The following is a 57,671-nucleotide window of genomic DNA, read 5'->3' on the forward strand; positions in this document are numbered from 1 at the left end:
TTTTTCAACAAGCTGGTTTTTCTGCTCCTGCGGCAAAAAACTTGCCTTAAAGCTATTTGCTACCAACGTACGAATTGTTTTTTCGTCAATACCCAGAGACTGGTGCAACGCTTCAAAATTATCATTTAGGAAGCCACCAAAATACGTAGGATCATCAGAGTTAACCGTGACCAGAAGCCCAGCATCAAGAAGCTGGACAATATTGTGGTCTTTCATATCATTGATCACACACAGCTTGAGGTTACTTAACGGACAAACAGTGAGTGGAATTTGTCTTTCTTTCAAGAGGTCCATAAGCGCCTCGTCTTCTTGGCAGCGTACACCGTGGTCAATACGATCAACGTCCAATAGCTCGATGGCTTCCCAAATGTAAGATGCCGGTCCTTCTTCTCCAGCATGGGCGACAATTTTAAATCCCAGCGCTTTGGCTTTTTTGAATACGCGTTCGAATTTTGACGGCGGATGACCAAGTTCGGAGCTATCTAACCCTACCGCTGTAATGTGCTCGTAATAAGGCTCTGCTGCAGAAAGCGTATCGAAGGCAGCATCTTCTGGCAAATGGCGAAGGAAAGACATGATTAAATAGCTACTGATACCGTATTCATCTTTTGCTTTTTCCATCGCCTTCAAAAAGCCTGGCATGAAAATATCGAAACCTATGTCACGCTCTGTATGGGTTTGCGGATCAAACATAATTTCTGTGTGGACGATATTGTCCTCATGACACCGCGTTAAGTATTCCCACATTAAAGCAAAGAAATCATCCTCATCGCGAAGCACGCCCGCCCCTGCATAATATAAGTCAAGGAAGCTTTGTAGATCTTCAAAGTTATACGCCGCTTCTATCTCTTCCACGCTAGCATAAGGAAGTGATACACTGTGCTTTTCAGCTAGGCGCCACATAAGTTCAGGCGTTAAGCTACCTTCTATATGCAGATGCAGTTCGGCCTTTGGAATGTTTTTAATTATTGATGACAGCGACATGGCCCCTCACTTATTTGCACCACAACAATGCAATGGCATTTAATTGGTGCGTAATAGTTTATCTTTAATGCTATCTGTAAACGAGTTCTATTGCTCATTTAGGTTTTGTTTGCGGTTTTTTTGACTTCATCTATGTTGATTACTAACCGTTTGGCTGGCTTTGTGCTGCCTGGCTAGTGACCTTGAGTCACGCAATGACTATTAATTAGTCATTGTACTGAAAAGTAAGTTAGCACAAAACACACCAACAAGTTGACTAATTGGTCAGTTTATTGCTTTCAACGCACAAAACACACAATGAAATACTAACAGAGAACTCTTGATGTCCAACAACGTAATCGAACGGCTATTTAAGCTGCAGGAACACGGAACAACAGTAAGAACAGAGATCATTGCAGGACTTACTACGTTCGCAGCCATGTCTTATATACTCGTGGTGAACCCAGGTATTCTTGGGTTAAGTGGCATGCCCGTAGAGGGCCTAATTACAGTGACAGCAATAGCGGCGTGTATTGGCACTTTAATGATGGCGCTAATGACTAACTACCCTATTGCGTTGGCACCAGGTATGGGCTTGAACGCCTTTTTCGCGTTTACCATTTGTCTTGGTCGTGAAATTCCATGGGAAGCAGCGCTTGGTATTGTTTTCTGGAACGGCATTCTCTTTTTACTCCTTTCTCTCACCGGAGTTCGAACCAAAATAGCCGAGTCTATACCTCCTTCTCTTAAAATCGGCGTGCAGTGTGGCATAGGTTTGTTCATTGCCTTTATCGGCCTTAAAAATGCGGGGCTGATTGTTGATAATCCCGCAACCTTCGTACAGCTTGGCGACCTTTCTGAGCCAGCAGTAATGTTAGCGCTTATCGGCATTATTTTTACTATCGTTTTGATGGTGAAACGCGTTACAGGCGCTATCTTAATCTCTATCGTAACACTCACCTTAATTGGTGCTTTTATCCCCACTGAAAACGGTACCTTAACTGCAACGCCTTCTGCTGTAGTTGGCATGCCAGAATCTATTTCAAACACTTTTATGGCAATGGACTTTTGGTACCCAATTGATCACCTTGCTGAAACGTGGGACCTCATTTTCGCACTTATGTTTGTGAACATGTTCGATACCATTGGCACCTTAATCGGCGTATCTCGAAAAGCCAATCTACTTACTCCCGAAGGCAAGCTACCGAAAATTGGCTCAGCAATGACAGCCGATGCATCAGCGAGTATTGCTGGCGCATTAGTGGGTACATCTCCAGTAACTAGCTATGTGGAGTCCGCTACGGGCGTATCGGCGGGCGGCAGAACCGGGCTTACCGCAGTAGTGGTTTCTGTCTGCTTCTTACTCTCGCTATTTTTAACACCGCTAATGAAAGTTATCCCGCTAATGGCCACTACGCCAGCGCTATTGATGGTAGGTATTTTAATGATGGAATCGATTCGACAGGTTGATTTCGACGACTTAGGTGCGTTAGCCACTGCTTCTGTTGCACTTATCGCCATGCCGCTCACATTCAGCATTAGCGAAGGCATTGCCCTTGGCTTTATTACTTATGTTGGCATTAAGGTAGGTACGGGGAAATTTAAAGAAGTAACACCGCTCACTTATGTACTGGCGATTGTTTTCTTATTACGATACTTATTGGATTTAAAATAATTCAACGGCGCTTATTGCGTGCCTGTAAGTTAACGCTTTAGATACAAAAAAGGTGGCTTTCAACGCCACCTTTCTTATTAAACTAGGCAAGTGAAAAAGATATACGTTTACTTCAATCCATCGTAAGTGAAGGTAACGGCTTTATCACCCATAAATACGATTTTAACGTGCTTACTGTCTTCATTGCCCCATGTACATGCCATGGTACCCATTGTTTTTCCGCAGTTGTCAGCTGAACCCAGAATTGCTTCAACTTCGTCCTGAGACATACCCATTTCTAATTTATCGTAGTTTTCTTTAGTCAGCTTTGAGCATGCTGTCAGCGCTAGCGCCCCAAGGGCAATAATGGCTAGTTTTGTTTTCATGGTTTTGTCCTTTATTAAGTGAAGGCGATAGCGCTCCATTTGTTTCACTTTCGTCTCTTCACTTTACTGTACTTCAAATATAGTAGGCGTACTGTAAACGCTACGTACGCGGCTTGTCACCACCATCTTTAGGATGAAGCTCCAACCAGTGACGGGCAATTTGCTCTCGTGTCGCTAGCCATACTTTATCATGAGACTTAACGTACTCGATAAAGCGCTTAAGTGCGGCGAGTCGAGCAGGCCGTCCTATTATGCGATTATGAAGGCCGATAGATAGCATCTTAGGCGCTTCTTCTCCTTCTTCATACAACATGTCAAACGCATCTTTTAAGTAGGTGAAAAACTGTTCCCCACTGTTGAAGCCCTGAGGCGTGGCAAAGCGCATATCATTGGTGTCTAATGTGTACGGCACCATCAATAACGGCTTGCTGTAATGGCAGTCGTAGTAAGGTAAGTCGTCAGCATATGAATCGGCGCAATATAAGATGTCGTCGCGCTCTGCAATCAACTTCAGCGTATTCGGACTCGTTCTTCCTGTATACCAACCTACAGGTTTACTGCCCGTTAATTGTTCATGAAGAATAATCGCCTCATCAATTTGTTTACGCTCTTGCTCTTCGTCCATGTCTTGATAATGCACCCAGCGCATGGCGTGGCTGGCGATTTCCCAACCTGAATCCATCATGGCTTTTACGGCGTCAGGGTGTCGTTGCATAGCCATAGTGACGCCAAACACAGTAACAGGAATGTCGTATTTATTAAGCAAACGGTGTAAACGCCAAAACCCTGCACGACTGCCGTATTCGTAAATAGACTCCATGCTGAGGTGGCGATCTTTATACGCTTGTGCGCCGATAATTTCCGATAGGAATATTTCCGACGCCTCGTCACCATGAAGCACGCAATTTTCGCCACCTTCCTCGTAATTTAATACGAACTGAATCGCGATTTTTGCGTCGCCCGGCCACTTAGCGTGAGGTACATGTTGACCATAACCAATCAGATCACGAGGGTAAACAGACTCTGTCATGCTACACCTCGAAGTTTTCTGGCACAGATAACCCACAGCCACCGAGCACGAGTTTTACCACTTGTTTTGTAGCGTCTTCAAAATCTGATTTTGTCATCTTTTTACCGCGTAGACGGGTTATTTGCGCAGAGAAGTCAGCATAGTGCTGGGTACTCGCCCAGATTGTGTAAAGCAAGTATTCACCTTCAACAGGTGGCAGTTTGCCGGCCTTTACCCATGCATCAATAACCGCAAGTCGCCCTTTCATCCAAAGCGCATGCTCTTCATCAAAGTAGCCACTTAAGTTTTGTGCACCATTGATAATTTCCATCGCAAAGATCTTAGAAGCCATTGGATGCGTTCGCGACACTTCCATTTTCTCGGCGATATAATTGGCGAGTACCTCGGCTGGGTCGTCTTCTACTGTGGCTTTATCAAAACGTGAGTTCCACAGCGAGAGGGTTTCTTCTAGTACCGCTACGTAGAGCTCTTGTTTTGTTTTGAAATAATACAAAACGTTAGTCTTAGGAAGTCCTGCTTCATCAGCAATTTTTTGTACTGCTGTGCCTTTGAAGCCAAACTGTGCAAAACATTTTTCAGCGGCTTGGAGTATTTTTCTTCTGTTCATAGCGCCAACGCCAGCGTCAGCACTTTTTACCTTCATCATTATTATTAAAATTCCTTTGCAATCTACTTTGCAAGCGCACGGGCAGTATAAATGCTGCATGCCTTTTTCGATAGGTTAGCATTTATTGCCGACGAGTTGCTATGCTCTTATAGATCATACATACCCTATGCAGGGAGTGTTAACCATACTAAAACACGAATTACGCGAATAGTTCAAAACCTTGCACGAATCTTGCCTTATTCTTTATTAACAAATCGACGTAGTGCTTAGCAAAAGAAAAATAGAAAGGTATCACTTCTTTTTTTCCAATCAAATTTGCGCAAAATCATGGCCTTTTAGAACTCGGCCTTTTTTTATAAGCAATAAATTGACCAAATGGTCTACTTTTATTGAAAAAATACAGCTATATTAATGAATACAAGAATGAATATAACAAGAAGGTGTGAGTATGATTCGCTTTCTAATAAATAACGATGTCGTTGAATTAAATGAAGCGCGGGCCGACCTCACCCTTCTACAATTTATTCGCGAACATCGCAAAAAAACAGGCACAAAAGAAGGCTGTGCAGCAGGAGACTGCGGTGCATGTACCGTAGTACTTGTGGAACCAGCCTCTTCAAATAGCGCTGCAGAACTTAATTATCGAACAGTGAATAGCTGCATCACGCTAATGAGTGCAGTTCATGGGAAGCAGCTTTTATTTGTTGAGCATTTGAACGATGGTAAACACTTACACCCCGTACAGCAGGCGTTAGTTGATCACCATGGTTCTCAGTGTGGCTTCTGCACACCTGGTTTTATCATGTCGATGTTTGCCTTATATCACAGCAATACAAAACCAAATCGCGACGATGTGCTGCACGCTTTATCAGGCAACTTATGTCGCTGCACAGGCTACCGCCCTATTATCGATGCTACGATGGCGGTGTGCGAACAAACACCTGATGATCAATTCACTGCACGCCAAGCTGCCACCCTTTCTACATTGCTATCATTATCTGGTGAGAAGCCCACTGGTACGGGAAATATCCATACGCCAACGTCTCGCGAAGAACTGAAGACTCTGATTCAAGCGCATCCAACTGCACAGCTAGTCGCTGGCAGCACGGATTTAAGCCTTCAGTTCACGCAACAGCTAAAAGATGTAGAAACGCTTATCAGTGTTACGCATATTGATGCACTAAAGCAATGCACCAAAAGCGAGCATTCTCTTATTCTTGGTGCAGCTGTACCGCTAAACGATGCGGCACCTTTATTACTAAATGCATTTCCGCAAGTGGCTGAGCTTGTTACCCGATTTGCCTCGTTGCCTATCCGCAATCAGGCTACCATTGGCGGTAACGTGGCTAACGCTTCCCCTATTGGTGATATGCCACCGTTATTACTCGCATTGAATGCCATACTGCATTTAGATAACGGCGAGAGCGTTCGTATGATCCCAATTAGCACATTCTTCACAGGCTATCGCGAGACCATGCTGGCGAAAGATGAATGGATAAGTGCTATAGAAATACCATTGAAACAGCCCAATCAAGCATTAGCTGCATATAAGATATCGAAACGATTTGAAGATGATATTTCTGCAGTATGCGCCGTATTTCATGTCACACTCGACAACGGCAAGGTAGAAGCCATTAGCAGTGGCTTTGGTGGCGTAGCAGCAGTTCCGTCAACCTGCAATGCGTTAGAAAACGTTTTGAAAGGTAAGCAGTTCGCTAGCAACGAATGTTTAACGTTGGGCAAACAAGTCTTATTCGATGCATTTTCACCTATCGATGATGTGCGCGCTACAGCCCAATACCGTAAAACTGTTTTAGCTAACCTGTGGCATCGCTTCTGGTTAGAAAACCAAACAGCAAACCAAATTGAAACACGGGTGGTGCAGCATGCGTAAGTTAATTGATGCCCCTAATCCAATGCAACAAAACGACAAGCAAAGTGTCGTTCACGTATCTAAAAAGCACGAGAGCGCAACACGCCAAGTACAAGGCAGCGCCAACTATGTTGACGATGTTATTGAACCTCAAGGCACTCTTTATGCTGCCGTTGGTGTAAGCCAATGCGCAAAAGGTACGATTAACTCGATAAATCTTGACGCTGTTCGCCAAAGTGAAGGCGTTGTAGATGTGGTTACGATTGACGACGTGCCTGGCCATAAAGATATTGGACCTGTGTTCGAAGGCGATCCGTTACTTGCTAATGGCGAAATCAAATTCTTCGGCCAGCCCGTATTCGCAGTGCTTGCCACTTCGGTAAACCTTGCCCGACAAGCTGCGCTAAAAGGGAAAGTAGAGGTGAGTGAAGCCAAACCTATACTTAGTGCCGAAGCTGCCCACCAGCAGCAAACGTTTGTGCGTCCCCTACATCGGTTTGGCCAACATACTGACCGCGTTGAAAGTACATTTGAAAAAGCGATCCACCAAGCACATGGCACGCTCAGTATTGGTGGACAGGAACATATGTACTTAGAAGGACAAGTGAGCCTTGCGATCCCTGATGAAGAAGATCGCATGAAAATCTACACATCTAGCCAGCACCCCAGTGAGGTGCAAAAACTCGTTGCCGAGGTACTTGATGTAAAATTGCACCGTGTAATGGTAGACATGCGACGTATGGGCGGCGGCTTTGGCGGAAAAGAAACTCAAGCAGCACAATGGGCTTGTATCGCAGCTCTATTGGCATCGCGCAATCAATGTGCAGTTAAACTTCGCTTACCACGCTTCACCGATATGCACGTTACGGGTAAACGCCACCCGTTTGAAAACGAGTTTGATGTGGCCTTTGACGAGACGGGTAAAATTGAAGCTACCCGCATGACCATTAATGGTATTTGTGGGCACTCGCCTGATTTATCTGACGCCATAGTAGATAGAGCCATGTTCCATGCTGATAATGGTTATTTCTTGGGTGATAGCGACATTGTAGGTCATAGACTACAAACCAATATGGTATCGCACACCGCTTATCGAGGCTTTGGCGGACCGCAAGGCATGATTATGGCTGAAGCCATGATTGATAAAATTGCCCGTGCTATTGGCAGCGACCCCCTATCGGTAAGAAAACGTAATTTATACGGCCCCACGACAGGTAGTTTTACCCCCTACGGAATGAAGGTAGAACATAACCTTCTGCCCGATATGATTGCCGAGCTAGAAGAAACCGCTCAGTATTGGCAGCGCCGTGAAGCTATTGCAGCGTTTAACCGCGAAAGCCCGGTGATTAAGAAAGGTTTAGCGCTAACGCCTGTTAAGTTTGGCATTTCATTTACCGCGAAGCATTTAAACCAAGCTGGCGCTTTAGTGCACATTTATACTGATGGTAGTATTCAGGTGAACCATGGTGGTACTGAAATGGGCCAAGGGCTTCACACCAAAATAGGCCAAATTGCAGCCAATGAATTTGGACTAGATTTGGATATGATTGAAGTCACTGCAACACGCACTGACAAAGTACCTAACACTTCACCAACAGCAGCTTCAAGCGGCACTGACTTAAACGGAAAAGCCGTACAAAATGCATGTATTACGCTAAAAGCCCGTTTGGCCGAGTGCTTTGCTAAAAGCTTAGGTCTAGAGGGCCGCGCTGGCGACGTGCTGTTCATTAATGAGCATGTGGTATTGGATGAGCACAAAATTACCTTTACCGAGCTTGTGCAGCAAGCATATTTTGCTCGTGTATCTTTGTCTTCAAGCGGTTTCTACAAAACCCCAAAATTACAGTATAACCGCGACACCGGTGAAGGCCGTCCGTTTTTCTACTTTGCTTATGGTGTCTCAATGAGCGAAGTCTCTGTCGACACACTTACCGGTGAATATACGGTAGATAAAGTTAACGTGCTCCACGATGTTGGCAACAGTCTTAACCCTGCCATTGATATTGGCCAAATAGAAGGCGCGTTTATTCAAGGTATGGGCTGGCTTACCACAGAAGACCTTAAATGGAATGAAACGGGTAAGCTGATAAGTGAAAATATGGCGACCTATAAAATTCCAGCTATTGGCGATACGCCAAAAGAGTTTAATGTGAAGCTGTTTGGTAGAAAGAACGCTGAAGACAGCATTTACCACTCAAAAGCGGTTGGCGAGCCACCATTTATGCTGGCTATTTCAGTGTGGTGCGCCCTTAAAGACGCCATATCTAGCCTATCTGGCTACACAGTTGATCCGCAGCTAGATACACCAGCCACACCAGAACGGGTGTTAAATGCAGTAAGTGCTATGCAGCAGTCGTCCAGTCGAGGCGGTGTTTTATGACACTCACGGCAGCAAAGTCATCTCGCGCGCCCCAATCATTTCGTGCAACAAACTGGTATGAGGGAATAGCCGAATGCCAAGCGCGTAATGAAGGCTATGTGCTTGTGACTGTGGTTGGCACTGCAGGCTCTACGCCTCGTGAACCCGGTAGTAAAATGGTGGTTACCGTTTCACAAAGCATCGATACCATTGGCGGCGGGCACCTTGAGTTTAATGCCATTGCCCGCGCACGAGAGTACCTTGCAAAAGGCGAAGCATGCACTGAACTTCACAGCTACCCGTTAAGCAGTTCTTTAGGACAGTGCTGCGGCGGCGCGGTAAAGGTGCTATTTGACGTGTGTAACGTTCATCAGCAGCACATCGCCATTTTTGGTGCTGGCCATGTTGCAAAAGCATTGGTGCCTATTTTGGCTCAATTGCCTGTACGCATTTCGTGGATAGACAGTCGCGAGGAACTGTTTCCATCGTCTTTGCCAGCCAACGTGCACAAAGTCGTGGAAGAAGCACCAGAGAGCGAAGTTAGACACCTTGATGAGAACAGTTGGCTGATTATACTCACCCACGATCATCAATTGGACTATCGCATTACAGAACAGGCGTTAAAGCAACCTTCCCTCCCCTTTGTTGGGTTAATTGGTTCAGACACCAAAGCAAAGCGCTTTATTACCAAACTGACTCAGCGTGGGTTTGACGACAACGCGCTGGCAAGGCTATTTACGCCAATAGGTAACCGAGATATCCCTGGCAAGCAACCAATTGAAGTTGCCGTTTCTATATCTGCGCAAATTATCGAGCGTCTTCATGTAAAAGAAGTAACGGCAGGCAACAGTAACAAATACAGCGAGAAACCCGTTACAGCGTTTCACAAAGAAAAGGACACCACCAGTGACACTTAAAGAATTAAATACGCTAAGCGCTGAAGAGGCGTCTTCTTGGTTTGAGCAATGCTGCGCGGCGAAAACCTGGATTTATCAAATGGTAAAAGCACGCCCCTACAGCGACAAGGACGCACTTTTTAATCAAGCGAAGAGCGCATGGGCCAAGTGCAGTGATGACGACTACCTTGAAGCTTTTACGGCACACCCCATGATTGGTGACGTTGATTCGTTGCGCAAAAAGTTTGCAAATACCAAAGCCATTGCTGCGGGCGAGCAGTCGGGTACAGCCAGCGCGTCCGAGGCCGTTTTACACCAGTTAAAAGAAGCCAATCACGCCTATTTAGACAAGCATGGGTTTATCTTTATTATTTGTGCCACCGGTCTTTCTGCGCAGACTATGTTAGAAGCATTACAAGCTAGGCTACCCAATACCACACAGCAAGAGATTACCAATGCTGCTGCAGAGCAAATAAAGATAACCCTATTGCGTATTAACAAAGCGCTGGATTAACCCCCCGTATTTTCAAAAATATGGTCAATACGCATTGAATAGTTTTTAAGGAAAACAGTATGAATACGCTTTCTAGCCACGTACTCGACACTACATTAGGTAAGCCAGCACAAGGCATTGCCCTTACACTTACACTACCTGACGGTAGCACCCTTTCGGGTGAAACGGATAATGACGGGCGTTTTAACAACTGGGGCGTTGAAGACGGTTTTGCCGCAGGCGTTTATACCCTGCGCTTTCACTGCAAGCCTTACCTTGTAGAAACGCATGGCAAAAGTTTCTACCCACACATTGATATTACATTTGAACTTGATGAGAATGGCGGCCATTATCATGTGCCACTTCTTATCTCTCCATTCGGTTTCAGCAGCTACAGGGGCAGCTAACAAACATGCAGCTTTTTCGTGCAAGCATTGCGCACTTTCCTAACCAAACTACACAGTTCGATAATGACATCGCTATATTCAAAGACGGTGGTTTGTTAGTAGACAATAAAGAAATAAAAGACATTGGCACATTTGAAGAAATAGCAAAGCGCTACCCGGCTGCCACTGTGACAGATTTTTCAGGCAAGTGGATTTTGCCAGGTTTAATAGACAGCCACCTGCATTATCCGCAAACACAGAGCATAGCTCATTATGGCGAACAGCTGTTGAGCTGGCTTGAAAACTATACGTTTCCCACAGAAATGCAGTTTGCTGACAGTGAACACGCTAAAACCATTGCTAACGTATTTTTGCGCCAATTGCTAAAGAACGGTACTACCACAGGTTTTGTTTTTACTACGGTTCATAAAAGCAGTAGCCACGCATTATTTAGTGCAGCAAGCGAAATTGATATGGCAATTGTGGCCGGTAAAGTATGTATGGACAGGAATTGCCCTAGTGCGCTTAATGACTGCGCCGACACAGCACAAGCTGACAGTGCAGAATTAATCGAAGCTTGGCATAACAAGGGCCGCAACCGCTATGCGCTAACGCCACGCTTCGCCCCTACCAGCACGGAAGCACAGCTTGCTGCATTAGGGGAACTTGCCAAGCAGTATCCCGACGTTTTCATTCAAACACACTTGTCTGAGAACTTAGACGAGATTGCATGGGTGAAGAGCTTATTCCCTAAAGCGGACGGCTATTTAGATGTATATGACACCTACAGCCTTGTGCGTGAACGTGCGGTGTTTGGCCATGGCATTCACCTTACGCCTAACGAATGGGCGCGCTTAGGCGAAAGCGGCGCTACGGTGGCCTTCTGTCCTACATCTAACCTGTTTTTAGGAAGTGGCCTTTTTGATATGACCGCAGCGCGTGCTAACAAGGTCCATGTGGCTATGGCCACCGATGTGGGTGCAGGCACTACGTTTAACATGTTTAAAACTTACGGCGATGCATACAAGGTTAGTCAATTGCGCAGCGAGCCCATCAGCCCGTTAGAAGGCTTTTATCTTATGACCCAAGGCGCGGCCGTAGCTCATGCGCTTGATCATGAAATAGGCAACTTAAACCCAGGCACCACTGCTGACTTTATCGTTGTTGAGCCTAGGTTTGACGAATTAACACAATTGAGAATAAAAGAAGACGCGGACTTTGACGATGTGTTTTTTGCCTTAAGTATTTTAGGTGATGACCGCGCTATCGACCAAACGTGGATAAGCGGCACCTGCCGCTATAAAAAAGAACATCATTAATAACAGGCTGCTGTAGGGCCTTTTGGCCCTAAATAAGGAGAACAATAATGCCGTGGCTAGATTGGATAAGTTTATTTGTACGTTGGTTCCACGTTGTAGCGGGTGTAGCGTGGATTGGCGCGTCGTTTTACTTCATTTGGTTGGATAACAATCTACGCACGCCACCTAAATGGAAGCAGGACAAAGGTATCAAAGGCGACTTATGGGCGATTCACGGTGGCGGCTTTTATGAGGTCGCAAAATACGCCTATGGCCCAGAGAAAATGCCAGAAACACTGCACTGGTTTAAATGGGAAGCCTATACCACGTGGTTATCGGGCTTCGCACTACTCATAATTGTTTATTACTTTGGTGCTAGCGCTTATCTTATCGACCCTTCGGTAAATGCCATGCCACCTACCACGGCAATATCTTTAGGTTTAGGGTTAATCTTTGGCGGACTAGCCTTATATGAATTTGCTTGTCGCAGCCCATTGGCAAAATATCCACTCGCCTTCGGTATTGGATTAGTCGCGCTTGTTTGTATTGTCAGCTACCTGTCTACCCAGTGGTTTAGCGGTCGCGGTGCCTATATTCATGTTGGTGCGCTTATTGGCACTATCATGGCAGGAAATGTCTTTTTCAACATCATGCCGAACCAGCGCAAAATGGTAGCAGCTGTAGCTGATAAGAAAGATATTGATCCTAATTGGGGGGCGAGCGCTAAATTGCGTTCGGTACACAATAACTACTTTACGCTGCCACTGCTGTTTATCATGATTTCAAATCATTACCCCATGACGTATCAACACCCGCAAAATTGGCTGGTACTCATTGCGATAATGGCCGCTGCCGCTTGGATACGTCATTTCTTTAACTTGCGTCACGTGGGCACCACTAAACCTGGTATTTTAGTGTCTGGCGCAGTCGCCATGCTAGCAATCGCCCTATGGGTGTCATGGCCACAGTCGCCATCACATACATCGAATGAAGGACATGAAGATGTGAGCCTTGTCGATGAAGTAGGTAAAAAAGTAACGGCTAACAATGCAGTCGCCCAAGCGAGTTCTGAAGTAAGCAATGAGCGAGTAGTAAGCTTAATTACAACCCATTGTGTGGGTTGCCACTCGCGCACGCCAACCGACGATATCTTTAAAGTCGCGCCTTTAGGCGTAGTATTAGATACATGGGAAGATATTGAAAGGTTTGCGCCACAAGTGGTTCGAAGAACCACTGTGACCAAAGACATGCCATTTTTAAACAAGACAAAAATGACAGACGAAGAGCGTCAGGAAATAGCGCGCTGGTTCGCTCAAAGACAAAAATAGAATGGCGAAAGCGATGTAGATATCGAGTCTCAGGAATAGCTGTCTACATCGCTTTATCAATCGCGGTTAAAACTTGCTGATAACGCTTTTTTCCGTACATTACCTCATCGGCCTTATCTAGCCACTCCTGCACGGTTTCAATCCCTTCGCTCCACTCAACCCAGCCAACACTGAAGCCAATTGGTACTACCTTATTGCCATCTACATTAACTTCAAAGTCGCTTTGGGCAACCCTATTGAAAAAAGCTTCCGTTTCCTTTTCACCCGTGCCATAAAGCAGGATCACAAATTCATCTCCGCCAATACGACCGAATCTATCACTATCACGCAGCAAACTACTCATTCTTTCAGAGAACTCAACAAGCGCCTTGTCTCCTACCTTGTGACCGTATTTATCGTTAATTTCTTTGAATTTGTTTAAGTCTATATAAACAAGCGTTGACGTTTGTTGGCCACGATCCATACGAGAAATTTCGTCACTTAACTGGCTAAATATCTCTCTCCTATTGGCAAGTCCAGTGAGCGAGTCGGTTTTCGACAGGTGCTCTAATTTAGTGACGGCGCTCATCAGAGCTTGTTGCTGCGTTTTCTCTCTTGTTATGTCGTCGGCTGTACCTAAAATAAGCGACTGCATTTCACGGTCGTCAAATATCAAGCTTCCGCGATCGTGAAGGTACTTCACTTCGCCTTTCGAGTCGTATATACGATATTGAATATCCCAATTCTGCAAAGGGCGTTGACTGAACAGTTTTAACACCCGTGCTTTATCATCTTCATGTACATGATCAATAAAGCTCATAGGGTTACAGTAAAGTTCGTACTCGTTGCGACCGAATATGTTTGAATAGCCATCGTTAACGTATTGCAGTTTAGACAAGTCTGGCGTCGCCACCCATACAAACGTTCTATCAGAAAATGCGCTAACAATTTTGCTAAACAAGGCATCAACTTGAAAGAGCTCAGACTGGATGCGCTTTTTCTCGTCGATATCTTCCACAATAGAAATAAAATAGTCTGGGTTGCCGCGCTGATCTCTTACTAAAGACACTGTTAACTTCGCCCAAACTTGCTCGCCATCGCGCCTTACATATCGCTTTTCAATCGCATAGTCATCGATATCACCTGCCATCAGGCGCTCTAAGTAACTTAGATCTTCATCAAGATAATCTGGCGCAGTTAACTCTTGAAAGGTTAACGTCGTTAGTTCTTCATCAGAATATCCTAAAAAATCACACAGTCGCTTATTCACGCGTATAAAGCTTCCATCCACGCTTACGTGAGCGAGCCCAACAGGACAAAAGTGAAAAGTTTTTTCAAACATAGGGCATCGCCCCGTTCGGTAATTGCATTCCGTCGCCTCAAGAGGTGGCACTCAAAGGATAATGAGCACCCTTTTATACTTTAGTATAAGTCATTATAGATTAACTTTTTTCATTCGCTAAAAAATGCATCTAAGAAAAAGGCTTAGATAGCGTCTAACTGCGACATAGCGGTAAAAGGCATTTGATGGTGGAGATTGCTTTTCACCTGAAAAAAGTTGCTAGTCAGCTTTAAACGCTAACCATTGCTCCTTTAGTTGCTTATGTTAGCGTTTTTTCTCAATAGGACAGTAAAATGATCGAGTTTTCAGTCGTAATCTATTCTCAACCAAACCAACAAGATGCACTTTTAGACGCTTTGTTACCCTTGGTTAAATCAAGCCGAGAAGAAGTCGGCGCAGTGATGTATGACCTACATGCATGTGAAGAGGGTGTGTTTGTTATTACGGAGAAATGGCAATCTCAGGATGCCCTTGATGCTCATGAAGCTACTGAACACTTTGTTGGTTTCCAAGAAAAAGCCGGAGAGCTTGTTGAAAAAGTACTTCGATTACCGCTAGTGTCGGTCTAGCACTTTGTAAAGCAAATGCGGTGAGATAAATGCTCACCGCTAGCGATATTTAATCATTCGTGTGGTTTTCAGACCAGACTCTTAGCTGTTCAAGAATATCTAGCGCTGAGCGCCCAAACTCGGTGAGACTATAAGCAACCGCAATTGGACGAGAGTCGATAACGTTGCGGATCACCATACCGTTGTTTTCCAGCTCTTTAAGGCGCTGATCGACCATCTTCCGGCTGGCGCCGCCAAGCATTCTACACAGGTCGTTAAATCTAACAGGCTCATCTTTGAGATGATAAATAATAGAACCCGTCCACTTTCCACCAATTAGGCGCATTCCACGCTCTATAGCACAAGGCTCTGTACACGTATTTAGAACGGTTTTTCTACCCTTAGCGTCTGTTTTTATTTCACTTTCCATCTATTTTCCTAAAAAAGCCACCTAGTTACTAAAAGTATACTAATTGTTTGTTTGAACAAGGTAACTAAAATAGACCACATAAGCAAGTTTGGCCTCTAGTATACCTTTAGTTAATTAGTCTAACTCCAATTCGAAAGGTTCATTCGGGCGTCTATGGAGTGAGGGGTTATTAAAGGGAGAGCCAGCGCGGCCAGATTTTAATAATACCAATTAAAACAGGCAAAACAGACCGTTCAAACCAAGTACAGCGCCTTGGCGAGAGCATATTAAACATTAACTTCACGGTGACACAAACCATGATTGAATTTACGTTAAATGGAAAAAGAGTGCAGACAGATGCTGCATCAGATACGCCTCTCGTTTGGGTAATACGCGATGAATTTGGACTAAAAGGTACCAAGTTTGGGTGCGGTGTAGCGATGTGTGGCGCATGCACGGTACATATTGATGGTAACGCTATTCGCTCTTGCTCCTATCCCGTTTCGTTAGCTAAAGATAAGAACGTAAACACTATTGAAAGCTTCAACAACGCGCATCCGCTGCAATCTGCTTGGGTAGAAGAGCAGGTTCCTCAGTGTGGCTATTGCCAGTCTGGCCAAATCATGCAAGCAGCGACATTGCTAGATAGAAATCCAAACCCGAGCGACCAAGATATTGTTAATCACATGAGCACCAATTATTGCCGCTGTATGGCTTACGCGCGCATAAAAAAGGCGATTAAGCGCGCTGCAACGTCTTCTGTTCAATACTTTGATCCAACCGCTTCATCAGAAGGGGAAAACGCATGAGCATGAAAAATATCTCTCAAGAAAAGAAAGACATGATCAACTTATCTCGCCGGTCTTTTATGGTGGGATCAGTGAAAACGTCTTTATTCATGGCATTTGGTGCTGCCGCTATTCCATCTCTGTTATCAGCGAAAGAAAGTATTGAAACTAAACAGTTTTCACCAAATATCTGGTTTGAAATGGATACAGATGGCAACGTTACCGTCAACATAGCCAAAGCGGAAATGGGTCAGCATATCGGCACGCCAATCGCTAGAATCTTGGCTGATGAGCTTGAGTGCGACTGGGAGAAAGTGTCTATAGTTCACGTTGATACAGACCCGAAATGGGGCTACATGGTAACAGGCGGCTCTTGGTCAATTTTCCATACTTACAAGCCAATGTCTCAGGCGGGCGCCGCTGGCCGCATGGTGTTAATTGATGCAGGTGCGAAGCTACTTGGCGTGCCTGCCGATAGTTGTAAGGCAGAAAAAGGCTTTGTTATCTCAGGTAACAAAAAAATTAGCTACGGCGATATCGTAGCGAATGGCAAAGTAGACAAAACATTCAGTGCAGATGAGCTTGCTGAATTGCCAATTAAACCGGGTAAAAAACGCCACCTTATCGGTGTTAACGCAGACTACAAAGCACTCGACATCCCGCCTAAAACTAACGGTACGGCGGTATACGGCATTGATGTGGAAGTGGAAAACATGCTTTATGCACGCCCCATTCTGCCTCCGACTCGTTATGGCAGTACAGTAACAAATGTCGACGACAGTAAGGCTAAGAGTCTACCGGGATATAAAGGTTATAAAGTGCTTACCGATCCGAGCGGTACTATCGAAGGTTGGGTTACTGTATTGGCTACAGACTACCCCACAGCGATTAAAGCCGTTGATATGGTGAAAGTCGGCTATAACGCCGGTAAAACAGCTAATGTTTCTGAAGCTGATATACAAAAAGAAGGCGAAAGAATTGTACGCGATCGTAAGGAAGGCACCGTTTTTGTAGACGAAGGAAATATAGAGCTGGCGCAAACAAAAGCGGCACAAACCATTGAAGCTTTATACACCACAGCGACTGCCAATCATTTCCAGCTAGAACCACTTAACGCCATTGCTGAATTTAAAGGTGGTAAATGGCATATACATACGGGTAACCAGTGGCAGAGCCTAACACTTCCTACTGTAGCTAAAGCCGCAGAGGTCCCAGAAAGTGATGTGGTCCTTCACCAGTATTATCTTGGCGGTGGCTTTGGGCGACGCCTTTTTGGTGATTGGGTTGTTCCTGCTTTGCTTACAGCTAAAGCTGCTGGCCAGCCAGTCAAACTGGTATTCATGCGCCCGGATGATACATTATTTGATCAACCCCGCTCTGCCTCTACTTCACTGTTTAATGCGTCGTTCGATGAAAATAATCAGTTTTTAGGCATGGAGCATGCGCTAGCGGCAGGCTGGCCAACACTAAAAATGGCACCAGGATTTCTAGCACCAGGAGTAAACGGTGAAGGGAAAGTCGATATGTTTTCGGCATCTGGTGCCGACCACTGGTACACCATGTCTCACCATCGCGCACGCGCGGTTAACAATAAGGTAGCGCAAGATACGTTTACGCCAGGTTGGCTGCGTTCGGTAGGTCAAGGTTGGATTGTATGGGGCTTAGAATCATTTATTGACGAAGTGGCAGTGAAAGCCAACAAAGACCCCGTCGACTTCAGACTTGCTATGTTAGATGGTAAAGGTAAACAAGGGGGCAAAGCGCCTGAAAGTTTCGGCGGTGCCACACGACTTGCCAATACGCTTGAAATTCTTAAGAAAAAGATTGCGAAAGTTAAACTTGGTGCTGATGAAGGCATTGGCTATAGCGTAAGTGCAGGTCAAGAACGCACTATGCCAGCTTGGCTCGCGACTGCAGCTCATGTTCACGTTAATAAGCGCACTGGAAAGATAACGGTTAAGAAGTTATGGGTTGTGTCTGATGCTGGTATTGTTATTCATCCAGATGGCGCGATGGCACAACTTGAAGGTTCACTGCTGTGGGGACTGAGTTTGGCACTGTTTGAACATAACGAAGTGAAAAACGGTCAGGTTTCAAAAACAAACTTACATACCTACCTTCCTCTACGTATGAACGATGTTCCAGAGATGGATATTGAACTTGTTGAAAGTGAGGAGTTTCCAGTAGGACTGGGTGAACCAGGCGTTATTGGTGTCGCGCCGGCTATCGGCAATGCCGTGTACCAAGCTATTGGTGTACGGCTACGTCATTTGCCCATGCTTGCTCAACACGTTACCGCAGCACTAAAAGCATGAGGGCAGTATGATGAAAATGATAACAGTCCTATTAATTGGTGCTCTCTCATCATTCGTCCTGAGTGGGTGTATTGCAAATAAAAATGACGATAGCGACCATAATAATTTGACCGCTAGCACTTCAAAAGCAGCTAAATCAACACCTGCTTTTGAGGCTTATCAGCAAGATCCTAACCCAACGACAGCATTTAACTACTTGTTCGATGTAGCAACACATCCACGGTGTGTGAACTGTCACGGTGTTATTGAAGATGGCGCTCACCGACCGACAGTGGGCGACAACAGCGTCCCCCACCCTATGAACATTACCTCTGTGAATAACTTGAAAATGGCGGTGCAAGATGGAAAGTTTGTTCAGGTTGGCGAAACGCACCCCGTAAACTGCCGCGGATGTCACCAAGATGAAAATGCGCGTGAACCCGGCAGGCCGCCTGGTGCAGCAAACGACCTTATGCCAGGTTTCGTGTGGCACATGCCGCCTCCTACCATGATTATTGGCAGCGACATGACACCCTCAAAATTATGCAACAATTGGTTAAACCCACGTTTGAACTCTTTTCTTGCTCAACGTGGGGGAAGAGATGACATGAAAACGTTTAAAAAAGAATTTGAGCATCATGTCAGTGATGATCCATTAGTGAGATGGGCATGGAACCCCGGCCCAGGCAGAACACCTGCTCCTGGGACACATGCACAGTTTGCTAAGGCAATGTCGGTTTGGATTAACGGCGGCGCACCTTGCCCGACAGAAAGTTAAGTTAAAAAAGTCTTTGCCAAAAATGAACAGCCCGCGTTTTAAGCGGGCTGTTTAACGAACGAACTAGGCACAACTTGTTTAGGCGAGATTAGAAATGGTAGTGAGCACTTAATACAAACGATTCTGAACCAGGGTTCGTGTCCCCTAGCCCGCCGTTAGAAATGTGGCCAATTTCAGCTTCTAGCGAAAATGATTCAGAAAAATTGTAGAGTCCGGAAAGTGATGAATAGAATTCAATGGTGTCACCTAAATTTTCAGATTCATCAACAATGCCCGCGTGAAAGGCAACGCGTACTGAAAAGTCATTGTATTTGTAGACGTCTTTTGCTAACCCCGCAGCGAAATAGTGTTGGCCTTGATCTGCGTTTACCAAGAGAACTGTTGGTCGAATTCCGTAAAATGATTCGAGCGGTTTGTGAACATAAGCCACATGCAATGCGTAACGGTCTGCATCATCAAACAGATTCCAAACCGCAGCCCCAGCTTTGAGTTCACTGCCTTGAGGCAGAGCATAAGTGGAAAGCGATGCAAAAGGTGAAAGTAACGATAATGCAAGTGCGAGTGTTTTTACTGATGTTTTCATGTTTATACTGTTCTAAGCAAAGTTTGAAAGTTGCGCTTTTTCTGACGCTTTTTTTTCGTCATTTTCAAAGCTATTTTGTTCAAAAGTATATAATGGTAATCAGGTTACTTTTTTCAACCTAATAAATATTAGTAACCTTATAACTTTGAGGAAAAACACATTCTCATTTGCTCTAAACGTACAGATTGAATTAATGAATAACCTAGGGTCTTTTGACCTTTGCCGTGTTTTGCACATCAAAAATCAACGGCTCCTTATAGCTCAACGAGAGCTGGCTGTAGCACTGAGTAGAAATGTATGACTGACGAGAACATCATTGAAAGCAATGTAGAGAGCACCAAGAAAAGTAAGAAAGTACTGGTTCTCTTTGCCCACCCCGCGCAAACCCGTTCAGAAGTAAATGTGCCGCTTTTTCACGAAGCAAAAATGAATAAACACGTTACTGCTGTTGACTTGTATGCAGAGTATCCAGATTTCAATATTGATATTGAACGGGAGCAGCAGCGTTTAATCGACCACGATGTCGTTGTTTTTCTGTTTCCACTTTACTGGTATTCCACACCTTCAATCTTAAAAGAATGGCAAGATTTAGTGTTGGAATATGGTTTTGCCTATGGGCATGAAGGCACTGCACTTAAAGATAAATTATTTCTTTGCGCATTAAGTGCAGGCGGTAAGGAAGAAGCCTATCAAACTGATGGCTTTAATCATTTCACCATCAGGCAACTGCTCCAGCCTTTAGAGCAAATGGCTCAGATCACGCACATGACCTACATTGCTCCTTTTGCGATCTTTGGCTCTCGTACTGCGCAAGAAGAGCATCGCGTTGCTGAACATAGAGGCAAGTGGACAACCTTGCTAAACAAATTGACCACTAACACCCTGAATCTAGAAAAAGCAAAGCACATCGAGAATCTCGCAGACCTTTGTACACCTCAAGGAGATTAATGTGACTGGCTATTTTCTATATGCATTTATCTATCTGGTCGCCGCCGTAATTGCAGTGCCCATTGCGAAGCGTCTTGGATTAGGGTCTGTACTAGGCTATTTAATAGCAGGGCTAGTGATTGGCCCGATATTTGGCCTTGTTGGTGACGAAACTGTTGCAATTCAGCATTTTGCTGAATTCGGTGTAGTCATGATGCTGTTTTTGGTTGGGCTAGAACTAGAACCTCGCTCGCTGTGGGCGATGAAGTCAAAATTAATGGGATTGGGCGGCCTTCAGTTAGCGTTAACCACCGCCCTTATCACAGGCGTAGCCATATTGCTTGATCAGCCTTTTAGCATTGCCCTTACAATAGGCCTTATATTCGCCCTTTCTTCAACCGCCATTGTTTTACAAACGTTGCAAGAAAAAGGGCTGCAAAAAACGGAAGGAGGCAAAAGCGCTTTTTCTGTACTGCTGTTTCAGGATATCGCGGTTATTCCCATGCTTGCGCTTATCCCCCTCCTTGCCATACCCGAACTGGTCGAAGCAGGAAATGCACATGGCGGCGATACAGGGTCACACGATAGCTTTAATTTAGTTGAAGGGCTTGCCCCATGGGCTTCAGGTCTTGTGATCATTAGCTCAATTGCCTTTTTAACCATCGGAGGACACTACTTAAGTCGCCCCTTATTTAAGTTTGTTGCTGCATCGGGTTTACGGGAAATTTTTACCGCCACTGCGCTCATGCTCATTATAGGAATTGCAGCACTAATGGGACTTGTAGGTCTCTCTCCCGCCCTTGGTGCATTCTTGGCTGGTGTAGTTTTAGCAAACAGTGAATTCAGGCATGAACTTGAAGCTAATATCGAGCCGTTTAAAGGCTTACTGTTAGGCCTCTTTTTTATAACGGTAGGCGCAGGCATTAACTTCTCTGTACTTAGTGAGAGCCCAATGCTAATAGCAGGGCTAACCGTAGCTGTTATGCTTGTGAAAGCCATTGTGCTGTTTATCATCGCCTTAATTTCTAAAATAAAAGGCACTAACAAATGGCTGTTCACACTAAGCCTTGCTCAGGCGGGTGAATTTGGCTTTGTGCTATTAAGTTTTGCCTCGCAAAACTATGTGCTTCCCAGCGACATTATTTCTGTTCTCTCGCTGGTTGTTGCCATTTCAATGTTCCTAACGCCAGGACTTTTTATTCTTTTCGACAAGGCCATCATTCCTCGCTACAAAAACGCGAAATCACAGCGAGCTGAAGATGAGATTGACGAGAAAGGCACCGTCGTTATTGCTGGAATTGGGCGCTTTGGACAAATCATTAACCGTCTTCTAGTGGCCAACGATGTAAATACCGTTGTGCTTGATATTCGCTCTGAGCAAATAGACCTTATCAGACGGATTGGCACCAAAGCCTATTTTGGCGATGCATCTAAACCAGACATTTTGCATACTGCTGGCGCCCATGAAGCATCGCTATTAGTTATTGCTATAGACGATAAAGAAACCGCTGCCGAAATGGTGAAATACGCCAAGCACGCATTTCCTAACATTAAAGTGCTTGCGCGTGCCTTTGACCGCGGTCATGGGTATCGCTTGCGCCAGTTGGGCGCAGATTTTGTGGTATCTGAAACGTACCACAGCGCTCTTGAGATGGGCGCAGAGGCACTTCGCTCACTCAATATTCACCCTTTCCAAGTTGAACGGCAAAAAATGGCGTATAAAAACATTGAGGCTCAGCAAAACGATGTGCTGTATCACGCGTGGGCGGATGAGGCCAGCGGAGAACGAGTAGACAATAATTATCTGAAACTCTTTATTGAACTTGAGTCGCTAATCGAAAATGCGCTAAAAGCAGATTTACACGACAAGCATTCGAAAATGCGTGGCTGGACTCCACCGCCTAAAGGCTATGCTGAAAACCTCGCGCCCGATGAGAAACCTGATTAGGGTAAATTGCGAACTAGCCGGCGGTATTTCGAGAGGGTAATTGTCTGATAGTGACCGGACACTTACGAATATTTATGGGCGGTAGCATACTATCGCCTTGTAAAAATAAACAAAAAGCTGATCGAAAAGGGAAAAAAGCGCTATAACCTGTATGTATATCAAACTTGTCGTATATTGGCTTTTTATCTTTCACGTTCAGAAGTTAACACGCGCCTTGTACAAGATAACCCATTGCCTTAGTGGGAATAAAAAGTGGTCTATTTAAATGGAGAGTTACCATGTTGTCTGAAAAAAGTCTCTTTCACAGCTTAGCCCTGCGCACTGTGATGGTATTTACTGCACTCGCTGGATTAAGTGCGTGTGAAGAAGCCCCCACGCCTCCCAAAGCAGTCTCATCAACACCGGTAACGCTTTATAAAGTGCAGCACTCAGACGAAACCATCGCTAAATTCCCGGGGCAAGTGGAAGCGGCTGAATATTCGAACCTTTCGTTTCGCATCGGCGGCAAACTCCAAGAACTCAAAGTAAAAGCTGGTGAAGAAGTTAAAGAGAACCAGCTTATCGCTAGACTTGATGATAGAGACGCAAAGGCACAGCTCGCCACCGCCCAATCTCAATTTGATGTTTCATCGGCTATGTTCGAACGTATGGAAGCCTCGGTTGAAAAAGGTGCCGTAAGCCGCTCTACTTTTGATGAAGCGAAAGCCAATTTTTTAGCCGCTAAAGCCAGTCTGACCAACGCACAGGACCAGCTAAGCTATACGGAGCTTCGCGCACCGTTTGCGGGGCTTATAGCGTCTGTTCCTGTTGAAAATTACCAAGTCATTGTACCGCAGCAAACCATTGCCGAGCTTCATATGCCGGGTGCAATCGACGTTACGTTTCAATTGCCAGAGCAAAAAATGCGTATGATTGATCGCTCACGAGCCCGTGAGAATCGTACATCTGAAATGGCATGGGTGAGCTTTTCAGGTATGCCAGACAAGCGTTACGCGGCCATGTATAAGGATCACGAAAGCACCACGCGACAAGGCGAGCTTAGCTATGAGGTAACAATTACTCTGCCAGAACCAGACGACATCAATGTTCTAGCGGGCATGAGCGCCACCGTATTACTTGATATGTCGAAACTTATTGAGTCTAACGCAAAGCTTTGGCTAGTACCTTTTGGTGCGGTGGTTACCGACAATGCAGATCCAGACAAAGCGATTGTATGGCGTTTTAAGCCCAGTGATAGTGACGCGACGAAGGGCACCGTAGAAGCAGTAGAAGTGATGATTACGCGCGGTATTTCCAACGGTCTGTTAGTTGAAGGCCCGCTAAACGACGATGATAAAATCGTTGCTGCTGGCGCTCATCTTGTAAAAGAAGGCCAAGCTGTTACGGAGTGGACGAAAGAAGGGGGCCTATAAGCCATGGTCGAGTATTTTTTTCGTCAAAAAGTAATAAGCTGGATGGTCGCCATCATCTTGGGTGTTGGCGGCATTGTGACTTTTCTTGGCTTAGGTCAGCTAGAGTTTCCCGAATTCACCATTAGAAATGCTCTGGTTATTACTCAATACCCAGGGGCAACGCCTGAGCAAGTTGAGGAAGAAGTAACGCTGCAGCTAGAAAAGGCGATTCAGCGTATACCCAACGTAAAACGAATCAGCTCAGTAAACATGGTTGGGCTATCACAAATTACCGTTGAGCTTAAAAGCAGTGTCCAGGCCAAGGACCTAGAGCAATACTGGGACAACTTGCGCCGTAAAGTGGGCGATGCACAATCATCACTGCCACCTGGCACCAGCACCTCTATTGTGAATGATGACTTTGGTGACGTTTTTGGCCTGCTGCTTACCCTTAAAAGCGAAGACTACTCCCTTAAGCAAATGGAAGACTTTGCAGATTTAATGCAGCGAGAGATTCAGCTTGTTGATGGTGTAAAAAAGGTATCTATTGCCGGTACCGTTAATGAACAGATTATTGTGTCGTTAGATCACGATAAAATGAAAACCCTTAATGTTTCTGCAGAATCCATTGCTGGCCTTTTAACCGCGCAAAATGTAGTGGGCAACGCGGGTTCGATTAAGGTTCAGGGCAAGCGCCTGTCCATACAGCCCACTGGCGAATTTGATAACCTAGAGGCGTTAGGTCAGGTGGTAATTGGCTCACCTGCAAGCGGCCTTATTCGCTTAACAGATATTGCGACTATTGAGCGCAAGCTTAACGATACCCCTTCAATCCTTTATCACAGTTCTGGCACGCCGGCCCTGTCAATTGGTGTATCGTTCGCGTCGGCGGTAAATGTAGTTGATGTAGGTAAACGACTTGATAGCAAAATTGCCGAGCTAGAGCAGCGTATGCCCCTGGGTATGACGCTGGATACCGTTTATAACCAGCCTACAGTGGTCGACGATTCTGTAACTGGCTTTCTTATTAACCTTGTTGAAGCCGTGGCCATCGTTATTTTCGTGCTGCTACTTTTCATGGGCTGGCGCAGTGGCGTTCTGATGGGGCTCATTCTTGTGCTTACCATTCTCGGCACCTTTATATTGATGTCGGTAAAAGGCATTGAGTTGCAAAAAATCTCTTTGGGTGCGCTTATTATTGCTCTTGGCATGTTGGTCGACAACGCCATCGTGGTAACCGAAGGCATGTTGATTGGTGTGAGAAAAGGGCAAACCAAACTTCAGGCGGCAAAAGACGTGGTATCGCAAAATGGGTTGCCGCTGCTTGGCGCGACTGTGATTGCCATCACCGCTTTTGCGCCAATTGGTCTATCGCCAGATGCCACAGGTGAATTCGTCGGCTCCCTCTTCTGGGTACTGTGCTTTTCGCTTTTCTTAAGTTGGATCACCGCACTTACCATTACCCCCTTCTTTTTCGACTTACTGTTTAAAACTGAAAAAGAGCGCGGAGCTAATGACGAAGATGACGACCCATATAAGGGCATTATTTTTACGGTATACAAGCGTGTGCTTACTGCTGCTATCAATCATCGTTACGTGACAATTGTACTGGTACTTGTTGCATTAGTAGGCAGCATGGCTTCAGGTAAATTCGTAAAAAATGCATTTTTCCCAGATTCATCCACACCGCTGTTTTTCGTCGATTTATGGTTGCCTGAAGGTAGCGACATCTTAACCACCGAGCAGTCTATTCGTCGCTTAGAAAACAACGTGTTAGGCATGGAGAATATCGCCAACGTAACAAGCGTTATTGGCGGTGGAGCACAGCGCCTTACCCTCACCTATGCGCCAGAAGACAGATACGCCAGTTATGGTCAGCTTATCGTTGAAACTGATACGGTTGAGTCTCGTGACGCTCGTATGCGAGAAATTATCGAGCTGGTGCGAGAAGACTTCCCTAATGTGCAATACAAGGTAAAAGCACTTCAAGTAGGCCCTTCTGCAAAAGCGGCAATTGAAGCGAGAATTTACGGACCAGAGCCTGAAGTTTTGCGTGAGATTAGCAGCGACATTGAAGCCATATTTCAAGCAGAGAAAACCATGGACAGCGTTCGCTTGTCGTGGAGCAACAAAGTCCCATTTGTTGAACCTGTGTTTTTGGAAGAACAAGCCAGGCGTATCGGCGTAACGCGAGATGCCGTTCACACCGCATTTTTACTGAACAATGAAGGTGAAACTGTGGGCCTTTACCGCGAAGGTAGTGATTTAATACCTATCGTCATGCGCAACGATCCAAACCAGCGCTATGACATAGATAACCTCGCCTCACTCAACGTATGGAGCCAAGAACAAGGTAAATATATAAGCATGGCTGATGTTATCAGCAATGTGGATGTATCGCTTGATAACCCTATCATCAAACGCCGCAACCGGGTGCGGATGCTGGCGGTTTATGCAGAGCCCATGCCTTTATCCGGTGAGACAGCTGCGAGCGTGCAAGCTAAAGTTCGCCCTCTTGTAGAAGAGCTTCAACTGCCTGATGGCTACCACATTGAATGGGGCGGCGAATATGAGACATCAACAGACGCGCAAAGCGCTCTATTTGCAAGTATGCCTATTGGTATATTAGGTATGTTCATTATCACCGTTTTGCTGTTTGGCAAGCTTCGTCAGGCGTTGGCGATATGGGGCGTAATTCCCCTCACCACTATCGGCATTATTGGCGGCTTGGTGTTAGTTGGTGCACCCTTTACATTCATGGCACTGCTCGGCAGCTTAAGCCTTATTGGTATGGTGCTTAAAAACGGGATCGTATTAATGGAAGAAATAAACGTACAGGCAAAGGGTAACAGTGGCGCATTCGATGCCGTAGTAGCCGCGTCAGTATCTCGTGTACGTCCCGTTTCAATGGCAGCCATCACCACCATACTGGGTATGATCCCGCTGTTTTCTGATGCGTTCTTCGCGTCAATGGCAGTTGTTATTGTATTTGGTCTGACCGTTGCCACCGTACTTACACTGCTTATATTGCCTGTGCTGCACTGTACGTTCCACGGTATTAAGTCAGAATAAAAAGTACGCACAACAAATTCGATTAGTTGTGCGCTAGTTCGTGTAGGTAGCACAAAAACGGTGCGGACCTAATATTGTTAACAGCCAGCATGAGGAGAGTCTACTCATGCTGGCTGCATACTATCGCTTAGCTGCAATCTATCCTTCTCAACAAAAACTACACCCACCAGTTTACTTTTAACAAAATTAGTTTATTATGGGTAAACTACACTGTGCAGTATACTTTTTTATTTAAGGTGAGAGCATGCCCGTTTTTAATCGCACACGCTTTCTTGTTGGAGTTTTATTTATGACATCTTTCTGTGGTTCTTCAAACACCCTTGCTGCAAGCGCGCCGCAACCTGAAAAATTCACTAATACTCATATTGAATATAAAACGACGTGGCGAGACATGTGGAAAGTCACCAAAGCGTATTTTCGTGACAATAGAGATGCTGCAACGCCAACGTTTGACATACCCGTGTCGGCACTTACACCACAAATGCTTGACGCAGTTGCAGAAGACAGCGTGATAAAGCTGGGCCACTCTACTACCCTATTGAAACTTGCCGAGCGTTATATATTGATCGACCCGGTCTTTAGTGAGCGTGCTTCTCCCGTCCAATGGATGGGACCCAAGCGTTTCCACCAAGCGCCAATTTCACTGGAAGACTTGCCTAAATTAGATGCCGTTATCATAAGTCATGACCATTACGACCATTTAGATAAGGGCAGTATTGAAATACTAAAAAACAAAGTCGACGTGTTTATTACACCGCTAAAAGTTGGCAATCATTTACGTGACTGGGGTGTGGATGCAAATAAAGTTGTTGAGCTAAATTGGTGGCAAAATACAAAAGTGAGCGACATTGAAATAGTGGCCACACCGTCTCAGCATTTCTCAGGGCGGGGCTTATTTGATAGAGACGAAACTCTTTGGGCAAGTTGGGTTATCAAATCTGCAAATACCAACATCTTTTACAGCGGTGACTCGGGCTATTTTGACGGATTTAAAGCCATTGGTGAAAAGTACGGTCCGTTTGATTTATCGATGATTGAAACCGGCGCATACAACGAGCTATGGTCTGACATTCACATGCTGCCTGAAGAGAGCTTGCAAGCCCATATTGATATTCAAGCTAGTGTCATGATGCCCGTGCACAACAGTACCTTTGATTTAGCACTACATAATTGGAATGAGCCTTTAATAAAAATCACAGACCTTGCTGGTGCTAAGGGTGTTCCCACCAGTATTCCTATCTTTGGCGAAGTTGTTCCGGTTAAGGGTGCAGGCGAAGCTCCGAACAAAACCTGGTGGTTAGACGAAAGGTGAGTAGCTAATAAACAGCGCTTGCTTCATTATTCTGGGCTTTAATTGCTCGCTTAACTCTATGTTTTGCAGTACATTTATTATTCGCCGCTTAGGCACTATTGGCGGGTATAACAAAAGCCTCAATCAAAGTGATAGTACTCGATTTGGTTGAGGCGAATAATAAATTTCTCAGTTAAAGGAGCTAACTGCTAGCAATGAAGCTGTCTAGTCAAATTAATTTGGGCGTTTTTGCCCTTATGCTTTTAGCATTTACGGTGTTGTCGAGTATTGAGCTAAGCGAAATAAAATCTCGCACTTCAGTGTCAATCGAGCAAGAAGCTGAAGAAGCACGGCTGCGTTACGAAACAACCGTCTTACAAACCTCTGCCATGTCTTCTCAGTCGAAGCAATCAATGATTGATGCCATGCTTCGCCAAATGGTATTGCAGCCGTTTTTATCTGCAGCAAAAGTCATTGATGTCGAAGGAAATGTGTTTGCGAAGTACGAGCGCTCGCCTAACACTATTGTTCCTAATTGGTACTTACAGCTGGATTCCGCACCTGCCGTTAACAAGAAAATTCCTTTTTCGAACAATGATGGTTATTTGTTAGTTACGTCAGACACGTCTTATATTTACACTGAAATCACCGCTATTCTCATCAAAAATGCTGTTATCTTTTGTGGGCTATTTTTCGCCCTCGCGCTATATATCGTCACGGTAACCAAATTTGCTAGGCGCCCCATTGCCAACACCATTAAGAAGCTTAATGAGATAAATAGCCACGACTTCACCCCCTCGCAGGTAAATGCGTTTACAACAGATTACCGCCAACTTACCAGCACAGTGAACACCCTAACCACGTCGTTAGCATTAAAATTTAATGACATTGCTCAGCAATCTGAGCGATTCAAAACAGAAGCCAATAAAGATACATTGACGAAGTTGTCGAACCGCAGTGCATTCGAGCGACACACTCGCGCGCTGTTGTCTGACACGTCTAATTTCCAGGAAAAAGAGCTTATTCTCATCAGGCTCGCTCAACTTACCACTATAAATACTAAGTTGGGCATGTTAGCTGGTGACAATTATGTAAAATCTATCGCGGACCTTCTTGTGCATGAGGCGAAGCACAATTGCAAAAGTGGCTTTGTATTTCGGTTATCAGGCGGAGATTTCGCCTTGATAAGTGAAATTATGGGGCGGGACGAACGGGATTTGATGTTAGAAAATATGTCGAAGCAGTTTGCAAACGCCACGCCACTTCGAGATGGAAGCAAAGCAACGTGGATGGGCGTAACACGTTTTTCTAGCCAAATGTCGTTACAGCAGGTAATGGAAAGTGCTGACAGTGCGTTGATGGCGGCAATGAAAACGCAAAAAGGATGGCAGTTTTCTTCAGAAGTGTCTCAGGTTCATAGCAATACAAAATGGCGTGAGCGCCTCAATTACATCGTGTCGCAGCAATATGCCGATATTCTCATTCAACCCGTGATGAATGTAGAGCGAAACGCACCAGCATATTACGAAACGTTTGCTCGATTTAAAGACAAAGACACCAATGATGTTATACCCATGGCGCAACTTATCCCCGCATCAGAGCGATTGGACCTTATTCCTCAAGTCGATAAGTTGGTAGCAGGCATCGTGTTTAAAAAACTAACGGTAACGTCTCATCAGGTTGCTATAAATATTAGTAACGCCTCAATTGCCAACGGCGAGTTTAGAAAATGGTTAATTGAAGAGCTTCGAACCCGGGAAACGCTATGCCCAAGACTTATTTTTGAAGTCGAAGATGCAGCGCTTATTCACCATCGAGAAGTAGCCGAAAACTTTTGCCGTCAACTCATACAGCTGGGCTGTAGAATTACCATAGAACACTTTGGCGATAACTTTGCCTCGCTTGCGGGTTTAAGGGCAATTCAGCCTCAATTCGTTAAGCTTTCGGGACGGCTAACCCAGGGAATTCATACCAACAAAGATAATCAGTTATTTGTCTCTAGCCTTATCAATATTGCGAAAGGCCTTAATATCCATGTTATTGCGGAAATGGTAGAAAACGAGGCTGAGTCTGTTGCACTGAGCAAACTAGACGTTGAACACCAACAAGGCTATTACTTTTCTAAACCCTCACTTTGGACAATGTACTAAGTGTAAGCTCGCTGGTCTGAGGCACTGAACGTCAGGATAAGTATTGACGCTTTATGTGAGCCCCCGCGCTTTATACGACTTAATTGTGCGTCGATTCAATGAAACGTTTAAGGCGGTGTTGTGAAAATCTCTTTCATATACACCTCCTTTTAACCGCATTTACTGATCGTTAAGCAGCTTTATAATGGCGTCAGAGCTAATGGGTTTTGAATACAGAAAGCCTTGCACATATTCAACGTTAAGAGACTTGCAGTAGTTCGATTGATTTTGAGTTTCCACGCCTTCAACAACAATATTTAAATCGAGTTTGTGACCAACATTCACGATAGCCTCCATTAACGCGCTATCGTAGGCATTTTCCGGTGCACCTCTTAAAAATGAACGATCTATTTTTAAGTGGCTAACGGGAAACTGTTTTAAATAACTAAGCGAAGAATAACCCGTACCAAAGTCATCAATCGATATTTCAACGCCCTGGTCGCGTTGCGCTCTCAAATTCTCTAAAATCGTATTGTCAGACTTAATAAGCACATTTTCGGTAAGCTCTAACCCAATATCTTTAGGCATTAAACCGTGCCGCTCTCGACACTCCCTTAGGCGTTCGAAATAAGCATTCTGCTCTAACTCTTTTCCTGAAACATTGATATCAACGCGAATATTAATGCCCTGCTCTTTCCATAACTGTGCCTGTTTGCACGCCTTTTCTAACACCCAATTTCCAATGTGAACAATTAACTCACTGCGCTCAGCGATGGGGATGAAGATATTGGGTGGAACAGCCCTATCCTCATCTTTAGGACGCCACCTTAACAGCGCTTCACACGATGCCACTTTTCCAGTGAGCAAATCGATTTGAGGTTGATACAAGAGTTCAAACTCATCGTTAACCAAAGACTCATGGAGATAAGCTGCGATACTTCGCTGTTGTCGAACTTTCTGACTTAAAGCGTGGGTGAAAAAATGAAAACGGTTTCGCCCTTCAGCTTTCGCCTGATACATTGCGACGTCTGCATTTTTCAGAAGATCATCAATCTCACTTCCGTCTTTAGGGTACATACTAATACCGATACTTGAAGTGATATGCACGTTTTCAGTGCTAAGTGCGAAGCTCTGCTTAAAACACTCAGTAAGTTTCTTAGCAATGTCAGCACTTTCATTTTCAGAAGTCACTTGTGTGGCGACAAAAACAAATTCGTCTCCACCGAACCGAGCCAGTAAGCCTTGTTCGCTCAGACAATCTGACAGCCGCTTAGAAACAGAGCGCAGTAATTCATCACCCCAGGTATGCCCAAGCGTGTCATTAACTTCTTTGAACATATCTAAGTCAATGAAAAACAAAGCGAAGCCAGACTCATTGCGCGATGCATCCTCGATGGACGACGTCAAAAACTGCTCTAACAGGCGTCGATTAGGCAACTCGGTTAACAAATCTGTGGATGCCATTCGCTCAAGTTCTTGCCGGATGTTGTGCTGCTCACTCAGGTCAATATCCACACAATACATTTCGGGTGAATCTGTGCCTTCTTTCAGCATAACGTGAGATGAGAAAACATGGATAGGCTCGCCACTTTTCTTCTCAAGCACGAGTTCGTCTGAAGGAATTGCCTCACCGTAATCTATCCATCGCTGATGTAGCTTTATCACTTCACTTTTCATGAACGAGGGAATGATGAGATCTTCAAGTTTTTGACCTAGTGCTTCGCACTCACGAAAGCCATACATGTCTTCACTTGATTTATTCCAGTAGATAACTTTTCGGTGCTTGTCATAACCTTGCACCGATACCTTTGGCAAGGCACTAATAAGCTGAAGGAACCGCCTTTCAGCCGAACCATGCTGTTCAAATAACGGGGGCTCTTGGTATTTCTGTAAGCTCATCGTACTCCCGCGAGTGCTAAATTGTTAGATAGCAAAGATATAAAAATGGCCACCATTCTTTTAGTGTAGTCCAAATCACACAGACCACCCGACATTAAAAAGTTAAATTGCTCGTGAATATCGCTAAATAAAGAAAAGGGTACCAGTGCATGTTGCGCAGAACTTGGGTAAATAAAAGATGAAATTAAATCGTAAAATGGTGCGTCTACCCTGATTGGCTTCTACAAACCCACCTTGGTTTGCTTCAGCTTTATTTTCAACCATGATTCAACGCCCAAGGTTCCAGATTCATTCCATCTTATAGATTATTCAATTTCGTTAGTAAATAGCTGTGTTCTTGTCTTAAGCAGATATGCTGGTGGGCACACTAGATTTTTCGTGGCGTCACGTTGTAATTATGCCGACCGTATATAGCATAATAAATGCAAGAGATTTCGCGCAAGCTCACCCATCGGGTAAACCAGTTCACTGTTTACCATACATAAATTTAGTATTTAAATTGTAGCTAACTGTGTTTTCTGCAAACGCCATCTTGAGCTACCCAGTGACTTTTCAGGGCGATTTCTGAGTGTTGATGTGCATCTCTATTCTCAGTAATCAGGATTTTAAGTCCTGTCAATTTGTAGCGACCTCAATAACGATAGCAACATCTTCTGCACTCTTGACATATCCAAGAATTCATTACAGGGCGTTGTTGATCACCAAAATCAACACAGCTATTAACTCTTCCGTTAGCGATATCATAATTTTGCTCTTTTTGATTATATAGCCTGGCAAATTTGCCGCCAGAACGATATTGCTTTCTAACTCTTATAGCTTTGTCTATGTCTAAATTTTACCACTTCTCTAGAATGGCGATTGCGTCGGTAATAAATCCGTGGATTGAGCATAAGTTTCCACAGTTATTAGCAAAGGGGAATGCTTCTTTATAGTTATTAAACTTAATACTTAAGGCTATCTAGAGATACGCTAAACACGGATTATAAGCACCTTACTGGGGTTGCGTGATGTTATCATCGCATAAGATATGGATTATCATTTTACTACTCAGAGGGACTTACCTTGTTTAAAAAATCAAAAATTGCTCTTTTAGTTTCAGGCTTGTTAATTGCTTCTGGCGCTTCAGCATCTTCTTCTCATCTTCATTTTGATAAAAAAGCGAACTCAGCGACTATCAGTAGTCTTAAAACGGCTGTAAAACTATCTGCGAAGGACCAGCCAAAGGCATTGACCGTTGCTGATAAAACCATGTTACTTGATACCATTAAGTCTGCGAAAGACGGCTTGATGTACATCAGCGAAAATAAGCGAGATTTTGTTCTTTTAAAAGATAAAGGCGGTAATCGTTACGGCAGCGCCGTTATTGATGGTGTAAGCTACAACATCTTCAACGATTCAATTACCCCTGTGGATGTTCCTGAGTCATTAGACCATGCGAGCGATTACCTCGTTGAGCCAGAAAGAGATGATAAATCAGGTAAACGTCAGCTTAAACGCATCCAAGAAGAAAAAGAACGAAAGGCTATACAAGAACAGAACAAAGATTTGTCAAATGTGTCAGCCAAATCATCTGAAATAATTGCATACAGTGGGCAGTCATACACACCTGAAACTTTCCCAATCATAGTTGACGGTCAGGAAATTCTGCCACGCAGCATTCCTGCCGAACAAGCTTATTCACCTCGTGACTTACGGGGTAATGATGTTTTTAGTCCTGAGCAAGTGACGGCGATTAAAAATAACAATACTACGTTGAAGAATTTTGCAGTTGAAGATGGAACGTTAACTATAGATGTCGACCACCTTCTCCATACAGGCGCAGTTCTTGAGTCTTATGAAGAGTTTGGCGCCTCAAGCATAGCGCGACTTTCAGCAAAAATTGACTCTTCAATTAATTCATCAAATATTATTCTCGAAAATAGTTTGCTTGGTGATGTTCAGCTTAATAATAAATCTATAACGCTCATTCACGATTTTGCTGATTTCCCAGTTGGGAACTCGTTAGTTGATGAGTTTAACGATGAATCAGAAAGTATCATCTATCTAGCTACCGATATGGAAAGTACTTATTGGGGTGATAGAGGTGAAGGTACCTGCGGCTTTGCTTTTCTAGGTTCTGTCGTAGACATGAAGACGCCAGATAATAAGGCCATCGCTAATACTGGGCCAAATGACTTTGATATGGCTTCTCCAGAATGGCAATATTTGAATATCGATGGTGTATCTCGCACGGGATGTCTTGATAGCCGTGTTCTGCTTCATGAAATCGGCCATAACATCGGTTTGAATCATGATGCTATTACAGAAAATATCGATTTTACTGATGAAAATTATGCCTATACGTTCAATCGAGGCGCATTGCTTGCTCCTACTTATGATGAAAACGAGACGGTAACTGAGCGCGGTAAGTACTCTCTGATGGCCTACCCTTGTACTGATTGTAATTACGAGCCCTTATTGAGCAGTCCAGACAGATACCAATTCGAATTAGGTACTAGCGCATACGAAGTAGACGGTGCTGATGCTGCACTTTATGCTGAATCGGCTTTCTTCCTTAAGTATCTTCCTAAAGATAAACAAGTGAAGTTCCTTTCTGCATCTGATATTGAGCGCGACCCTCTAACAAACAGAGTCACTAGAAAAACATTTACACTACCTCAAGTAAGTGGAGTAAGTGTTAAAACGCTAGTAGTTCGTAATTGGAGAGATGATACTTGGTATGCTTATGACCTGCCAGTTGGTACCGATACTTTTTCAATTTTTAACCACAGATATGCCTTATACTGGTGATGCCTATGTACTTACCGGTCTGAACGTGAATGGAACCGTACAAGGCGTACCTCTTTACAAATTTTATATGGGCTCTGGTTCGTCACCTCAAACCTCCTCAGTACTTCCATCGTCGTCTACGACAGACCACGTTTATCCAGAAACTTTACAAGTAGGGCAGCGCAACGAAATATCCTACAAATTAACGGATGAGGCGCTATCTGAACTTCGTGACCTCCAAGACGATGAAAATTACAGTAAGTGGCAACTGGTCGTTGATGAGCCTTATGACCTCGAAGGTCGCTTAGGAAGCGGAGCTAAGGTTGAATTAACCTCTACATTAGACAGCGTTTTAGAAGACGGCGTTATCAGTTTTGCCTTTGATGTGCCTAATGCATTTCCAACGCAAAAGTATCTCGATTTATTAAACAATCAGGATGAAAGTCAATTTGATTCTTTCGTTATATCTACAAGAGTTGAGTATGAGCGAGCAGTAGACTTTGGTGCCCCTTACACATCATCTATTGGTTTCACATACTTTACATTAGCACTTGATGGCAATGATATATTGGCGGGTACCAGCATTGAGGCTGACAACGAATTCGTTGTTTACCGTAAAGAAGAACAAGAAGAACCTCTTACTTTGTCATTCACGCTCGAATCTTCATCTGGTCGGTATGAATACGATGTAAGCGAAGGCTTTGCGCGAACAGGTGTGAATGCAAACGCTATTGTGTCTACCGGTGAACTTGATAACGGTGATGGTACATTGACCGTGTTCGTTGAGGTTGATACATCTGTAATTGACCAGCGCCAAGGCGATGGCTATTTTGTTACTGTGACCAATAGGAATGGTCTTCCAGCAACAGCTACGACGTTACTTAAAGATAACGATATACCTTACTTCGACGGCCCTTCATCATACCTGACAGATGAACCCGCAATGACGGTTAGCGTTCCAGTTTATGATCTTCAGCCGGGCGTAGCTTACGTTGCTGAAGCGCGAGGCTATGCTTCAGTCAATGATGATTATGACTATGTAACCTATGTTGATGTTGATGTGTCTATCGAAGATATTGATGAGACTTCTAAACAATTAACAGCAACATTTGAGCTAAATAGAAAATACGGTACTGATGATAGATTTGGTATAGCAATCGCCCCAATGCTTGAAGACGGGTCTCCAAGTGAAGAAATCTGGATGCCTTCTAGGGCTTACACATTTACGATTGAGCAGAATGTTGCGCCGGTCATTACGTGTTTTGATGAGAATGACCAAGAGGTTGTCTCTGACGTATGTCGTATTCCTACTGCGGGTATCGGCGAAACACTTATCTCTGAGTATTATGTTTCAGACCAAAATACTCAAGATACGCTAAGTTTTAACTGGACGATAAATTCAGACTTGTTTAGCACTTCAATTTCAGGCGATGCGGGTCAAAACCTTACCGTGAATTTCCCTGATAACGCAGACAAAGACTGGGAGGAACTATCGTATTCGCTGGAAGTTAGTGACGGCAAGTTATCCACATCGTCTACCTTTATTCTGGTTAATGAAAATTATGAAGTGAATGTGGCACCGGTGATCACATGTAATGACGGTTGTTCTTCGACGGTTTCAGGTACTGGCGACTACACATTTTCTGCATACTCTGTAACAGATGAAGGTGAAGATGACCCATTAACCTTCCAGTGGTCATCTGAAAACAGTCCCTTCCCTATTGAGCAAGTTGGCAATGATGTAGTGGTCGCATTCCCTGATTCAGTGGATACTACTTGGGAGAACTTCACGTTAACACTAACAGTTACCGATCAGGACATGAACGGAGGCCTTAGTTCAACAGAGACTTTTACTATTGTTAATGCTGATTATGACGATGGCAGTAATGATGGTGACGGCGACAACGGTGGCAATGGTGGTAATGGCAGTACAACCACCGACGTTCCACAGAGCAACGTTAGTTCAGGCGATTCTGGAGGTGGCTCGATGAGCTTCTTAACCACTTTATTCCTTGGTTCTATCGTTGCTTTACGTAGAAGAATGAAGCGTTAATAAATAGTGGGCGGGCAACTCGCCCTTTTTGAGGGTGTAAAAAGAAGTTAATTCTGAAACTAAATGCCCCTAAAAGCCCTTAAAAAATTCATTAGACCAAAGACAAAGCGCCTTAAAAGATAATGCCGTTTACTTAAGGTGAACGGCATTATCTTTTAAGGCGCTTTGTCTTGAAGGTTGTTCTACCGAATAAACTTTAGAATTCGTAACGTAAGTTAGCACCCATGAAGTCAACGCCATTCCACATTTCGTAAGTTGCGCCGATAGCTACATTGTTTGTGATGTCGTAGTAGGTCGAAGCACTGAAAGCCGTTTCTGATTCATCAGCGATGTCTAGGTAACCGATTTGGGGCACTTAACTCTAGTTAGTCAATAACCATTGAACGAACGCCCACGGCAGCACCGAAACCATTTTCGTCTTCTTAGCCAGACTAGCCTTGAGCTGAAGCACTAAGCTATAGTTTTTAATATATGATCTGCGCAAAAACATCAATGTTTTGAGTCACGCCGTATTTGTAACCAGCACCTACTGACACTTGTGATAATTCAACGTATACATCGATTGATGGGGTCACGCTGTTTACTGTTAACTGCGCGACAAACGGTTACGGCATATTTTCAAACAGCTTATTATTTCGTAACGCCACTTCACTAAAACCTCATGAAAAAACAGCATTGCACAATTTAATGCGTGGTTGTGCGAAGCAGAATTGGGAAATATTCTTGGGTGACTTTGTTAAATACAAAATGCCGTAATAGGAAATGTGTATGACTTTTTAACGGCAAATAGCTAGGGAGTGAAGTCTAGATTTGGTCACGGATGGTCACGAATTGTGACCACGCGTGACCATCCTGACAGTATTCATCTGTTTTCAGAGGAAAAAACGAAAAGAAACAGAAATTCTGAAAAAGCTGCTTAATTCCGATTAATTCAATGTTGTCAATGAGTTAAAAAACTCAAATATTTTTAAAATAACGCTGGGAAATTTTTTTGGAAGAAAAATAGATGGTGCGTCTACCCTGATTCGAACAGGGGACCTCTACCATGTCAAGGTAGCGCTCTAACCAACTGAGCTATAGACGCATATAGAATTTTGTTGCACCTGATAGGTGGGCGAATGCCAAGCAACGGCGCGTATAATACTTAGCACGAGCGTTGCCTGCAAGGAAAACTTATCAAATGACGATTCAAGTGACTAATTTGACAGCAATTAGCCACTTTCTTCAACAATTGCGATTAACTTAAATCATTTTAAATGGAAGCGGCTTGATAGCGTCTACTAAAGATCCGTCGTTAACAGCACGCATAAAATACTCCCCCAATCTGTCGGTTTCTTTTAATACTGTTTGCCAATACTGGATGCGCGTTTTTGCATCGAGTACTTCAAAATCTTTCCTATCGGGGATTTTGCTATAAGGCAAATTAGCAACAAACGATGCAGAAGGCACAAGCATTACAACGTTATCGTAGCTTGAACGATGAGGCACTCTGCCCTTCAAGCCCTTGTCGAACCAGCCTGGAATGGGCTTGTCGTAAAAGTGCGGATATAACACTAAGCCATCGTCTGGCCCAAAGGACAAATCGAAGTGGTAGTCAATAATACCGCCATCTCGATACATTCCAGCTGGCGCACCTTCAATTTGCTGTACGCCCTCAATAACCACAGGAATAGAACCCGATGCTAGCAGCGCGGTATGAATATTTCCGTGGGTTAACGTGTGGTACTGAGTAGGCAGTTGATACGGGTCTTTTATCGCAAATTCAGTATTCGGGGTAGAGAACACATAGCGTGTATATAAACGTGAAAGGTGTCGTCGGTTCACTGTATTGGCCGCTGCACTCATCGCCAAGCCCGAAAGTTGCCTAAACTTACTTTCAAAACGAGTAGCACCTAAACATTTAGCAACGATCAGGTGCGCTTTAAAGCGGGAGTTAGACAGCACTTCTTGTTTACCTGCTTCATCCACCATTTCTTTCAGCAAGTCTTCGGCTTTAGCCGTAATTTCTCTAGGCGTAGGCTTGTCGCTGCTATAAGTTGTTGTTGAATAGGAAGCAGCCAAACGATTTATGGCAGCTAGGGGATCGTTTTGTACAGCGCAAATGGTACGAAACGCACCCGCTGATGAACCAATTACATGTATTTGATGCTCAACGTTGGCAAACCATTCGGGAAACAGTACGCGATCTAGACCAGCCAGAGAAAACCATTTCGGGCCGCCAGATGCCCCCAGAAAATAGCTAAATAACTCAGGCGTAAATCCGTTTTTCATTATGGATTCACGTGCTTTTTTACCTGCGTATATTTCTAAGGGTGCCACTCAATGTCCTCGCTGTGCGCCGAATAGAAGCGCTTGATAAATATTTAGGGGGTAGCAAGCCATGACTAATAAATCCAATAACTTACCCATTTAATTAGTTTCGGGGGAATTTAACAGTTAAAGGCGCGAAAGTAACCTTTATAGCAATGCCCTCACATCTGCTCAGACCAGACTTTTCAAGGACTTCACCCGAATCTTAAGGCGTTAGTGCATCTATCACTTTTACAAATATTCGATACTCATCTTCAGTGATATTTTCCAAACGCTTATTTTGCCAAGCCACAATTTTAGGCAACAGCGCCCGATAGATTCGTTCTCCTTCCACTGACAATGAAATTAATGTGGCCCGTTTATCTCGCTTGCTCACACGCTTAACGATAGCATCTCGCTTAACCAATCGCTCCAGCGCTCGCGAAACCTGCACTTTATCTAGTCGTGTTGCAATAGCGATTTCTTTTGCCGTTAGCAGTGATTTTGGCGAGCTTTCATTTCGGCCGCCTAATGTGGCTAAGATTCGCCATTCTGGTTTCGTAAGTTTATATTCTGCATATTCTTTTGAGAGCGATTCACTTAAATCGCTCGCAAGCATGGCTACCTTGTAGGCAAGCATATCTTCTAGCTGCATGTTTTAAGCCCTTATCACTGTATTACTCTTTTTTTACTTCTGTGACCGCCTTATAAGCCATGGTTGTTTTTCATTTACCTTGGGCGTTACTTATACCCACAGTGTCGCTACCATCGGTCGAGCGTTCAGGCGCGTTCAACATTAACCCAAGTAACTTTCACAGCTAATATCGTGCATTAAAAAACACGCAATACGTGTAACCTTGTAGTGGGCATCACATAAAAGGTGTAAAGCTAGCGTACCAAATGACGTTGGTTCTATTCCCTCTACTCGCCCATCGCCATTGATTTACATTTCATTTACCTCTAGCCTAAATCACATAGTTTCATTTGTAACTACTTTATTTTGCATTCATCTGTACAGCCACATCGATGGCCGCCTGTGGGAGGGTTTATGGATAATTTGTCGTATTTAACGGGTTTTAATAACGAGCACGAGACAGAGGCACTACCGGGTGCCCTTCCTAAAGGCCAGTTCAGCCCACAAAAAGTGAATTATAAGCTTTACGCTGAACAGTTTAGCAGTACCGCATTTACTGCCCCGCGAGCAGAAAACCGCCGCAGCTGGACCTATCGTTTACGTCCTTCTATTGCTATGGGCGACTTTGAAAGAATTGATAATGGCCTGGTAAAAACAGCACCTGAGTCTGATGTCCATTGCCCTCCGAATGTACTTAGGTGGGATCCTGTTCCCTTACCAGACAAAGACGTTGATTTTGTAGACTCGCTTGTAACCATCGCCACTAACGGTGACGCTAAAGCCCAAGTAGGTATGGGCGTTCACTGCTACAGTGCAAGTGCTAACATGCAAAATCGTGTTTTCTACTCATCAGACGGAGAAATGCTTATTGTCCCCCAACTAGGTGACATGCTGATCACCACCGAGTTTGGTAGGCTCAACTTGTCTGTAGGCGAAATAGCCGTTATTCCTCGTGGCGTTCGTTTTTCGGTTAACCCTATTAATGGGCCAATTCGCGGATACATATGCGAAAACTACGGTCATCCTTTTGTGCTGCCAGAGCGCGGCCCGGTCGGCGCGAATGGCTATGCGAACCAGCGTGACTTTTGCTATCCCACGGCCTGGTTTGAAGATAATGAGACGCCTCACACTTTGGTAAACAAGTTCTGTGGAAATATGTTCGAAGCAAAACTCGATCACTCTCCCTTTGATGTGGTGGCTTGGGTAGGTAACTCTGCCCCTTACAAATATGATTTGTCCCGTTTCAACGTTATGAACACCGTAAGTTTTGACCACCCGGATCCGTCGATATTTACCGTGCTTACCTCACCATCTGAGCTGGAAGGTACGGCGAACGTTGACTTCGTTATTTTCCCTCCACGGTGGATGGTTGCTGAAAATACTTTTCGCCCGCCGTATTATCACAGAAATATTATGAGCGAGTTTATGGGGCTAATTGAGGGGATGTACGACGCCAAAGAACACGGTTTTGTGCCCGGCGGCATGAGCCTTCACAACTGTATGACTCCCCATGGCCCAGAAGCTGAAGTATTTGAAAAAGCCTCGAACGCCGAGCTTTCACCGCAGCGTTATGAAAACACGCTGGCGTTTATGTTTGAATCTCGCTATGCCATTGCGCCAACGGAGTTCGCTTTAAACAGTGATATTCGTCAACGAGATTATTTGGCGTGCTGGAAAGGCCTTAAAAAGTACTACGATGGTGAAAAATAAGCGCCCTGAGATTAATAACGTTACACGTACCGATACCTAAACGAGCAATTGTACTGATTTTTGAACACTACCGACAAGCATCACCTTTGCTTAATAGTACTTATTTTCAGACAGTTAGGGAAAGTTGGCTTTCCCTAACACAGCATCTCATTCACGGGTGAAAACAAAACGTTACAGCTTTGCTTTCCATGCCCAAAATCCTTGAACTCGACACCTATTGCTTGCTTTTTCACTGCGCCCTTACAATCAGGTAACAATTATAAAATGTGATTTACGTTGAGGATGTATCGCTATGGCTGATTTGTTTGAAAACCCTATTGGTTTAGACGGGTTTGAATTTTTAGAGTTCACTGCGCCTAAAAAGGGCATGTTGGAACCCATTTTTGAAGCTATGGGCTTTACCCTTGTTGCTCGCCACAAATCAAAAGACGTGGAATTATGGCGTCAAGGCGACATCAATTTATTAAGTAACTACGAAAAGAAATGTCATGCAGCCTATTATGCCGAAGAACACGGTCCATCAGCGTGTGGTATGGCATTCCGCGTTAAAGATTCACAGCACGCATATAAAGAAGTGCTTGCCCGCGGTGCTCAGCCTATGGATACCCATACCGGTCCAATGGAACTGAAACTTCCTGCTATTAAAGGTATTGGCGGTGCGATGCTTTACCTTATAGACCGTTATGAAGGCGAAAATACCATTTACGACATCGACTTCAATTGGATTGAAGGCGTTGATCGCCATCCTGAAGGATGTGGTTTTCATACGCTCGATCACCTCACCCATAATGTGTACCGCGGCCGCATGAATTTCTGGGCAGGGTTCTACGAAAAGCTATTCAACTTTAAAGAAATTCGCTATTTCGATATTAAAGGTGAATACACGGGTCTATTATCGAAAGCAATGACGGCGCCAGACGGTAAAATTCGCATACCGCTAAATGAAGAGGCGGTTGGCGGTGGTGGCCAAATTGAAGAGTTCTTAATGAAGTACAATGGTGAAGGTATTCAGCATATCGCTTTCGCTTGTGACGACCTAGTGGCGTGTTTAGACAAGCTTAAAGCGAAAGGCATGAAGTTTATGACGCCTCCACCAAACACTTACTACGATATGCTTGAAGAACGTCTTCCTGGGCACGGCGAAAACGTAGATGAGCTACAAAAGCGCGGTATTCTATTGGACGGCACAACGGAAAATGGTGAGCCTCGCCTACTGCTTCAGATATTTTCTGAAACCGTTTTCGGCCCAGTATTCTTTGAATTTATCCAACGCAAACAAGATGAAGGTTTCGGCGAGGGTAACTTCAAGGCACTATTTGAGTCGATTGAACGCGATCAGGTAAATCGCGGCGTGCTAAACAAGTAATTCGATAGCTAACACAATACTAGGGCAGCAAGTCTCATCACTTGCTGCCTTTTTCATAAAGCGCGCACGCAGCGCCGCTTGGGTCAATAATGACACAAAAGCTGTCTTTTCCGTGATGACGTATATCACCCGCCTGTTTTCCACCTTTGGAAGTAACTTCTTTCAACGCAGCATCTAGATTTTCTACGGTAAAGTAATTAATCCATCCGCTTGGGTACTGCGCGTTTACACCCTGCTTATGACAAATGCCGCCCACAGGTGTGCCGTCGGCCTTCATCATGACATAATCATTGTAGCCACTCATATCTATGGGTTCTTTCTTCCATCCCATCACCGCTTCATAAAAGCTGACAAGTTCGTCTGCGTTTTCTACTGTAATATCGCACCATGAAGAATCTGACATTCTCTCTCCCTCTGTTTTTTGTTTAGGGCTGTTGTTTTGTTAGGGCTCTATTTATGGTTGAGGCATTTTTCTAGTCAGCGCTCTTGTTCTGGTTAGAGATCAAATACCCAGTAAGCTACATAACTGATAAGCGCAATGCCCCATTGCTTCAATAAGCAAAACCCAAGACTAAATTAACTACTAACAGTAGTACCTTACTGAATATTTGTTAACTAATAGATCATTTTAATGTACTGATGTTTTAAAGGTAAAAAGGCTAGAGTCTATTGACCTTTGCTGTACATCAAAGATCAACATGGCCAAAAGCGTTCGATCATTTGAATCTCGCGTTTTAGTAATACGCAAATTTCTGAAAAAAGCCATGGTTGTCAAGCTAAGAAATTGCAAAATTACAAAACATTTTTTATTTTAGTTGTAGACATGGCCTGTGGAAAATGCTTGTGAAATTGAGAATGTTATCCACTGAACATTGTTTGTACAGTTTATTTATCCCTTTAAATACATACACTTACAACAAAGCCCCAAACTACTCAACAAACTTATCCACAGATTAAGTGGATAACACGTAGCACTTAATCACAGTTAGTGGTTTAATGTGAATATCTTCGAAGTTATCTTTTTTTCGGTTTCTCATGCCCAAACAAACACTTTTAGTCAGAGAATCTTTGTTTACCATTCACAGCTTGGATCCTGAAACCAATATCCCCGCATCTGTGCTTAATAGCCCTCTTTTTTTCTTAGGTAAAACAGAAGATGAACTATCTATTGTTGTGCCTGACTCGGTAGACGTACCGTCACTAGATAGTGATGAAGGTTGGCGTGCACTTGAACTGTTAGGGCCTTTGCACTTGTCCATGGTAGGGATCATGGCCCAAATCGGCCAAGTGTTAGCGTCAGCAAAAGTGGCCATATTTGTGGTATCAACCTTCGACACTGACTTCTTTTTAGTAAAAGACAATAAACTAAAAGATGCCATTAGTGCGCTTAAGAAAGCTGGCTATTCGGTAAGTGAGGACGTCTAATACCGTGAATGCTAAGCAACTACAATACGCACCAGACAGTTTTACCAAGCAGTTTGTAACTTTAAGCCCATTTTCAGGGCAAGTGGTTTCACTCTCACACATTGACGATCCCTATTATAAAAGTGGCCTTATGGGGCCTGGTGCAGCAATAAGCTCAACATCAAATACTGTCTTATCGCCTTTCGCTGGTAAAGTATTGAGCGTTTCCCCGCTAGATTACGCTATCGACATACAGTCTAGCGCGGGCCTCAAATGCAAGATTAAATATGGTGGCGATACTAGTCATTTGCATGGCGCACAATTCGCCTGTTCTTTGAAGCGGGGCGATGAAATAAGACTTAAACAAGTACTTTTTACCGTGAATGCTGCATGGCTAAAGCAGCGCGGTGTTAGCAATACCTGTTCAATGACGTTGCTTAATGCAAATGCGCTTATCGGCGTGGTGCCTACGCATCAAAAGTTTGTCGAAGCGGGCGAAGATACGTTGTTGACACTTTACCTCTAGGGCCTGTTGACCTAATTGTAAAACAGGCTTTCAGCCCTGAATGATTTACTATTAAAAATCATCGCAAGTGAGTTTATCAACGTATCAACAGCTTGTATGATGGAGCACATTGAAAAACAAAAATGTACAGGCGCACTGTTTTCGGGCTATTGCGGTTTTCTATTTTCTCTAGCTCTTCGAAACAGCGCCACATAATGGCACTGTTCTAACCAGCGTCTTTCATTTACAAACAACAAAGTAGTACGGAATAAATCACCATGAGCACAATCCTTTATGGGATCCCAAACTGTGACACCATTAAAAAAGCAAAAAAATGGTTAGCAGACAACGATATCGCTTTCACATTTCACGATTACCGCAAGGACGGGATAGATAACGACTTTCTTGTACGAGCCGAGTCTGAGCTTGGCTGGGAAGCAATGCTCAACAAACGCGGCACGACCTTTCGCCAGCTAGAAGAGCAAGAGAAAGCGAATCTAGATAAAGATAAAGCACTGGCCCTGCTAGAGCTTCATCCTGCCATGGTTAAACGCCCTATCCTTGTTCATGACAACGCGTTTTATATTGGCTTCAAACCCGCGCAGTATGAGGAAATATTTTGTTAAACGACTCTGTTATTGAAATTGCTAAACAATTAATAAACCGCCGTTCTGTAACGCCAGAAGACGCAGGTTGCCAAGAAGCCATGGGCGAGTTTTTAGGTGCTTTAGGGTTTAATAATGAAACCATGGTATTTGAAGACACGACGAACCTTTGGTCTCGCAGAGGTAAAGAAGGCCCGGTATTTTGTTTCGCAGGCCACACTGATGTAGTGCCTAGTGGCCCTGAGTCAGCATGGAAAACACCGCCATTTACCGCGACAGAAGTTGACGGCTATCTGCATGGGCGGGGCGCAGCTGACATGAAAGGCAGTCTTGCCGCTATGCTAGTAGCCACCCGCGAGTTTGTGAACAAATACCCTGATCACAAGGGAAGTATTGCGTACCTTATTACTAGCGACGAAGAAGGCCCTTTTATAAACGGTACCACCCGCGTTATTGATACCCTTGAAGCCCGCAATGAAAAAATTGATTGGTGTATTGTTGGCGAACCCTCTTCAACCGACGAAGTAGGCGATATTGTTAAGAATGGCCGTAGAGGTTCATTAACGGGTGATTTAGTAGTAAAAGGTGTCCAAGGCCATGTCGCCTACCCTCATCTGGCTAAAAACCCTGTACACAGTGCAATGGCAGCCCTTGACGAACTAGCTAAATCTCATTGGGATAACGGCAACGACTTTTTCCCTCCCACCAGCTTCCAGATATCAAACATTCACGCGGGTACGGGTGCGGGCAATGTGATCCCGGGCGAGATGCACGTTTGCTTCAACTTCCGTTTTTCAACGGAAGTAACCGACCAAGTTCTCATTGAGAGAGTCACGGCAATTTTGGAAGCCCACGAACTGGAGTACGAGATTAAATGGACGTTTAACGGTCAACCCTTTTTGACCGATACGGGTGCCCTGTTAGAAGCCACTCAAGGTGCAATAGCGGCGGTTAAAGGAACACCTACCGTGCTGTCTACTGCTGGCGGTACATCAGATGGTCGCTTTATCGCGCCAACAGGCGCACAAGTGATAGAGCTAGGCCCGGTGAATGCCACTATTCACAAAATTGACGAGTGCGTGAAAATGTCTGACCTTGAACAGCTTGCTGATATGTACTTCGGTATCTTAGAACGCTTGCTGGCTCAATAGCCGCTATTGATGGTTATGAATCAAGTGCCAGAAAAAGCGTGGTTAGGCCAGCACAACGACTATCTCGTTGATGCTGGCAACGGCCATAGACTGCATCGCGACGTGATATCGCCGTTTCTTGCCATGCAAGATGCTGCGCAAAAAGACGGTATAGACTTACAGTTGGTCAGTAGCTTTCGAGATTTCGACAGGCAAACTGCCATTTTTAACCGCAAATGGGCAGGTCAAGCACAGCTTCTTGATACCAACGGTGATGAACTGCCATTCGAGGCACTAAGCGATAATGAAAAGCTTCATGCTATTTTGACATGGTCAGCACTTCCCGGCGGCAGTCGCCACCATTGGGGCACTGACATCGATGTGTACGACAGAGCTGCCGTGCATAACTGGGGGGGCAAGTTTAACCTTGTCGAAAGCGAATACCTTTCTGGCGGACCGTGCCATGCCCTTTCATGTTGGCTAGCTGACAATATGGAACAGTTTGGCTTTTATCGTCCTTTTTCGGTTAATACGGGTGGCGTCGCAGTAGAGCCATGGCATTTAAGCTTTCGAAAAACAGCGTGTGTTTTCGAAAATGCCAGGCACTTAGATGGCTTTACAAAAGCCATTGAACAAAGCGATATAGAAGGCAAAACATGTATTTTGCCACAGCTACCTAGCTTGTATAATCGCTATGTATTGAACAAAGGGCTGTAGCCTACGGAATTTTTATGAGTACTACCTGGGTCATCATCATTATTGTTTTAGTATTGGGCGTTGTGATTGGGAATATCACGCTGCTTAAATACAGCGCTAGGTTTAAATTTCCAACACCTTCTAAACCTTATGATGACGGGAACGATGAATTAGAAGAAGACGGAGAAAGCTCGCATTCATCTGCTTCGGCGCAAAATAAAGCTCAACACAACCATGGCGCCAATTTGAATCATAAAGAACAGAGCGCAGGTAAAAGTGACAGCGATACACCATAAAATAATGCTGTTTTCATATAGTCATTCACGGCATGTTATTTGAAGTATTGAGTTAAGCCTCTCAATAAGAGGCCTATGCCAATAATTTTTATCGACACATGCGCTGTAAGCTAGTGCTTTCAACAAATCAATCACTATTCACTTCTCACATTTAAACACACTCTAAGAGGTTCTAGACGTGTCTAAAAAACAATCCTTACTGGGCAATATCGGCGTACAAGTTGTCATTGCTATGATTATTGGCACCGCTGTTGGCGCCTTTATGGGTGAAAGCGCTGAAATGTTCGCACCACTAGGTGCCATTTTTATCAATTTAATTAAAATGCTGGTCATTCCACTGGTGGCAGTAGCGCTTATCTCTGGCGCTGCGGGGCTTGGCAACAGCACTAATGCAGGAAAAGTGGGGCTATCTACCCTTGCTTATTTTGCGTTAACGTCAGCACTTGCCGTAACACTGGCCCTCATTATGGGTGAAGTGTTTAAGCCAGGAATAGGTATCGACGTTTCTGCTGTAGAAGGTATGTTCTCTGGTGAATACGCCTCTAAAGGTGAGTTACCTTCATTTTGGGCTACCGTTACAGGTATGATCCCCACCAACGTATTTGCGTCGTTAACCAACGCGAACATTCTTCAAATTCTTGTGTTTTGCTTGTTCTTTGGCCTCGCCCTTTCCAAACAACCTAAAAAGAACCGCGAGCCTATTTTAAATGGCGTGAACACTATCGTTGATGCCATGGTATGGATGATCAACTGTGTGATGAAAATCGCGCCTATCGGCGTATTTGGTTTAATGGCAGAGGCAGTAGGAACATTTGGTTTTGCCGCGCTCATGGTGGTATTCAAACTCTTCTTGGTATTTACTGCGGCAATTTTAGTATTTGGTTTTGTGGTTTACCCCCTTTTGGTACAGCTATTTACAAAAACGTCGGCTAAATCATTTCTCGTGGCTATGAAAAAGCCTCAGGCGGTAGCTCTTTCAACCGCGTCATCCATGGCGACACTGCCGGTTACTATGAATACAGTAGAGAATGAGCTAGGTGTAAGAAACGCAACGGCATCTTTTGTACTGCCGTTAGGCGCCACCATCAACATGAGCGGAAATGCCATTTATTATGGCTTGGTAGCGGTGTTTTTTGCGCAGCTTTTCAATATAGATTTATCAATGGGTGCATATGTTGCCATCGCCCTAACCTCTACCCTTGGCGCGGTTGGTCAAGCGGGCGTTCCTGGGCCATCATTCTTGGTCGTTGCGGTGTTGCTTGCTGCCGGCATTCCCATTGAAGGTTTACCCCTGCTATTTGCCTTGGACAGAATTTTCGACATGATCCGCACTGCGCTAAATATTACGGGTGATGCAGCATGCGCAGTGATCGTAGATACGATTGCCATTGATGCTGATGCTGTTGAAGAGCAAGCAATAGAAAATACGGCCAAATAAAGCCTAGTCTTACAGATAGAAAAGGGCAGCAAAGCTTTTTGAAACGCTTAGGCTGCCCTTTTTTGATTGGATTGTGTCGCTTTTTGCTTATCGCTATTTTATACCAGTCCGCATAGATAATTACCCACTCAGCGAGAGTTAAAATGTTCGTAATCGCGGCGTGTTACCGCAGGTATAGTGGTTCTACATTAAGGTGACACAACAAAGAGTACGGACATTTTAAACTCGCCCTTCGGGAAGGTCTGGCAAGCTTCCTAACTTCATTCTGGGAATTTGAAAGGGAACAGCCATTCCTGCATTCCCACGCTTCGCTAGGAAACTTGCCAGCACCTTCTGAGTGGGCAATTATCTATGCGGATTGGTATTAATCGGCACTTAATTGATAAACGTTAATTCACCAAAGCATACGCCCTTCATAATCTTATAAAGGGGTTGTTTTCACCGCGGTACCGCTAATGCTCACCATAAGCATACTGCCTTTATCGCCAATCACTTGATAGTCTAAGTCGATGCCAACCACAGCATTTGCGCCCATACTTCTCGCCTCGTGCTCAAGCTCAGTAAACGCTAACTTACGTGCGGTGGTTAACTCTTCTTCATACGACCCAGAACGACCACCCACGATGTCGCGAATAGAAGCGAAAAGATCTTTAAATACGTTTGCGCCCATCACGGCCTCGCCCACAACAATACCGTAATAAGCTTCAATTTTATGCCCTTCAAGCGTTGGGGTAGTTGAAACAATCATGCGTAACTCCTTTTAATGTGAACTGTTTATTTGTCGCTATTAAGGGCGTGCGCCCTCTAGCTGTTGTTTTCGAACCACTGCTTAACAGACTTAACAAGTGCCTGAGCATCGTTTGTGTTATACGCCACTGCTGGTTGGTTGCCCCACACAGGTTTTGGCCACGCACAATCATTTTCAAAACGTGCGACGTGATGAACATGAAGCTGCCTTACCACATTGCCTAGTGCTGCCACATTAAGTTTAAGTGGTGAAAACAAGGCCTGCATGGCTTTTGATGCCAATGCAGACTCTTTGAGTAAAGTAATCTGCTCTTCTTCAGACAAATCGATAATTTCCGCAATATCATTTTTCATTGGCACTAAAATGAGCCACGGAAACTGACTATCATTCATCAACAGTACACGACACAGCGAAAGATCACAGACAAAAAATGTATCATTGTGTAAACGGCTATCAAGTTTAAACATCTAGCTTATCCAACGTAGTAGGCACAACGGTTAACAAGGCGCGTTGCCCAATGGCCACTTTTGCATTCGGGAAAACAATGGCTTCGCCGTCCTGCTCTGCTATGTACTCTTTACCCGGTTCAGAAGCCAATACCGAGCCTTTAGGGTAGTCAGTGAAGTTTGGCGTATCGTCATCGAAATGAAGCGTAAACTGTTCTTCGTTTCGGTTTATAACTTGGTTCACGCGATAAATATCAAGGTCACCCATCTCAACCGTTGGCGCGTACTCGGTTTGAGTAATTAGCTGCGTTATCGCTTGTTTCGCATCTTCAAATCGACGCATATCGTTTTGCCCAAATGGACGCACTTTGCCAAGTTCAACCGTAAACGCGTGCGCGTTATATTGATATGACGAGAAATAGCTAAAGGTGGTTGTCGAGCTTTCCGACAGCAATATGGTTTTCACACCACACGCGGCGAGAAATGCCAGCTGCCCTTTGCTGTGTATTCTGTCATGAAGATAAGGATATACCGCAAACTTTTCATTTTTTGAGGCGCGAATTGCAGTGTGTAAGTCGTAGTGATATCGGATGCCCTCACCCGCTTCGAAGAAAGACGCCACAGCGTCTTCAAGCTGTTTAGCACGAACGCGCTCTGCGTTCACTAAACCTTCGCCCTTCGAGTGAGCACCGCTAAACAAGCGGTTCATGTTCTCTTCAACGAAACGCTCTGCAATATCCATCGCTGGCAGGTTGCCAAATAAGAACAAAACATCATGTGCCAGCGTTATGTTCCCTGTAAGGATCCCCTTAACCAAATCATCACAGATTTCGATAGGTGCGGTTTCATTACCGTGAACACCACACGATAAAACAATGCGTTTATTAGGCTTGGAGGTTGGCTGAACTGAAAAACTAATAATGCCAGGTGCGGTAATATCGACGAGCGTACCATTAGCTAATGTAAATTGATGAGAGCGTTCAAATAATGCGGAATTACGGCGAGAAAGTGTTAAAAATTGGCCGCTTTCGATAAGTTCTTGCATAAGTGTGAGCTTTGTCTACGTTGTCTAATCTCGAATGCTTCCAGTGTACCCAGACAGGCCTTCAAAATCACGTTATCTCACTGTTTAATTCCCAGTAGCTGTAAGCATTGAACAACGGAACTACAGATTGCCGCACTTTCAGATACTACGCTTGAGCGCGTCTAGGCGAGTTGCCGATAATTATCTCTTGTTGGGTAAGCTGTACGAAATCATCGAATGGAATGGCGCGAGAGAACAGGTATCCCTGCCCTTGTGTCACCCCTATTTCTCTGAGTATGTGAAGCTGCTCTACGGTTTCTATGCCCTCGGCGACTACACAGCACTCTTTTGCATGCCCTATCACTTTCGCCGCTTCGATAATGGCGCGATTAACAGGGTGAGCTTCAAGTTCCATCACAAAAGACTTGTCGATTTTCAGCGCATCCAAATCCAGATCTCGAATATAAGCAAGATTTGAATACCCTTTACCAAAATCATCTACAGAAATAGATACGCCTAAGCTTCGCAGCTCATCTAACTGCTTTTTCACCATTAATGAATTAGACAATGCCACGTCCTCGGTAAGCTCCAGCTCAATTAACGAAAGCGGCATTGAATAGGTACGACTCAGCATCGTCAGGGTTGGAACTAACTGGTTGTCGTATAACTGTGTGGGAGAAATATTCACAGACAGCATTAAAGACCGCTTCATTAGGTCCAATTCCGAGAGCGCCCTAAAGGCTTGCTCAAGCGTCCAGTAGCCCAGTTCACTCATCATATTATACGACTCGGCCGCTTCGATTAGCGGACCTGGAAATAAGACGCCATCAAGAGGGTGATTCCAGCGAAGTAAGCACTCAGCCCCCACTACTTCTAGCGTTGTCAGATCGACTTTTGGTTGATAGTAAAGCTCGAGTTCATTTTGTGCTAATGCACGTTTTAAATCTGCCTTTAGCGCCAAACTTCTGCCCGTGTCGGTTTTGTCTGACTTAGTCAACGCGAAGTAATTTTCGTATTTGTTTTCTTTTGCTTGTTTTAAAGCCGTTTCCGCTCGGGAAACAAAGGAAGTGATATCAAAGTCATTCTTAATACTGCACACCACACCTACGTTAAAGTCTGCAATAAAAGCCGTACCATCATAATGCATAGGCGTTTTGAAATGCTCGACTAAGCGTTCGAACATTTGTCGCATTACGGTTTCATTACTTTCATTAGGAAAAACGATGCCAAAAACATCACCACTGATACGGCCAATCGATACCGCAGTTCCAAATAGGAGTTGTATGCGGTTGGCTATTTCAAGTAAAAAGCGATCGCCTACATGAATGCCCAGACTGGTTGTCACATCAGAAAAACGCACTACATCGACCAGCATCAATGAAATAGAAGCACTGCGAGATGCTTGCTTCGAAATGCTATCGATAAACGCATAGCGATTGGGAATGGTTGCCAGTGATGTGTGTTGGCTCATGATGTTTTCCTTGAGCTTTACGCTTCGAGGTACTAAAAACAACTAGTTATATAAAACCATGGCGCTACGAAAGGCGCAACGACAGTAACGTATTATTTTGTATACCGTCTTATACTTTTGTACAACATTAGCCTAATATTGGACAAAAAACATGGCTGTAGTACTTATTTCTGGTGACGTTAAGAACAAACTGTGCCGTATTTTGAACCCGATACGAAACAATGAAGAAGTATTTAGAGGGTAATAAAAAACCCGGCGAGTGTACCACTGCCGGGCTATTTCTTTACGGTTCTGCGATTAGCTTTCAATCTTACACGGTGAAAGTTTCCAAACGCGTTCTACGTAGTCACGAATTGAACGATCTGAGGTAAATTTACCCATCTTCGCTGTATTGATGATGGCCATTTCTGCCCAACGCTCTTTGTCGCGGTATGCAGCATCAACTGCAATTTGTGCATCAGAATAAGCACGGAAATCTGCAAGCACCATGTACGGGTCACCGTTATCAAGTAAGCTTTGCTTAATTGACACCAATGCACCTGGTTTACCTGGCGTAAAGTAATCCGTTTCTAACCAATCCAGCACAGCTTTAATTTCTGGATCTTTATAGTAGTAGTCATGTGGGTTATAGCCATTCGCTTTAAGCTCGTTCACTTCTTCTACTGTAAGTCCGAAGATAAAGATGTTGTCATCGCCCACTTCTTCAGCAATTTCAACGTTTGCACCATCAAGTGTACCAATAGTTACCGCACCGTTCAGCGCAAGCTTCATATTACCGGTTCCTGATGCCTCTTTACCTGCCGTACTGATTTGCTCAGATACGTCTGCCGCTGGAATCATTTTTTCAGCGAGTGATACACGGTAGTTTGGTAAGAATGCTACTTTAATCTTGTTATTTACGCGTGGATCGTTGTTGATCTTATCCGCTACCTTGTTAATTGCGAAGATAATATCTTTCGCAAGCTTGTAGCCCGGTGCCGCTTTAGCACCAAACACAAATACACGCGGGTGCATATCGTAATCAGGGTTTTCTAGAATACGACGATATAGCGCCATAATATTCAGAAGCGCTAAGTGTTGACGCTTATACTCGTGCAAACGCTTAATCTGCACATCGAAAATGGCGTTAACGTCTACTTCTATATCAAGTGACTTGCGAATTTCCTCTGCTAGCAACTCTTTGTTCTCAAGCTTCACTTTCATGAACTGCTTCTGGAACGTTTTATTGCTCGCAAATTTAGCTAACCCTTGCAGTTTGTCTAAGTCGCGCGGCCAGTCTTCACCAATCTTTTTATCGATTAGCTTAGACAGCGCTGGGTTACACGCTTTCAACCAGCGGCGTGGTGTAATACCGTTGGTTACGTTAGTTAGCTTACCTGGATACAGTTCATCGAACTCTGGGAACAGAGACGACTTAACAAGACGCGAGTGCATTTCTGCCACACCGTTAACGGCAAATGAGCCGATTACTGACAGGTGGCCCATACGAACCATCTTCTCGTTACCTTCTTCAATGATTGAAAGCTTAGCTTTCATGGCATTGTCGCCAGGCCACTTCTTATCAACCTCTGCCATAAAGCGGTGGTTAATTTCATAAATGATTTCTAGATGACGAGGAAGGATCTTCTCTATCATGCGCGCAGGCCACTTTTCAAGCGCCTCTGGTAGCAAGGTGTGGTTGGTATATGCAAATACTTTTGTACAAATCCCCCACGCTTCATCCCAGCCAAGCTCTGCGCGGTCAACAAGAATGCGCATTAGCTCTGGTATAGAAATAGCTGGGTGCGTGTCGTTTAGCTGAATAACAACCTGATCGGCGAAACGGCTCCAATCGTCACCATGAGCACGCTTGTAACGACGGATAATGTCTTTAAGCGAGCACGAGCAGAAGAAGTACTGCTGAATAAGACGCAGCTCTTTACCCGCTTCGGTCTCATCGTTTGGATAAAGTACTTTTGAAATCGTTTCAGCTGATACATTTTCACGCTGTGCATCAACATAACCACCCGCATTGAACACGTCCCAATTGAAGTAGTCAGACGCTTCTGACTGCCACAACCGCAGTACGTTTACGGTTTTACCTTCGTAGCCTACAACCGGAATGTCCCACGGCACACCTTTAACAATTGAGCCAGGGTGCCATTCTTTCAGCACTCGTCCGTTGTCGCCGTATTTAGTCTCTACATAGCCGTAAAGCGATACTTCTTGAATAGATTCTGGACGGCAAATTTCCCATGGATTACCGTAGTCACGCCAGCTATCTGGTCGCTCGATTTGCGCACCGCTTTTAATTTCTTGGCGGAACAAACCGTGCTCGTAATGAATACCATAACCTATTGCAGGTAATTCCATTGTCGCTAGTGAGTCGATGAAGCAAGCCGCTAGTCGGCCAAGGCCACCATTACCTAGCGCCATATCAGGCTCTTCTTCAAGAATGTCTGAAATTTCAACACCTAGCTCTTTCAACGCGCCACTAGCCACATCGAATAAGCCAAAGTTTTGCAGGTTGTTTGAAAGCAAACGGCCCATTAGGAATTCAGCAGAGAAGTAATGAACGGCGCGGGTGTCGTTCAGGTAATGACTTTTCTGGGTTTTGCGCAACCCTTCAAGTACTTGTTCTTGAATTGCAGCACACGTTGCTTTCCACCAAGCGTGATTGTTTGCTTTGTTTTCGTCGGTGCCTAGCGTGCAGTGTAAGTGTTTAATAACCGCTGCTTTGAATGCAGCCTTATCGATCACTGGAGAGGGTTGCGTCTTGGTCGCTTTTGCGTTCATTTTGCGTCTCACTCTTAAGTAGAAGCGGTGTTTACACACCGAAAACGTAATTTAATTACAGAATAACTTCAGAATATGACAGCAATATAGCAGCGCTTAAACGATTATGTTGTAATAATTTTGTTAAAATAACAAAAAATCGCATGAATTCGTATGCATTCATGCGATTCTTAACAATAAATTTACAAAAGCGAATTTAAAGTGATTTGTTTTTGTACTTATTTAATTATTTTTCCGACTAAGGCTTCGGCTTCAGCAATTAGATCCTGTAAGTGGCTTTCACCGTTAAAGCTTTCCGCATAGATTTTATAAATTTGTTCGGTGCCAGAAGGACGCGCTGCGAACCAGCCATTTTCTGTCGATACTTTAACGCCACCAATTGCCGCATTATTACCTGGTGCATGGGTTTGAACGGCAGTGATAGGCTCGCCCGCCAACGTATCGCTAGTGACGACAGATGCATCCATCGCCGAAAGCTTTTGCTTTTGTTCAAGGGTTGCTGCCACGTCAACACGGCTGTAAACCGGCGCTGCAAATTTTTCCGTTAGCGCTTTGTAGTGCTCGCCAGGATCTTTGCCTGTGATGGCTAGGATTTCAGCTGCCAGCAAACAAAGAATAAAGCCGTCTTTGTCTGTCGCCCACGTGCTTCCATTGCGTTCAAGGAAAATTCCACCAGCACTTTCTTCACCCGCAAAACCAATAGTGCTGTTTGATAAACCATCAACAAACCATTTAAAGCCTACCGGCATTTCAGCCAAAGGTTTACCTAAACTGTTGGCTACGCGGTCAATCATGCTGCTAGACACCAGTGTTTTACCGATCTTTAAATCGCTGGGCCATTCTGGACGGTGGGTATACAGATAGTTAATTGCCACGGCCAAATAATGGTTAGGGTTCATTAAGCTGGCACTTTTGCAAACAATACCGTGACGATCGAAGTCAGGGTCATTGCCCCAAGCAAGGTCAAAATTATCTTTAAGCTCGATAAGCCCTGCCATTGCGTAAGCCGACGAACAATCCATGCGAAGCTTGCCGTCTTTGTCGCGGCGCATAAAGCCGAACTGTGGGTCAACTGCGTCGTTAACAACGGTAATGTCCAAGCCATATTTATCTGCAATTCGCGACCAATAACCTATGCCTGCACCACCTAATGGATCAGTACCTAACTTCAAGTTAGCTTTTGCAATCGCTTCCATGTCGATAACGCTTGCAAGATCTTCAATATAAGGTTCCATGAAGTCTTCTTCACGAACCAATTTGCGCGCGGTAGCTTGACGAATATCAATGCGCTTAACGTTTTTATTGCCATCGGCAATTAGTTCATTGGCGCGTTTTTGAATTTGCTTGGTTACGTCGCTATCGGCAGGTCCACCATGAGGCGGGTTGTACTTAAATCCACCGTCTGAAGGAGGGTTATGAGAAGGCGTAATGACGATACCATCTGCCTTGTCGGTGTTACCTGCGCGATTGTAGCGAATAATAGTACGTGAAATAACAGGTGTCGGCGTATAGCCCATGCTTTCATTGTCTGCGCGCTGCACGACAACATTGACACCGTTTGCACACAAAACTTCGATAGCGGTAATCATGGCAGGCTCAGATAACGCGTGGGTATCTTTACCAACGAACAGCGGACCGTCGATACCTTCTTGTTTACGATA

General features: G+C 44.5%; 47 protein-coding genes and 1 tRNA gene (2 of these 48 cut by a window edge). 29 read left to right on the forward strand and 19 right to left on the reverse strand.

Annotation, left to right across the window (positions count from 1 at the left end):
* Positions 1 to 984: the 5' portion of an adenosine deaminase gene (locus KUL49_RS03005; protein WP_014976199.1), read on the reverse strand. 15 nt of this gene lie to the left of the window's left edge; the window shows 984 of its 999 coding nt (coding positions 1–984); its start codon is at positions 982 to 984; its stop codon lies off the left edge, out of view.
* A 322-nt stretch (positions 985 to 1,306) separates the two neighbouring features.
* Between KUL49_RS03005 and KUL49_RS03010 the strand changes: the two genes are divergently transcribed.
* Positions 1,307 to 2,638, forward strand: a complete 1,332-nt coding sequence (locus KUL49_RS03010) for an NCS2 family permease (RefSeq protein WP_131136270.1) — start codon at positions 1,307 to 1,309, stop codon at positions 2,636 to 2,638.
* A 107-nt stretch (positions 2,639 to 2,745) separates the two neighbouring features.
* Here the strand turns inward: KUL49_RS03010 and KUL49_RS03015 are convergent, their stop codons facing one another.
* The 3 genes from KUL49_RS03015 to KUL49_RS03025 all read right to left on the reverse strand — a co-directional run bounded on the left by KUL49_RS03015 (position 2,746) and on the right by KUL49_RS03025 (position 4,679).
* Complete coding sequence (locus KUL49_RS03015; protein WP_014949075.1) at positions 2,746 to 3,003, reverse strand: hypothetical protein; 258 nt, start codon at positions 3,001 to 3,003, stop codon at positions 2,746 to 2,748.
* Positions 3,004 to 3,103: 100 nt separating this feature from the next.
* Complete coding sequence (puuE, locus tag KUL49_RS03020; protein ID WP_131136271.1) at positions 3,104 to 4,033, reverse strand: allantoinase PuuE; 930 nt, start codon at positions 4,031 to 4,033, stop codon at positions 3,104 to 3,106.
* Between the two features lies 1 nt (position 4,034).
* Positions 4,035 to 4,679 carry a TetR/AcrR family transcriptional regulator gene (locus KUL49_RS03025; protein ID WP_014949073.1) on the reverse strand — a complete coding sequence of 215 codons (645 nt, stop codon included), beginning with the start codon at positions 4,677 to 4,679 and terminating at the stop codon, positions 4,035 to 4,037.
* 409 nt (positions 4,680 to 5,088) lie between these two features.
* Here KUL49_RS03025 and xdhA point away from each other — a divergent pair, with 409 nt between their 5' ends.
* From xdhA to KUL49_RS03060, 7 genes are read left to right on the forward strand one after another with little or no spacing between them, the layout of a single operon-like run.
* On the forward strand, positions 5,089 to 6,534 hold the full coding sequence (xdhA, locus tag KUL49_RS03030) for a xanthine dehydrogenase small subunit (protein WP_131136272.1): 1,446 nt from the start codon (positions 5,089 to 5,091) through the stop codon (positions 6,532 to 6,534).
* The gene (xdhB, locus tag KUL49_RS03035) at positions 6,527 to 8,893 is read left to right on the forward strand and encodes a xanthine dehydrogenase molybdopterin binding subunit (RefSeq protein WP_131136273.1); all 2,367 of its coding nucleotides are present in this window, start codon (positions 6,527 to 6,529) and stop codon (positions 8,891 to 8,893) included. The genes xdhA and xdhB overlap by 8 nt, the downstream gene beginning before the upstream one ends.
* Positions 8,890 to 9,789 (forward strand): xanthine dehydrogenase accessory protein XdhC, encoded by a 900-nt coding sequence (xdhC, locus tag KUL49_RS03040; protein ID WP_131136274.1) that lies wholly within the window; start codon positions 8,890 to 8,892, stop codon positions 9,787 to 9,789. Before xdhB ends, xdhC begins: the two co-directional genes overlap by 4 nt.
* Positions 9,779 to 10,282, forward strand: a complete 504-nt coding sequence (uraD, locus tag KUL49_RS03045) for a 2-oxo-4-hydroxy-4-carboxy-5-ureidoimidazoline decarboxylase (protein WP_131136275.1) — start codon at positions 9,779 to 9,781, stop codon at positions 10,280 to 10,282. The genes xdhC and uraD overlap by 11 nt, the downstream gene beginning before the upstream one ends.
* 59 nt (positions 10,283 to 10,341) lie before the next feature.
* Positions 10,342 to 10,668: a hydroxyisourate hydrolase gene (gene uraH, locus KUL49_RS03050; protein ID WP_014976192.1), complete on the forward strand. Its 327-nt coding sequence runs from the start codon at positions 10,342 to 10,344 to the stop codon at positions 10,666 to 10,668.
* Between the two features lie 5 nt (positions 10,669 to 10,673).
* Entirely contained in the window at positions 10,674 to 11,966 is a 1,293-nt protein-coding gene (gene guaD, locus KUL49_RS03055; protein ID WP_049588801.1) for a guanine deaminase, read from the forward strand.
* Positions 11,967 to 12,013: 47 nt separating this feature from the next.
* Complete coding sequence (locus KUL49_RS03060; RefSeq protein ID WP_131136276.1) at positions 12,014 to 13,273, forward strand: urate hydroxylase PuuD; 1,260 nt, start codon at positions 12,014 to 12,016, stop codon at positions 13,271 to 13,273.
* Positions 13,274 to 13,316: 43 nt separating this feature from the next.
* Here KUL49_RS03060 and KUL49_RS03065 read toward each other — a convergent pair whose 3' ends face one another.
* Positions 13,317 to 14,594: a diguanylate cyclase gene (locus tag KUL49_RS03065; RefSeq protein WP_131136277.1), complete on the reverse strand. Its 1,278-nt coding sequence runs from the start codon at positions 14,592 to 14,594 to the stop codon at positions 13,317 to 13,319.
* Positions 14,595 to 14,887: 293 nt separating this feature from the next.
* Here KUL49_RS03065 and KUL49_RS03070 point away from each other — a divergent pair, with 293 nt between their 5' ends.
* On the forward strand, positions 14,888 to 15,163 hold the full coding sequence (locus tag KUL49_RS03070) for a putative quinol monooxygenase (RefSeq protein ID WP_014976188.1): 276 nt from the start codon (positions 14,888 to 14,890) through the stop codon (positions 15,161 to 15,163).
* A 49-nt stretch (positions 15,164 to 15,212) separates the two neighbouring features.
* Here KUL49_RS03070 and KUL49_RS03075 read toward each other — a convergent pair whose 3' ends face one another.
* On the reverse strand, positions 15,213 to 15,572 hold the full coding sequence (locus KUL49_RS03075; protein ID WP_014949063.1) for a helix-turn-helix domain-containing protein: 360 nt from the start codon (positions 15,570 to 15,572) through the stop codon (positions 15,213 to 15,215).
* 296 nt (positions 15,573 to 15,868) lie between these two features.
* On the opposite strand from KUL49_RS03075, the gene KUL49_RS03080 reads away from it, so the two are divergent.
* The 3 genes from KUL49_RS03080 to KUL49_RS03090 are packed head-to-tail and all read left to right on the forward strand — an operon-like array spanning position 15,869 to position 19,411.
* Positions 15,869 to 16,360, forward strand: coding sequence for a (2Fe-2S)-binding protein (locus KUL49_RS03080; protein WP_014976187.1), 492 nt, complete (start codon positions 15,869 to 15,871; stop codon positions 16,358 to 16,360).
* The gene (locus KUL49_RS03085) at positions 16,357 to 18,654 is read left to right on the forward strand and encodes a xanthine dehydrogenase family protein molybdopterin-binding subunit (RefSeq protein WP_131136278.1); all 2,298 of its coding nucleotides are present in this window, start codon (positions 16,357 to 16,359) and stop codon (positions 18,652 to 18,654) included. The genes KUL49_RS03080 and KUL49_RS03085 overlap by 4 nt, the downstream gene beginning before the upstream one ends.
* A 7-nt stretch (positions 18,655 to 18,661) precedes the next feature.
* Positions 18,662 to 19,411, forward strand: coding sequence for a hypothetical protein (locus tag KUL49_RS03090; protein WP_131136279.1), 750 nt, complete (start codon positions 18,662 to 18,664; stop codon positions 19,409 to 19,411).
* Between the two features lie 88 nt (positions 19,412 to 19,499).
* On the opposite strand, the gene KUL49_RS03095 is transcribed toward KUL49_RS03090, so the two are convergent.
* A complete protein-coding gene (locus KUL49_RS03095; RefSeq protein ID WP_131136280.1) occupies positions 19,500 to 19,994 on the reverse strand; it encodes an acyloxyacyl hydrolase in 495 nt (164 codons plus the stop codon).
* A gap of 297 nt (positions 19,995 to 20,291) precedes the next feature.
* Between KUL49_RS03095 and KUL49_RS03100 the strand changes: the two genes are divergently transcribed.
* The 6 genes from KUL49_RS03100 (at position 20,292) to KUL49_RS03125 (ending at position 30,773) form a co-directional block, all read left to right on the forward strand.
* Entirely contained in the window at positions 20,292 to 20,942 is a 651-nt protein-coding gene (locus KUL49_RS03100) for an NAD(P)H-dependent oxidoreductase (protein ID WP_131136281.1), read from the forward strand.
* Between the two features lies 1 nt (position 20,943).
* Positions 20,944 to 22,869, forward strand: coding sequence for a monovalent cation:proton antiporter-2 (CPA2) family protein (locus tag KUL49_RS03105; RefSeq protein WP_131136282.1), 1,926 nt, complete (start codon positions 20,944 to 20,946; stop codon positions 22,867 to 22,869).
* 278 nt (positions 22,870 to 23,147) lie between these two features.
* Positions 23,148 to 24,281: an efflux RND transporter periplasmic adaptor subunit gene (locus KUL49_RS03110; RefSeq protein ID WP_039225671.1), complete on the forward strand. Its 1,134-nt coding sequence runs from the start codon at positions 23,148 to 23,150 to the stop codon at positions 24,279 to 24,281.
* Positions 24,282 to 24,284: 3 nt separating this feature from the next.
* Positions 24,285 to 27,332 (forward strand): efflux RND transporter permease subunit, encoded by a 3,048-nt coding sequence (locus tag KUL49_RS03115; protein WP_131136283.1) that lies wholly within the window; start codon positions 24,285 to 24,287, stop codon positions 27,330 to 27,332.
* Between the two features lie 244 nt (positions 27,333 to 27,576).
* Positions 27,577 to 28,644 carry an MBL fold metallo-hydrolase gene (locus KUL49_RS03120; protein WP_131136284.1) on the forward strand — a complete coding sequence of 356 codons (1,068 nt, stop codon included), beginning with the start codon at positions 27,577 to 27,579 and terminating at the stop codon, positions 28,642 to 28,644.
* A gap of 194 nt (positions 28,645 to 28,838) precedes the next feature.
* Positions 28,839 to 30,773, forward strand: a complete 1,935-nt coding sequence (locus KUL49_RS03125; protein WP_131136285.1) for an EAL domain-containing protein — start codon at positions 28,839 to 28,841, stop codon at positions 30,771 to 30,773.
* 159 nt (positions 30,774 to 30,932) lie between these two features.
* Here KUL49_RS03125 and KUL49_RS03130 read toward each other — a convergent pair whose 3' ends face one another.
* Entirely contained in the window at positions 30,933 to 32,651 is a 1,719-nt protein-coding gene (locus KUL49_RS03130) for an EAL domain-containing protein (protein WP_131136286.1), read from the reverse strand.
* Positions 32,652 to 33,713: 1,062 nt separating this feature from the next.
* Here KUL49_RS03130 and KUL49_RS03135 point away from each other — a divergent pair.
* On the forward strand, positions 33,714 to 35,441 hold the full coding sequence (locus KUL49_RS03135) for a zinc-dependent metalloprotease family protein (RefSeq protein ID WP_131136287.1): 1,728 nt from the start codon (positions 33,714 to 33,716) through the stop codon (positions 35,439 to 35,441).
* A complete protein-coding gene (locus tag KUL49_RS03140; protein ID WP_131136288.1) occupies positions 35,377 to 37,473 on the forward strand; it encodes a hypothetical protein in 2,097 nt (698 codons plus the stop codon). The genes KUL49_RS03135 and KUL49_RS03140 overlap by 65 nt, the downstream gene beginning before the upstream one ends.
* A 196-nt stretch (positions 37,474 to 37,669) precedes the next feature.
* Here the strand turns inward: KUL49_RS03140 and KUL49_RS20755 are convergent, their stop codons facing one another.
* The 4 genes from KUL49_RS20755 to KUL49_RS03160 form a co-directional block, all read right to left on the reverse strand.
* Positions 37,670 to 37,828, reverse strand: coding sequence for a hypothetical protein (locus KUL49_RS20755; protein ID WP_165477871.1), 159 nt, complete (start codon positions 37,826 to 37,828; stop codon positions 37,670 to 37,672).
* Between the two features lie 652 nt (positions 37,829 to 38,480).
* A tRNA-Val gene (locus KUL49_RS03150) sits at positions 38,481 to 38,557 on the reverse strand.
* Positions 38,558 to 38,715: 158 nt separating this feature from the next.
* Positions 38,716 to 39,792 carry a patatin-like phospholipase family protein gene (locus KUL49_RS03155; protein ID WP_131136289.1) on the reverse strand — a complete coding sequence of 359 codons (1,077 nt, stop codon included), beginning with the start codon at positions 39,790 to 39,792 and terminating at the stop codon, positions 38,716 to 38,718.
* 196 nt (positions 39,793 to 39,988) lie between these two features.
* Positions 39,989 to 40,417 carry a MarR family winged helix-turn-helix transcriptional regulator gene (locus KUL49_RS03160; RefSeq protein ID WP_014976177.1) on the reverse strand — a complete coding sequence of 143 codons (429 nt, stop codon included), beginning with the start codon at positions 40,415 to 40,417 and terminating at the stop codon, positions 39,989 to 39,991.
* A gap of 393 nt (positions 40,418 to 40,810) precedes the next feature.
* Between KUL49_RS03160 and hmgA the strand changes: the two genes are divergently transcribed.
* Together hmgA and hppD are read left to right on the forward strand one after the other, a co-directional pair.
* Positions 40,811 to 42,106 carry a homogentisate 1,2-dioxygenase gene (gene hmgA, locus KUL49_RS03165; RefSeq protein ID WP_131136290.1) on the forward strand — a complete coding sequence of 432 codons (1,296 nt, stop codon included), beginning with the start codon at positions 40,811 to 40,813 and terminating at the stop codon, positions 42,104 to 42,106.
* Between the two features lie 292 nt (positions 42,107 to 42,398).
* Complete coding sequence (gene hppD, locus KUL49_RS03170) at positions 42,399 to 43,472, forward strand: 4-hydroxyphenylpyruvate dioxygenase (RefSeq protein ID WP_014949049.1); 1,074 nt, start codon at positions 42,399 to 42,401, stop codon at positions 43,470 to 43,472.
* Between the two features lie 37 nt (positions 43,473 to 43,509).
* Here hppD and KUL49_RS03175 read toward each other — a convergent pair whose 3' ends face one another.
* Entirely contained in the window at positions 43,510 to 43,875 is a 366-nt protein-coding gene (locus tag KUL49_RS03175) for a VOC family protein (protein ID WP_131136291.1), read from the reverse strand.
* A gap of 632 nt (positions 43,876 to 44,507) precedes the next feature.
* On the opposite strand from KUL49_RS03175, the gene KUL49_RS03180 reads away from it, so the two are divergent.
* The 7 genes from KUL49_RS03180 (at position 44,508) to KUL49_RS03210 (ending at position 49,546) form a co-directional block, all read left to right on the forward strand.
* Positions 44,508 to 44,897, forward strand: coding sequence for an ACT domain-containing protein (locus tag KUL49_RS03180; protein ID WP_014949047.1), 390 nt, complete (start codon positions 44,508 to 44,510; stop codon positions 44,895 to 44,897).
* A 4-nt stretch (positions 44,898 to 44,901) separates the two neighbouring features.
* Complete coding sequence (locus KUL49_RS03185; RefSeq protein ID WP_014949046.1) at positions 44,902 to 45,402, forward strand: PTS glucose transporter subunit IIA; 501 nt, start codon at positions 44,902 to 44,904, stop codon at positions 45,400 to 45,402.
* A 257-nt stretch (positions 45,403 to 45,659) separates the two neighbouring features.
* A complete protein-coding gene (locus tag KUL49_RS03190) occupies positions 45,660 to 46,007 on the forward strand; it encodes an ArsC family reductase (protein WP_014949045.1) in 348 nt (115 codons plus the stop codon).
* Positions 46,001 to 47,137, forward strand: a complete 1,137-nt coding sequence (gene dapE, locus KUL49_RS03195; protein ID WP_131136292.1) for a succinyl-diaminopimelate desuccinylase — start codon at positions 46,001 to 46,003, stop codon at positions 47,135 to 47,137. Before KUL49_RS03190 ends, dapE begins: the two co-directional genes overlap by 7 nt.
* Positions 47,138 to 47,146: 9 nt before the next feature.
* Complete coding sequence (locus KUL49_RS03200) at positions 47,147 to 47,833, forward strand: M15 family metallopeptidase (protein WP_039230197.1); 687 nt, start codon at positions 47,147 to 47,149, stop codon at positions 47,831 to 47,833.
* A 14-nt stretch (positions 47,834 to 47,847) separates the two neighbouring features.
* Positions 47,848 to 48,108 carry a DUF2897 family protein gene (locus KUL49_RS21045; RefSeq protein ID WP_242633710.1) on the forward strand — a complete coding sequence of 87 codons (261 nt, stop codon included), beginning with the start codon at positions 47,848 to 47,850 and terminating at the stop codon, positions 48,106 to 48,108.
* Between the two features lie 178 nt (positions 48,109 to 48,286).
* Positions 48,287 to 49,546 (forward strand): dicarboxylate/amino acid:cation symporter, encoded by a 1,260-nt coding sequence (locus KUL49_RS03210; protein ID WP_131136293.1) that lies wholly within the window; start codon positions 48,287 to 48,289, stop codon positions 49,544 to 49,546.
* Between the two features lie 421 nt (positions 49,547 to 49,967).
* On the opposite strand, the gene KUL49_RS03215 is transcribed toward KUL49_RS03210, so the two are convergent.
* The 6 genes from KUL49_RS03215 to pgm all read right to left on the reverse strand — a co-directional run.
* On the reverse strand, positions 49,968 to 50,294 hold the full coding sequence (locus KUL49_RS03215) for a heavy metal-binding domain-containing protein (RefSeq protein ID WP_014949040.1): 327 nt from the start codon (positions 50,292 to 50,294) through the stop codon (positions 49,968 to 49,970).
* Positions 50,295 to 50,350: 56 nt separating this feature from the next.
* Positions 50,351 to 50,761, reverse strand: a complete 411-nt coding sequence (locus KUL49_RS03220; protein ID WP_014976168.1) for an HIT domain-containing protein — start codon at positions 50,759 to 50,761, stop codon at positions 50,351 to 50,353.
* Entirely contained in the window at positions 50,754 to 51,785 is a 1,032-nt protein-coding gene (gene astE / locus KUL49_RS03225) for a succinylglutamate desuccinylase (RefSeq protein ID WP_131136294.1), read from the reverse strand. The genes KUL49_RS03220 and astE overlap by 8 nt, the downstream gene beginning before the upstream one ends.
* A gap of 145 nt (positions 51,786 to 51,930) precedes the next feature.
* Positions 51,931 to 53,235, reverse strand: a complete 1,305-nt coding sequence (locus KUL49_RS03230) for a bifunctional diguanylate cyclase/phosphodiesterase (RefSeq protein WP_039230212.1) — start codon at positions 53,233 to 53,235, stop codon at positions 51,931 to 51,933.
* A gap of 297 nt (positions 53,236 to 53,532) precedes the next feature.
* The gene (locus tag KUL49_RS03235; RefSeq protein ID WP_014949036.1) at positions 53,533 to 56,010 is read right to left on the reverse strand and encodes a glycogen/starch/alpha-glucan phosphorylase; all 2,478 of its coding nucleotides are present in this window, start codon (positions 56,008 to 56,010) and stop codon (positions 53,533 to 53,535) included.
* Between the two features lie 218 nt (positions 56,011 to 56,228).
* Positions 56,229 to 57,671, reverse strand: the 3' portion of a protein-coding gene (gene pgm / locus KUL49_RS03240) for a phosphoglucomutase (alpha-D-glucose-1,6-bisphosphate-dependent) (protein WP_131136295.1). It continues 210 nt past the right edge of the window; only the last 1,443 of its 1,653 coding nucleotides appear in the window; its start codon lies beyond the right edge, outside the window; it ends in the stop codon at positions 56,229 to 56,231.

The sequence above is a fragment of the Alteromonas sp. KUL17 genome, from assembly GCF_006538305.1.
GTDB classification, from domain to species: domain Bacteria; phylum Pseudomonadota; class Gammaproteobacteria; order Enterobacterales; family Alteromonadaceae; genus Alteromonas; species Alteromonas macleodii.

Coding starts and splice junctions, on each gene's coding strand:
- KUL49_RS03010 (WP_131136270.1), top strand. CDS start 1,307: ATGTCCAACAACGTAATCGAACGGCTATTTAAGCTGCAGGAACACGGA.
- KUL49_RS03015 (WP_014949075.1), bottom strand. CDS start 3,003: ATGAAAACAAAACTAGCCATTATTGCCCTTGGGGCGCTAGCGCTGACA.
- puuE (WP_131136271.1), bottom strand. CDS start 4,033: ATGACAGAGTCTGTTTACCCTCGTGATCTGATTGGTTATGGTCAACAT.
- KUL49_RS03025 (WP_014949073.1), bottom strand. CDS start 4,679: ATGATGAAGGTAAAAAGTGCTGACGCTGGCGTTGGCGCTATGAACAGA.
- xdhA (WP_131136272.1), top strand. CDS start 5,089: ATGATTCGCTTTCTAATAAATAACGATGTCGTTGAATTAAATGAAGCG.
- xdhB (WP_131136273.1), top strand. CDS start 6,527: ATGCGTAAGTTAATTGATGCCCCTAATCCAATGCAACAAAACGACAAG.
- xdhC (WP_131136274.1), top strand. CDS start 8,890: ATGACACTCACGGCAGCAAAGTCATCTCGCGCGCCCCAATCATTTCGT.
- uraH (WP_014976192.1), top strand. CDS start 10,342: ATGAATACGCTTTCTAGCCACGTACTCGACACTACATTAGGTAAGCCA.
- guaD (WP_049588801.1), top strand. CDS start 10,674: ATGCAGCTTTTTCGTGCAAGCATTGCGCACTTTCCTAACCAAACTACA.
- KUL49_RS03060 (WP_131136276.1), top strand. CDS start 12,014: ATGCCGTGGCTAGATTGGATAAGTTTATTTGTACGTTGGTTCCACGTT.
- KUL49_RS03065 (WP_131136277.1), bottom strand. CDS start 14,594: ATGTTTGAAAAAACTTTTCACTTTTGTCCTGTTGGGCTCGCTCACGTA.
- KUL49_RS03070 (WP_014976188.1), top strand. CDS start 14,888: ATGATCGAGTTTTCAGTCGTAATCTATTCTCAACCAAACCAACAAGAT.
- KUL49_RS03075 (WP_014949063.1), bottom strand. CDS start 15,572: ATGGAAAGTGAAATAAAAACAGACGCTAAGGGTAGAAAAACCGTTCTA.
- KUL49_RS03080 (WP_014976187.1), top strand. CDS start 15,869: ATGATTGAATTTACGTTAAATGGAAAAAGAGTGCAGACAGATGCTGCA.
- KUL49_RS03085 (WP_131136278.1), top strand. CDS start 16,357: ATGAGCATGAAAAATATCTCTCAAGAAAAGAAAGACATGATCAACTTA.
- KUL49_RS03090 (WP_131136279.1), top strand. CDS start 18,662: ATGATGAAAATGATAACAGTCCTATTAATTGGTGCTCTCTCATCATTC.
- KUL49_RS03095 (WP_131136280.1), bottom strand. CDS start 19,994: ATGAAAACATCAGTAAAAACACTCGCACTTGCATTATCGTTACTTTCA.
- KUL49_RS03100 (WP_131136281.1), top strand. CDS start 20,292: ATGACTGACGAGAACATCATTGAAAGCAATGTAGAGAGCACCAAGAAA.
- KUL49_RS03110 (WP_039225671.1), top strand. CDS start 23,148: ATGTTGTCTGAAAAAAGTCTCTTTCACAGCTTAGCCCTGCGCACTGTG.
- KUL49_RS03115 (WP_131136283.1), top strand. CDS start 24,285: ATGGTCGAGTATTTTTTTCGTCAAAAAGTAATAAGCTGGATGGTCGCC.
- KUL49_RS03120 (WP_131136284.1), top strand. CDS start 27,577: ATGCCCGTTTTTAATCGCACACGCTTTCTTGTTGGAGTTTTATTTATG.
- KUL49_RS03125 (WP_131136285.1), top strand. CDS start 28,839: ATGAAGCTGTCTAGTCAAATTAATTTGGGCGTTTTTGCCCTTATGCTT.
- KUL49_RS03130 (WP_131136286.1), bottom strand. CDS start 32,651: ATGAGCTTACAGAAATACCAAGAGCCCCCGTTATTTGAACAGCATGGT.
- KUL49_RS03140 (WP_131136288.1), top strand. CDS start 35,377: ATGACCTGCCAGTTGGTACCGATACTTTTTCAATTTTTAACCACAGAT.
- KUL49_RS03160 (WP_014976177.1), bottom strand. CDS start 40,417: ATGCAGCTAGAAGATATGCTTGCCTACAAGGTAGCCATGCTTGCGAGC.
- hmgA (WP_131136290.1), top strand. CDS start 40,811: ATGGATAATTTGTCGTATTTAACGGGTTTTAATAACGAGCACGAGACA.
- hppD (WP_014949049.1), top strand. CDS start 42,399: ATGGCTGATTTGTTTGAAAACCCTATTGGTTTAGACGGGTTTGAATTT.
- KUL49_RS03175 (WP_131136291.1), bottom strand. CDS start 43,875: ATGTCAGATTCTTCATGGTGCGATATTACAGTAGAAAACGCAGACGAA.
- KUL49_RS03180 (WP_014949047.1), top strand. CDS start 44,508: ATGCCCAAACAAACACTTTTAGTCAGAGAATCTTTGTTTACCATTCAC.
- KUL49_RS03190 (WP_014949045.1), top strand. CDS start 45,660: ATGAGCACAATCCTTTATGGGATCCCAAACTGTGACACCATTAAAAAA.
- KUL49_RS03200 (WP_039230197.1), top strand. CDS start 47,147: ATGGTTATGAATCAAGTGCCAGAAAAAGCGTGGTTAGGCCAGCACAAC.
- KUL49_RS21045 (WP_242633710.1), top strand. CDS start 47,848: ATGAGTACTACCTGGGTCATCATCATTATTGTTTTAGTATTGGGCGTT.
- KUL49_RS03215 (WP_014949040.1), bottom strand. CDS start 50,294: ATGATTGTTTCAACTACCCCAACGCTTGAAGGGCATAAAATTGAAGCT.
- KUL49_RS03220 (WP_014976168.1), bottom strand. CDS start 50,761: ATGTTTAAACTTGATAGCCGTTTACACAATGATACATTTTTTGTCTGT.
- astE (WP_131136294.1), bottom strand. CDS start 51,785: ATGCAAGAACTTATCGAAAGCGGCCAATTTTTAACACTTTCTCGCCGT.
- KUL49_RS03230 (WP_039230212.1), bottom strand. CDS start 53,235: ATGAGCCAACACACATCACTGGCAACCATTCCCAATCGCTATGCGTTT.
- KUL49_RS03235 (WP_014949036.1), bottom strand. CDS start 56,010: ATGAACGCAAAAGCGACCAAGACGCAACCCTCTCCAGTGATCGATAAG.